We start from the raw sequence: 52,724 nt of genomic DNA on the forward strand, positions 1-52,724 counted from the left end.
CGCGGAGGTGCTGGAGGGGGCGAGCGAGGCCGAACAGTTCCTCGACCGGTTCGGCCTCTCCCGGGTCGAAAGTCAGACCGAGGAGTTCGGTGGCGAGCGGTTCGACATGGCGACCTTCGCTCCGGCAGGACCCACACAGGACCCCGCCGAGCCGAGCGTCAGCGTCGGGGACGAGGTAGTCGTCGACTGCGACCGGGTGCCGGTCAGGCACGAGGCCGAACGGGCCGGGACACAGGCACCGTTCTATCCGCTCGGCGCCGACGAGACGCCGGTCGGCTTCGTCTGTTCGCAGTGTGGCTCGACCGACGTCGCCGGCGATGGACTCGACCGACTGGAGTGCAACGACTGCGGGAACACCCACCGGCCGGACGGCTGGGACCCCGCGTATCTCTGAGGCGGGAGCGTCGCTCGCCACCCACCGAAGGACCGATGCCGGTATCGCCGGCAGACGCTCGCAAGCAGAACCACTCTCCACGCGCCCCGTGTTGGCACGGCCGTCAGGATGGCAGAGATACAGACGAACAAGCAGATGACCCGAACCGCCGTCGCGGAGTTGCTGCGCGATTTCGCGATGGAACTCGAGCGGACAGACGAGACAGGCGGCGTAGCGGGCGACGACGCGACAGCCCACGCCGATACCGACGAGCGCCGGACCGACGCTGGGCAGTCCGAGACGAAGCGGGCCGAGTCCGGTCGAACGCGGACCGACGAGCGGGTCACGCTGGTCGTCGGGAACCGGAGTGCGACCATCAACCCGCCCGAGACGGTCGACTTCGACGTCGAGATAGACTCCAACGACTCGCTCATCTCGGACGACGTCACCGAGCGCGTGAGGTTCGAACTCACCTGGCGAGTCACGGAGACGAGCGACGCCGAGTTCGAGATACAGTAGCCCAGATCACCCGGTCGACGAGTCGCCACCGGTCGTCGGCGACCCGGACGAGGCGTCCCGGCCGTCGTTCTCAGCCGTGGCCTCGGGGACGTCGTCGCGCTCGTTCTGGGGGTCCGTTCCGGAGTCGGTGTCGAGGGACACAGACGGCTTCGGAGGCTCCCCGTCGAGCAGTTCGGGCAGGACCAGCCGCACCGCCTCCAGCGCGAGGACGAACACGATGGGCAGGAGGAAGAACCCGTACCAGCCGAACACGACGGGCCCGACCAGATAGGCGAACAGGAGGGCGAGCATGTCCAGCCGCCGACTCGAGACGTATGGCTGGACGAGCGCCTGTGGCAGCAGGTCGAGGACGAGGACGTACACGAGTGCGACGGCGCCGACGAACGGCAGGTCGCCGGGACCGGTGAGGGCCTGCACCGCGAGGCTCGCGACGACCGGCACGTAGACGAGCTTGCCGACGACGACCGGGACGAGGCTCGCCGCCCCGGTCAGCAGCCCGAGCGTCAGGACCATCGGCACCGCCAGCCCGTCGGGCGCGAGGAGGTTCGTCGTCCGGTAGGTGCCCACCGCGACGACGGCCATGATGGCGGCGAAGAGGAAGTTGCCGAAGAACACCGATTCGAGGTCCTCGTCGACGGCCGCGGCGTACGCGTAGGCCGTCGTCTCGACCCCGCCGACGAGTTCGAGGAAGGCCTCCCGGAGCCTCGTGTCCCGCGAGAGCAGGGCATACGAGAGCGTCACCGCGAGCGCGAGCGTCATCGCGGTCCCGAACACGCCCCGTACCGCCGCCAGCAGGACGTCACTGTGCGACAGGAGTGGCCCGTGCTGTCCGCCCAGGGCCGACAGCGGGTCGGTCAACAGCGTCCGTAGTTGCGATCGCTGGGTCACGGAGAGCGCCTCGAAGGTGTCCAGCGCCCCGGCGAGGCGGCCGGCATCGGAACCGTTCAGCAGGCCCTGGAGCTGCCGCAGGGTCTGGGCGACAAGCGAGACCAGCACCAGCAACGTCGGGACGAGGACGACCAGCACCGTGACCGTCGCCGCAACCCGGTCGCTATCGACAACGGCCCCGATACGGTCGCATACCGGCCGCGTCGCGTAGTAGCCGAACACCCCGAGGACAAGCATCGCGGTGACGTGTGTGGCAGCGAACGCGAGGACGGCGGCGAGGGCGACGACGAGGAGCCACCAGCCGAGCCGGCGCTGGTTCGTCGGGCGACCGTTGGGTCCGTCGGTGTCGTGCATAGTGGAGCTCTGGGCGTCGCCGGAGTGGGCTGGCGTCGTCCGAGGGTCGCTGTCGGCCGCGCCCGGGCCACCCGGCAATCCGTGGTCGTCCGGTCGGCCTGCCGCGTCCACAGCGTTGTGCAGGCACACGAAAGCACCGTGCGGGCCAAGGGCATGTGGTGGCCCGCGAGCGGCCACCTGAAGGGGTGGGCTTAGGTTGGCGGCGTCCCTCAGGCGCAACCAACAGTGAGCCGAGTACAGCGCGCCGCGGCCACGGCGGCCTCAACAGACCAGCGACGATGCTCGTCGCCCGCGATGACGAACAGGTCGTCGGGCTCGCGCAGGGGGTCGCCTACGGGCTAGTCGGTACCGTCCTCCGGCTGTACGTCGACCCCACGCGCCACCGCAAGCGGGTCGGCACGCGCCTCTACGAGCGACTGCGAGAGATCGTCGCCGAGCAAGACGTCGAGCACGACCCGGCCAGCACGGCACCCGCAATGCCCACGTACACATTGGTAAGCCGGTCGGGCGGGTGGTATCTGTCGCTTGGGGCCGAGGCGGGTGAGTAGGGCCGTCGACGACCGCTGTCCCAGTCACCTCGCTGTCGGCGTCATCACCGCGACCGGTCGGTCACGAGGTGGCGGCACCCCACGTCGAGAGCCACCCGTCGAGGTTCCCGCTGACGAACAGGACGACGAGAAAAGACGGTACGAGACCGACGAGGCTGGCCGCCGCGAGCATGTTCGGGTACGCCAGCGTGTACAGCGGATGCGCCGAGTTGTAGAGTTCGAGCTGGACGGTGGTCTCGACGGCGCCGTTTCCGATGCTCATGAACAGGGTGAAGAACTGCTCCGTGTACGTTGCGACGAACACCAGCGTAGCGACGCTAACGATAGCCGGCCGTGCCAGGGGGATGACCACGCGCCAGAGCGCCTGTATCCGGGTCGCACCCGCGATTCGAGCCGCGTCCTCCAGCTCGTCCGGTACTCCCGAGAAGTACACCGTGAGTAGCCCGACAGCCAGCGGCATCGAGAACGTGCTGATAGGCAGGACGACGGCCGCGGGCGTCTGGTACACCGTCGGTACGGTCCCCGACAGGCCCGGTACCGGCGTCGAGAAGAGGCGGTACAGCGGTACCGCGACCGCCTGTGGTGGAAACACAGCCAGGAGGAGCGTCGCGGCGAACAGCGGCCGCCGACCCGGAAACTCGATGCGGCCGAAGGCATAGCCAGCCGGAATCGACACGCAGAGGACCAGCACCGTCGTCGAGACGGCGACCAGCAGGCTGTTGGCGAACGCCGGGACCCAGTCGACGAGACGGAACGCTAGGGTGACGCCCTCCGCGCTCACCGCCGGCGGCAGGGCGCCCATCTGGTTCCAGACCAGCCTGTGTGGGGTCACCGCCGCGATGACGAGCCAGTAGATGGGGAACAGCGAGACGAGGAGGGACGCGGCGAGTGCAGTGCGGAAACAGAGCCTGTAGAACGGCCCCCGGTAGCGACCGCCAAGTCGGGCCAGGCGTCCACCTGGCACCTCGTCGTCACCCGCGCTGGTCGCCTCGGCGCGCACCGCGTCGGAGGAGGGCATAACAACCACGTGACGCTCCTGTCAGTTAGTAACGTGGTTTCCCGGACCGTACCTGGTTGAGGAGGGTGCCCAGCCCCAGTCCCGGTCCTGCGTCCGGATGCGGCCGCCGGTGCGGTCGACCGTCTCGGAGGGCATCTCCCCGGGCCGGCCACCACCACTCTCACCGAGGGACTGCTTGAGGAGTGGCAGCTTGCGGCGCCGATGACGGCGGACACCGGGGCCCGAGAGGGGGTGGGCTTAGGTGCCAGGGCCCCCACAGCTACGGACAGGCGTGGCACGACCGCGTCACGACCCACCGATGATCCAGATCCGACACGCGCTGGACTCCGACGCCGAGGGCATCCGCAGAGTCGCCCGTCGCGCGTGGCACGACGCCTACGACGCTCTCGATTCCGAGGTCATCGACGCGACCATCGAGGAGTGGTACGCCGGGCCGGTCGGGAGCGCACTCCACGGTTGGGCCGAGGACATCCCGGTCAGCGACCTCGACGTCGAAGCGACGATGCTCGTCGCCCGCGACGACGAACAGGTCGTCGGGTTCGCACAGGGGGTCGCCTACGGGCCAGTCGGTACCGTCCTCCGGCTGTACGTCGACCCGACGCGCCACCGCAAGCGGGTCGGCACGCGCCTCTACGAGCGACTGCGAGAGATCTTCGCCGAGCAAGACGTCGAGCGCGTCCGCGCACTGGACCTGGCCGACAACGACGCCAGTCGGGAGTTCTTCCGGAAGCTCGGCTTCGAACAGACGGCGACCCGAACCGTCACCATCGGTGGCGACCCGTACGACGAGGCCGTCTACACACGCGAGCTGGACGAACCGGCGGAATGACTGGTCGGTGGGCGACCGCAAAAACCGACGGGAGGGCCCGACTGCGGCTACCCCGGTGTAGGGGCGCCGGGCCCCGTCGGTGACTCGTCCTCGTCCGGGTCGCCGCGATTGAGAATCGCGTCCCGGACGCGCTCGAACGCCGACCTGTCCGTCCGGGTACTGCGGGGTGACATACCGCACATGAATGTTAGACATTGACACACTTCGGTCTGACGGCTCGATCGCCGGCCCGGCGTCGCGGTGGACGACCGAGGAGACGACCCACACCCACATCACCCGGCCCCACGTACGGCCACCATGCCCACCTGGGACGAACGGTTCCGCCGCGGCGAGTATCCGACCGACCCCGACCCGCATCCGGTGCTCGAACGCTACCTGCCTACGTTCCCCGACGGCCGGGCGCTGGACGTAGCCACCGGCACCGGCCGGAACGCGATTCGGCTGGCCGAAGCGGGCTACCACGTCGACGCCGTCGACCAGTCACGCGAGGGGTTGGAGATAACGAGACGGAACGCACGCGCGGCTGATGTCACCGACCGCGTCTCGCCTATCCAGGCGGACATCCCGACGTACACGTTTCCCGAGGCGACCTACGCCGTCGTCACCGTCAGTTTCTATCGCGTCGTCGACCGCCTCCCCGACGTCGTCGATTCGCTGGTCGAGGGCGGCTGTCTGTTCGTCCAGCATCATCTGCGGACGACCGACGACGTCGAGGGGGGTCCGAGCACCGACCGCTACCGGTTCGCGGCCAACGAACTGCTCCGGGCGGGACTCGGACTGACCGTGTTGCACTACGACGAGCGGACGAGTAGCGACGGCACCACTCGGTCTGCGACGGCCCAGTTGGTCGCGCGGAACTCCACCGGGCAGCGCCAGTCCTATCCCGACATCGGCCCGTCGTGACTCCCAGGGGCTGACTGCACCCATCCGACATCGAGGTGTCCGGGGCCGCCTTCGGGTGGTTACCCGTCCCCGGCACCGGCGGCCTCGTCGAGACGGGCGGCGACAAAGGACGTCGCCTCCGGGACCCCTCGTGCGTACATCGCGGTACGCGTGAACGCCGCGTACGCCTCGGGCCCGTCCAGATACCCCTCCTGCATCTCACTAATCGTGCCGCGCTGTCTGTACAGCGCCGGTTGCAGGAGGAGCCCGGTCAGCGGCGACGACTGTTCGAGGGCGTGCCGGAGCGCCCGCTCGGCATCCGCTGCGGCCTCCCGGACGAGTGACGCGGGCACCTCCTCGGGGTACTCGCGGTTCCGGACGCCCGTGACGATGGCTCGGAGAACTTCGGCCGCCACCAGCGTGCGGCCTGTCTGGACGACGGCCAGCGCGTACTGGTCGTCGTCGTGCAGCTCGCGGACCTCGTCTCTGAAGTAGTCCAACAGCCGGGTCGACTCGACGAAGAGTTCGCGGTCGGCGCCGCTCAGTTCGCGGCCGAACGCGTCCTGCCCGTCGTCGACGTACGGGTCGAGTCCGTCGGTCGTCCTGGAGAGCGACCACCGAAGGCGTTGTGCGCCGTCCCCGAGCGTCCCGCCGTGGGACGGCGAGTCGGCATCGATAACTGCGTCACGTAGCCGCGTCACGTCGGCGACGGTCGCGTCGGCCCGCTCGACGGCTTCGACGGCCGCGCCGGCTCTGAACGGGTCCGCAACTGGGTCCGACGGGTACGCCTCCCGTGGCCGGACGTATCCTCTCGCGGTCGCGAGGCTGTCTTCGAGCGGCGCGTGAACGACGGCCGCCGTGACCGGGTCGCCGGCGCGGTAGGCCTGGGCCGCCCACAGGTCGCCGATGGTCCCCCGTACCTCGCGTCGGCGGGTCGCGAGCGCTGCCGCGTCGTCGGCCCCCGTCGCCGCCCGGTAGGCGGCTTCGGCCATCGCCGCGTCAGCCCGGTAGCCCCGCCACTCTTCGAGCCAGTCCAGCGCCCACTCGCCCTCTGGCAGGGACTCGGAGGGCCGCTCCCCGGGGTCCGGTCGGACGTGGGTGAGTTCCTCACGGACTGCTTCGTTCGGTATCTCGGAGTCGGCCGGAATCCGGTCGAGCAGCGTCTCGGCGCGCTCGCGGTGGCGCTGCGCGCAGGCGTCGAGAGCGTCTCGGGGGAACGGCGTCGCCGGGAACGCCACCGGGTCGAGGTCCGCGGCCAGCGCCGCTGTATCCACGTCCGGGTCGTCCTCGCTGGTCCACGGCATCGACGAACAGCCGGCCAGGCCGCTCAGTCCGACGCCACAGGCCGCCAGCAGAGCGCGCCGTCTCACGAGCGGTCACTCCCGTTGCGGGCGACGACGTCGGCCGTGAACGGCGCCGGTTCGTCGGGTCCCCGGCAGTTACTGGACATCCCCGTGCCGTGGCCCGACGTCTGGTCACCACTGAACGGGTACCTGATGGCGATACCGGCCGAGTCCGTATCGTCGGTCGAACAGGCGACGTCGGCCGGCCGGCGGGCCTGACAGAAGTGGCCGTGCGGGTCACCGTCCGAGTCCTGTTGCATGGACGTGATGCGGATCTCGTGACAGGCGTCGACCGTCGTCGTGAACAGGTAGACGGCGTGGGTCTCGAAGTCCGTCTCGGCCACGAACGAGCGTAACTCGCGGGCCTCGGGGACGGCCCCGAACGTCACCTCCTCGAAGGACGCCCGGGTGGCGATGTGGTCGGTACCGCGAAGCAAGCGCTCGGCCTCCTCGGTGCCGGTCGGAATCGTGTCCTGACGGGTGTACAGGACGGCGCCGTCGGTGTTCCGGACGTGCTTGGCCTCGTAGTCGTCGACGATGCGGCTGGCGTCACGGTCGATGGTGGGTGGCGGGGCAGTGTCAGTGTCGAACTGACACCCAGCGAGGGCCGCGGCGGCGCCGCTGGCGAGGGCAGTGAGGATGCGTCTCCGGGAGGGCATGGCCGAGTGCAGTTAGCCCAGCGACAAACGTCTTGTGGGGACGGTCGGACGACCCGACACCGTCCAGGCGCTGTACGGCACCGCCGAGTGCGACTGGTACGGAGAGACGCCGGTGAAATCACGACGAAACCGTCGGCGCCGGCAGCCGTGAGTCGGCGCAGACCGCCGCCGAACAGACCGACGCTGCCGCCGACATCGCCGACCGCATCGCGGCCGCCCACACGCCGCTGGGCATCTCGCGTATCCGAGGCGCCAGTGACGCAGTGACTGCCCAGTGGTCGGCCACGTCGAGTTGGCTGTCGGCAACATGAATCCACATCCTCTGGATTGAAATTCATCTTTAGATGCCATAATTTAAGTACGAAAAGAACCCCACACGGAGGTAATGAGCGGAGTGGGGAGCCAGGGTAGAACGACAGCAGTGCCCGCACCGGTACCGCCGGACGACGCCGACGCGTGGTACGCGCCGGACGTCCGCGAACAGGACGAGGTGTCCCCCGGCGTCGTCGTCACCGTCCGTCGGGACGACGGCTTCAGGTACGAGGTCCGCGAGCCGGTCCTCGGGCCGGCCGCGGTCGAGACGCTGGCGACCGTCGAGTCGTACTTCGACGGCGCGAACATCGAGCGCCCACGCACACGCGAGGGTGCTGTCGAACGGATGGAGAGCGGGTTCGACCCGAAACACCGCCGCGTCATCGACCGGCTGGTCGACTGCTCGCCGGCGATCCGGCGTCGGGTTGAGTACCACGCGCTGTGTTCGCTGGCGTGTCTCGGCGAACTGACGCCGTACGCACTCGACGACCGCATCGACGTCGCGGACGTCACCGACGACGGCGTCGTGGTCCACACCGAGGACTACGCACCGGTCGCGACCGACCTCGGGGCCGACCCGGACTACATCGGCCGCTTCGCCAGCGAACGGGTCGGTCGCCACACGGTCCGGTTCCACGAGTTCGAGGTCCCGGTCGTCGTCTACCGCGAACACCTCCTCGGGAGCGACCCGTTCACCACGAAGTACGCCGTCCGTGAACCGGACCTCCTTCCCGGCGACGAGGAGCTCATCGAGGCGTGCAAGGAGCGCGTCTGGGAGACGAGCGTCGACGGGCTCGTCGAGGACAGCCTCGAGTTCGTCCGCGACCGGGCCCGGTCGCTGCTGGCCCGCCAGTTGACGGTGCGCAACACGACCGAGTGGCTGGACGCCGTCCGGTACCGTCTCCGTGCGGCACTCGCCGAACTTGACCTCGCGGTCCCGCCGGTCGACCGCCGATTCGCGGACGACCGGCTGGACGACCTGCTGTACTACGTCCTGCGCGACCTGGTGGGCCACGGGAAACTCACGGTTCCCATCCGGGACCACACGCTCGAAGACATCGAGGCCAACCGCGTCGGCGAACGGGTGAAGGTGCTCCCGCGCACCGACCTCGGCCACGACGGCCGCGTCCCGACGAACCTCTCGTTCGACTCGGAGAGCGCGTTCGTCAACGTCGTCACGCAACTCGCGGCCGACGACGGCACGGAACTGAACGCCTCGAACCCGAGCGCGAAGGTGAACATCGACCCCGAGGGCGGGGGCGTCCACGACACCGAGGAGACGATTCGCTGTGCCGTGGCGCTCCCCACCATCAGCGAGGACGGCCCCCACATCTCGATACGGAAGCAGTCCGCCGACGCGATGACGCCGGTCGACCTCGTCGAACGGGACTCGCTGCCGACGGAACTGGTGGCGCTCCTGTGGCTGTTCTACGAGTCCCACGGCGTCGTCCTCTTCTCTGGACCCACCGGCGCAGGCAAGACGACGCTGCTGAACGCGCACATGCCGTTCATCCCGTACCGAGACCGTCCCATCAGCATCGACGAGGGGTCTCGCGAGGTCCGGATTCCACACGAGACGGGGGTCTCGCTGACGACTCGCGACCACGAGCGGGACCACCGGCGCGTGACGATGGCCGACCTCATGACGCAGTGCAACTACCTCAACCCCGACGTCGAGGTCATCGCCGAGATAAACACGCCGGCGTCGTTCGAGACGTTCGCCGAGACGCTCAACACCGGCCACGGCGTCCTCGGAACGACCCACGCCGCGGACATCGAGACGCTCGTCAACCGCGTCATCGAGAAGGGCGTCCCGACGTATCTGCTGGCCGAGATAGACCTCGTCGTCTTCCCGCGCCACGTCGGCGGCGAGCGGTACGTCGGCGAGGTCGTCGAGTTCGTCGACGACCCGGTCCACGACGGCTGTGGGACCATCGAGAAGGACGGCGAGACGATACACTACAACACGGTCTGTCGTCGGCGCCGCGACGGCACGTTCGAACTGGCCTACGACCACCCGCAGTTGGGCGACGACGGCCGACAGGTCGAGACCGGGGTCTTCGACCGCCTCGCGGCGCTTCGGGACGAACCCGTCGAGGCCGTCGAGGAGACGTTCCACCGCCGCCACCGTTACGTCCAGTATCTCGTTCGCGAGGGGGTCTCGGACTTCACGCAGTTGTTCGGCGTCCTCGCGGACCTGGAGACGAACGAGGCGGCGACGGTCGAACGCCTCCGCCGCACCGAGGGGACGGCAGAGCCACTCCATCTGGAGGTCGGTGGGGATGGCGACTGACGGCCCGACGCTCGGCCTGATCGACAGGGGGCTGTACGCCCTGTTCGGCCACCACGCCGACGACGGGGCACACGCGACCACCAGAGAGCGATATCGGGCCGCGAACCCCGACACAGGGTTCGACCTCTACGTCGCGCGGGTGTACGGGGTCGCGTGGGTCGCGCTCGTCGCTGGGGCGGTCGTGACCGGGACGCTGGCGCTGGCGCTGCCACCCGGGACCTTCGACAGCGTGGTGGCGCTGGTCGGACGGAGCCTCCCCGTGCTCGACAGACTCACGCTCCCGAGAGTCCCGCGCGCCGCCGTCGCGCTGTCGGTCGCTCTCCTCACCGGCGCCGGTCTCCGGTCGCTCGTCTTCGTGGCCGGGAACCGCTATCTCACGTGGGTCGCGACGGCGCGCCGGGCCGATATCGCGGCGACGCTGCCCGGTGCCGTGCGGTACCTCCGGGTGCTCGCGTCCGGCACCCACGACCGGCGGGCGATGCTCCGGGCGGTCGCCCGACAGGAGGCCTACGGCGAGACGGCCGTCGCCTTCCGCCGAGCGCTCAACCACGGGACGCTGACCGGGAGTCTCGACGCCGGCCTCGAACGGGTCGCTAGCGAGACGCCCTCCCGTGACCTGCTCGCGCCGTTCCTCCTGAAGTTCCGGGAACACGCGAACCAGAGCGCCGACGCGCTGGAGGGGTACCTGGAGATGGAGGGGCGCCTGCTCTCACACGAACAGAGCCGCCGGCACGAGCGAGCGACCGGCTACCTCGAACTGCTCGCCGAGCTGTTCGTCGTCCTGCTGGTCGTCCCGGCGCTGGTCGTCCTCATCGTCACGGTGATGGGCGTGCTCGCACCGGGGCTGTCACGGCCGGTCGCGACGCCGGTCGGTCCGGTGTCGGTCCGCGCCGGCATCGTCTACGGGAGTGCGGCGTTCGTCCTCGCGACCGGGTTGCTCGCCGCGTTCGTCGTCACGACCCTTCGACCGCGGAACACCGCCGCACCGAGTTACGAGCGGCCGAACGGGGTCCTGGCGACGCTCCGGACGGTCCCGTCGAACCCCGCCAGCGCCCTCACGGCCTGTCTCCCGTTCGGGGTCGTCCTCGCCGTCGGGTGCTGGCTGCTCGGCTACCGGCCGGTGAACGTCCTGCTGTTATCGTACGTCGGCGTTGGCCTCCCGGTCGGCGTCGTCGCCGTCCGCCGTGCGCGGCGCGACGACGCGAAGGACCGCGAGATGCAGGACTTCGTCCACGCGGTCGCCGGCCACGTCGCGCTGGGGCGGCCGTTTCCCGAATCGGTCCGGCGCGTGGCCGACGACGTGCAACTCGGTGCGCTCGCCGATGACGTGGCGTCGCTGGCCTTCACGCTCTCGCTGGGCGACAGTCCGACGGCGGCGGCCGACGACCGACGGGCGGCGGCGCTCGACCAGTTCGTCGACCAGGTGGGGACGCCGATGGCCGAGCAGACGATCGGGCTGGTGGTCGGGGCGTTGGACGCCGGCAGCGATGCCGAGGACGTCTTCGAGACCCTCCAGACCGAAATCGGGAAGCTCTACCACCAGCGCAAGTCGCTCCGCTCGGCGCTGATGGTGTACGTCGCCGTCGGCTGGACGACGGCACTGCTGGTCGTCGGTATCACCGTCGCCGTCAACGTCTACGTCCTCTCGGAGTTCGCGCAACTGTCGTCCGTTTCCGGCGGGCAGACCGTCGCCTTCGACCCCTCTGTCATCGACCCCGCCCGGGAGCGGTACCGCTTCTACGTCGTCACGCAGGCGACGATGCTAGCCTGTGGCTGGTTCGCCGGCACCGCGAGCCGGGGTGTCTACGAGGCGCTGTTGCACTCCGCCGCACTCGTGCTCGCCGCCTACGTCGTGTTCGCGGGGGTGGGCCTGCTGTGAGCGCCGACCCGAGAGACCGAGCCAGCCGTCGCCGGGCACAGTCACACGTCGTCGGCGTGGTCCTCCTGCTGGGCATCACCGCCGTGGCGCTCGGAAGTCTGACTGCCGTCGTGGGCAGCGTCGTCGACGGACAGACGGCGGCGGCCGACGAGGCCCGCGTGGCGAGCGCGTTGGCGGAGGAACTGCGGCCGGTCGAGCAGACCGGCTGGAACAGCGTTCGCATTCGGTTCAGCGAGGGACGGGTGACGACGGTCGAGCGCGACCTCCGAATCCTCGGTCCGGGCGGCGTCCAGCGCCGCATCGACGTGGGCGGACTCGTGTACACGTCCGGTACGAGCCGCGTCGCCTTCGTGGCCGGGAGCATCCTCCGGGGGACCTCGGGCAACGCTTGGCGGGTCAGGGCGCCACCGGTAACGGTGACCCGTGACGAGGGGACCCTCGTGGTCGGCGCCCCCACGCTGAACGAGAGCGGGGCGACGGTGAGCGGGACCGGCGGCGTGACCGCACGGGTCCGAACCAACGTCACCCACGAGCACCACCGACTCGCCAGCGCCGACTACGCGGTCGCGATCGAGAGCGCGACGCCGGGGCCGTTGGCGCGGTACTTCCGACGAGTCGGTGCAAGGACCAGCGTCAGGGACCTCGATGGCGACGGCATCCCGAGCGTCGTCGCGAACGTCGACGGCCGACAGACGCTCCATCTCGTCGTCCACGAGATGCACGCGGAGGTGGCCAGTGGATAACCGCGGCCTGAGCACCGTCGTCGAGAAGGTGCTCTCGACGGGCGTCGTGTTGCTGTACGTCGCGCTCCTGACGACGGCCCTGTACGGCGGGGCGGTCCCGGCGTACCGAGGCGCCGTCGGTGCGGAACTGGGCGACCGGACGCTCGCGGAGGCGACCGCACGGGTAGAGCAGGCCGTCCCGCCATCGGCGCTGGCCGTAGACGCGACCTACCGCGTCGACCTCCCGGCGACCATCGAGGGTGCGGCCTACGAGATACAGACCGACGGCAGGGCGCTGGTGCTCGTCCATCCGGACGCGGACGTCGGTGGTCGGAGCCAGCCAGTCCTCCCCGACCGAGTGAAGACGCTCGGCGGAACGTGGCACAGCGGCGAGAAGACAGTGGTGACCGTCGACGGTGGCGGTGGGTCCGTCACGGTCAGACTGGAGGCGCCATGAGTGAGCCGCCGAGGCGGGCCGCCAGCGGCGGGACGCTCCCGCGACAGGCGTCGGCGCCCTCGGCGCGACGGGCACAGACGACGCTGCCGGCGGTCGGCATCGCACTCGTCCTGCTGACCGTCGTCACCGCGCTGGGACTGGCGATGGCCGACTCCGCCATCGCCGGCGCGGACCGGACACCGGACGAGCGCCGGGCCGCGGCCGCGACGGCGGACCGGCTCGTCGACGCCGACGGGCCCCTGACCGACCGGGCGAACGTGTTGAATCAGTCACGGGTCGCGGCGTTCGACGCGGCGGCGCTCCGCAGTGTCTCGCCACTTGCCCGGGAGTACGCCGTCACCCTCGCACTCGGTGACCGTCGGCTCGCGACCACCGGCGACGCGACGGGCGGGACGACGATCCGTCGACTCGTCCTCGTCGAACGCCGGACGCGAGCGACGGTCGACCCGGACGGCCGGCGAGTCACGCTCCCACGACGGGCCGAGAACGCCACGGTGACCATCACCCCGCCACCGAACACGAGCGTCTGGACGGTCAGGGCCAACGACAGGGTCCTCCTGCACGACGACGGCGGTCTCCGAGGGACGTTCACCGTCGACCTGCCGGTCTACGAGACGACGCGGCTCACCTTCCAGACGGCCGGCCGGTTGCCCGACGGGAGCGTCGGGGTCGCCTACGACGCGCCGCGAACGACCAAAGCCACGCTGGCGGTGACCGTCGATGTCTAGGGGCCAGCTGCCCCTGTCGCTCGTCGAAGTGGCGCTCGGTGCCGTCCTGATTCTCGGGGTCGCGCTCGGGTTCGCACTCGGGACGCCCGCCCCGGAGACGCGGGCCCCGCAACTGGAGGCCTACGCGGCCGACACCGCAACGATACTCGCGAACGAACCGCCGCGCCACGACGGGGCGACGCGGCTACGCGAGGTCGTCGCCGGCGAGCGCGCCTTCGAGCGCGAACGGGACGCGCTCGAACGACGCGTGGCGCGCATCCTGCCCGAGAACGTCATGTTCCTCGTCGAGACGCCGCACGGGTCCGTCGGGACGCCGGTCCCGAGACGGGTCACGACCGGGACGGCGACGGTCCCGACCGGGGTGGGGACCGTCCGAATCGAGGTGTGGTACGCGTGAGCAGGCGCGGCCAACTGGTGCTCGTCGCCGCGGCGCTGGTCGCCGTGGCGCTCGCCCCCGTCGTCCTCGCGTACCTGCAACTCGGGTACCACGACGACGTCCGCGCGACGGCCGAGTACGACGACCCGACGGCCGGGACGCTCCGGGTGCTCGACAGGGCCGTCGCGACGGCGAGCAGTGACGTCCCCGACGAGTACGCGTGGTCGCGTCGTGCCGCCGCCGTCACGTCTCTCCGGGACGAGTTGCGACCGACGGTGAGACGTCTCGAGACCGCTCGCATCGAGCGGGGGACGGTCACCGCGATAACCTACAACGCGAGCGTCGCGACCACGTGGGCCGACGACTCCTGTCCGAGCGGGCCGGCCCGACAGTTCGGGGACTGCGTCGCCGACCGCGGCGTCGTCGTTCAGGACCGCACCGACCGCACGCACGTCCTGGCCGTCGCCGTCGACGTGACCACGACCACCGAGCGCGGAGAGACGACGGTGGCCGTGGTCGTCGCCACGGGAGCGCGTTAGCCGCCTGAACGGACCGAGTCACTAACAATGGGGGCGCCTAATGTACAAGCAACAGACATGGACCCGGACACCGACGACTTCGAGGACGTCCAGTTCCTCACCGGCTCCCCACAGCGCTACGCGGTCCTGTCGGCGCTGTGTGCGTCGGCGGCGCGTCCCTGCGAGCTCTGTGACGAGATCGACGCCACGCGGACGACGATCCAGCGCATCCTGGCGGGGTTCCGCGACCGGCAGTGGGTGGTGAAACGCGACGGCGAGTACCAGCCGACCGTGACCGGGCGGCGCGTCTGTCAGCAGTACCAGGCGCTCCTCGCGGAGGTCGAGCGGGCACGGGATTTCGGGCCACTGGCCACGCACCTCGACGCCATCGCGGACGACCTCCCGACCGAGGCCCTTGAGAACGGGCGCCTCACCGTCGGGTCCGACGGCAACCCGCTGGCTGCGGTCAACCGGTTCACCGAGTGGTTCCGGAAGGTGGGCAGCGACGTCCGCGCACTCTCGCCCATCGTCGCCCAGCCGTTCAACGAGGTGGGTGCGGAGTTGCTGGCCGGCGGGACGACCATCGAGTTCATCATCGACCAGACGGTGCTCGACCGGTCCAGACAGGAGTACGGCGACGCGCTCGAGCACGGACAGGACCACGACCAGATGTCGATATACGTCCACGAGGAGCCGTTGACGTTCGGCCTCGTCGTCGACGAGGACGACCGGTGCTGTCTGGCGGCGTACGACGACCACAACAACATCAGAGCGGTGCTGGAGGCCAGCGGTGCGGACGTCGCCGACTGGGCGGGGCGCGTGTTCGAACGGCATCGCGAACGCTCGGAGCCACTCTCGGTACTGTACTCCTGAAAAACGTCAGTCGATGGAGTGCAACCCTGACTGACGTCGGCGGGGGGAAGGCCGAAGCGGATCGCAATCGTGAGCGCCCCCGGACACCAGCGCGAGCGCTCACCTGAGGTGGAGGGGGTCTCCCCATGGACGTATCGGGGGCGGTACATCCTATACTTACCTTCCGATAGATGTTACAGCCCCTGTAACACCCTGCGGCTGGACTGGGGCACCCGTGACGTCCGGACGGTCGTGTCCGAACTGGCGTGGCCGTCGCTCACGCACCGTCCCCCGTACGGCTGCCACGGGGAGGTAGGCCGACGACGCCGCCCGGAGGAAGACGCGGCGGTCGCGGGCGACAGTTAAGTGCCCGGCAGCCGTGGTGTCGTACATGTCACCCCCCGGACGTGAGGTCCAGTACACTGAATCGGACGTCATCGAGGTGTTCAAAGACCGGGACGACTACGCCGAACCCCTGACCGCGTCGGAGGTCGCCGACCGACTCGGCTGTTCCCGCCGCACCGCGCTGAACAAGCTCCACAGTCTCGAGTCGGAGACGGACATCACGAGCAAGAAGGTGGGGGGTCGCTCGCGGGTCTGGTGGATTCCGGTCCGGACCGACTGAAACTCAGAACTCCCACTCGGCCGCTCGTTCCCGGGCCTCCTCGCGGGCCTGCTCTCGAATCGCCGCTATCTTCTCCTCGTCCTCCAGGAACGCTTCGACGGCGCTGTGTTCGTCGCTCGGCTCGCTCGCGGTCCGTCCCCGGTCCTCCGGGGCCGCACGCCGCGTACTGTCCGCCAGCGCCGGGTCGCCACCGAGTCGCTCGGCCGGCATCCCCGGCGGCACCCGCAGGTCGTCGGCCTCGTGGGCGGCGGCGAGGTCGACGGGGTCGAGTTCGAACACCGAGACGTGGTACGGGCCGGGGACGGCCAGGTCGGCCAGCGCCGGTGGCCCGCCGCGGTCGGTTCCGGTATGGTAGGCCAACACCGGGACCCCGTCCTCGAAGGTGACGACGCCGCGCCCCTCGGCGTCGAGCAGCAGTGTCTCCTGGGACTCGAAGACGGCGTAGCCGGTCACCGTCCGGTCGAGGACGTCCGCGAGCGTCTCGCGCGGGTCGCCGACGACGCGGGACTTGCGGAGCGTTCCGCGGGGGAGTCTCATGGGGTCTCCGGGATGACCGCGCTGCGGAAGCGGTCGGCGACGTCGCCGGACTCGCCGTGGTCGACCGAGAGCGCGTCGGCCGCGCGGTGGTACGCCGCGGCGGCCGCACAGTCGGGGGCGTGAGCCAGCAGCGGCCGCCCCGCGCGACGGGCCTCACGGGCCCGCTCCGTCTCCGGGACGGCGGCCAGCGTCGGGCCGTCGAAGTAGCGTTCGGTCTTCTCCGCGACGTCGTCGATGCGTTCGTCCTCGCGGACCTTGTTGAACAGGAGGCCGGCGACGCCGGTCCCGTAGGACGTCGCGTACTCCTGGACCTTCAGCCCGTCCGAGATGGCGGGGATCGTCGGCTGGAGGACGACCACGGTACGGTCGGCGAGTACTATCGGGAGGACCGCGGTCCGACTGTCCAGCGCCGGCGGCGAGTCCAGGAGGAGCACGTCCGTCTCGGCGGCGAGCGTCGCCACCACCTCACGCAGCCGGGCCGGGTCCGCGTCCCGGAAGCCGTCGAGGCTCGTCCCGCAGGGGACGACGGTCATGCCGAACCGGTCGTACGTCGCGTCGGCGACGGCAGCCTCCTCGGCGAGGACGTCGTGGAGCGTCGTCTCGGCCTCGGAGAGCCCGGCGTGAAAGAGGAGGTTGGCCATGCCGGTGTCGGCGTCGACGACGGTCACGTCGTAGCGCTCGGCGAGGGCCATCCCCAGGGCGACCGTACTCGTGGTCTTGCCAGTGCCGCCCTTCCCACTGGCCACCGCGAACACTTCGACCATGCACCGTACTGCCCGCTCGCTCGCATATAAAGTTCGCGGGATAGAGCAGTGAAAAAACTACCACGCGACCGGAAGCGGGCCGGGGTCGACGTGGTCGGCGACGAGCGCGGCCGCCCGATCGTAGGGGTCGGTCTGTGCGGCCGTCGCACCCGCTGGCCGTTCGATACCGGCCGCCTCGAACGTGTTTCGCACGAAGGCATCTCTGGCGGCATCGTTCACGAAGAGGTCGTGGAGGTACGTCCCCAGAGCGGTGGCCGTGGCCGCGCCGCCGCCGTCGAACGGCCGCGAGACGTCGGCGGTGGCTTCGGAGTCGCCCATGTGAATCTCGTACCCCTCGACCGGTCCGGTGGCACCGGCAAGCGGGCCGACGCCGTCCAGGTGCCGCGTGACGTGTTCGACCGTCTTCTCGGCGGAGAAGGTGGTCCGGACCGGGAGGCGGCCGAACCCCTCGACGCGGTCGGCGTCGCCGGTCCCCTCGATGTCGGCGTGCAGAATCGCCTCGCCGAGCATCTGGTAGCCGCCACAGAGGCCGACGACCGGCCCCTCGAACGCGGTGAGAGCGTCGCCGAACCCGGCCTCGCGGAGCGCCAGCAGGTCGTCGACGGTGTTCTTGCTCCCGGGGAGCACCACCGCGTCGGCGTCGGCGAGCGAGGCCGACAGTGGAACGTAGGCGACCCGGACGCCGGGGACAGCCGCCAGCGGCTCGAGGTCCGTGAAGTTCGATATGTGTGGGAGGCGCGGCACCGCAACGGTGACGCTCCGGTCGTCGGGGACGCCGTCGTCGGTACCCCTGACCGACCGCTCGCCGACCGGCGGCAGGGCGACGCTGTCCTCCTCGGGCAGGCCGGGGTCGTCGTACGGGAGGACGCCCAGCACCGGCACGCCGGTGCGTTCCTCGAACGCATCGAGTCCGGGGTCGAGCAGCGAGCGGTCGCCCCGGAACTTCGTGACGACGGCGCCGACGATGCGCTCCCGGACGTCGTCGGGGACGAGTTCGAGGGTGCCCACGAGCGAGGCGAACACGCCGCCGCGTTCGATGTCCGCGACCAGCAGGACGTCGGCGTCGGCGAACCGGGCCGTCTCGACGTTCGCGAGGTCGCGGTCGTGGAGGTTGATCTCGGCGATGGAGCCGGCGCCCTCTGCGACGACGACGTCGTGGGCCGCGGCCAGTCGGCCGTGGGCCTCACGGGCGGCCTCGCGGGCCGCCTCCCAATGACCGCCGTAGTACTCGCCGGCAGCGACGTTCGCGACGGCCTCGCCGTCGAGAATCAACTGTGACTCGCCGTCCCCGCGGGGTTTGAGTAGCACGGGGTTGTGGTCCGTCGTCGCCGGGACGCGGGCGGCGCGGGCCTGCACGTACTGCGAGACGCCGACCTCCCCGCCGGGCGTCGCGCGGGCGTTCGTGCTCATGTTCTGGGCCTTGAACGGCGCGACGGAGACGCCGCGGTCGGCCAGCAGGCGGCAGAGGCCGGCCGCGACCGTACTCTTGCCCACGTGTGAAGCGGTTCCGGCGACGAGGACGGTGTCGGCCATCGACCGGGTCTCGGGCCCCCACGACAATGAGTGGTTCGTCGGCGGGCTTTTCACGGCGCCGGGCGAAGCCGACGGCGTGCCCGAGGACCGAGTGCGTGCGGTGTACGACCACCTGGCCGCGACCGGCGAGCGCCCCGTCGAGCGGACCGCGAGTCGCTGGCTGGGCGAGGCGGAGGCCGTCGCGCGGGACATCGTCGAGGGGGACCTGGACCCGGCGGTGCGGCAGCGACGGCTGGCGACCATCGCCGAGTTGCTGGACAACGTCGCGGAGACCGGCGACGAGACGGCCGACGACCACGTCGCGGCGGCGCGGGCCCGGCTCGACGACCTGCTGGCCGACGGCTGAGGGGCGTCAGTACTCGGTGCCCTTCCGCGCCGAGTGTCCGGCCTCAAGCGGGTGCTTGCCCTTCCCGACCTCCGAGACGAGGTCGGCGTACTCGAAGACGTACTCGGGTGGGTCGTGGCCGCCGGTGAGGACGAGTTCCACGTCGTCGGGTTTCTCCTCGACGAGCGAGACAACCTCGGCGGGGTCGAGCAGGCCGCGGTTGGCGGCGTACAGTATCTCGTCCAGAACGAGCATGTTGACGCCGGCCTCGGGCGGCCCCTCGGGGTCCAGTGGCTCCGAGAGGTCCGCGTCGCCGCTGGCGGCGAGAATCTCGCGAGCGCGAGCCAACGCACCTTGCGCGCGGGCCGCGTGTTCGTCGTCGTCGCTGCCGTCCATGAACCCGTGCCAGCCGTAGTGGCCGGCGTTCTCGTAGGAGAAGCCCGGCAGCGCGGCGATGGCGTTGTACTCCCCGCGGACGTCCTCGACAGTGCCGGTGCCACCTTTCATGAACTGCAGGAGGTGGACGCGGTAGCCGTGCCCGACGGCGCGGGTCGCCATCCCCAGCGCCGCGGTCGTTTTGCCCTTGCCGTCGCCCCACCACACCTGGACGAGCCCGAACGCCTCGGGCGCACTCGGCGTGATGGGTTCGGCGGTCGGCCCGGCGGTGTTGTCGCTCATACCCGCCCTTCAGGGGGCGCGAACATCGGTCTGACGGTCGGTGACCACGCCGTACTCGGCCTCGTCGACGTCGGGTGGGCCGTCGTCGTAGCGGGCGGCCAGACTCGCCAGCACGGCGTCGCGCACGCAGGCTCGTGCTGCCGCCCCCACCTCGGTCGCGCTCCCCGTGAACGCCGCTCGGTCGGCGGCGGGCACCGACCCGACGAGGACGGCGTCGGAGGTGGTGCCCGGGACATCCGCAGCGTGCAGGAGCGTCGCCGTCTTCGCCTCGACGGCCGTCGCCAGCAGGGTCGCGAGCGCGCCGTCGTCGAGTGCCCGGTCGGCGCCGACGACGAGGTTGACCGTCCCGGGGCGCCAGTCGGCACCGTCATCGGCGTGGCCGCCGTCGGTCCCACCCTCGGCGGCCATCGGCAACACGGCCGGGTTCGAGAGGCCCGCCGTCGCCAGAACCCGGACCGGCCCACTCGCCGCACAGCGGGCGTGGGCCACGTCGACGCCGGTCAGCAGCGTCGGCCCCGATGGGAAGCCCGCCGCGGCGAGGCGTTCCGCGCGGTAGGCGTCGAGGTCGGTGCGCTCGAACCCCGTCGGCACCGTGACGTTGTAGACGGCGTCGGCGTCGCGGTAGCCGCCGTCCCACGTCGTCGAGAGCCAGCGGGCCCCCTCGCGCCGGGCCTGCACGACGCCGTCGCGACGGGTCGTCTCAAACATCCAGCGCCTCCAGCAACTGGTCGTTCTGGTCGGGCGTCCGGACCGCGACCCGGACGTGGCTGTCGAGGCCCCGGAAGGTACGGGCGTCCCGGAGCGCAATGCCGCGTTCACGAGCGGTCAGGAGCACCTCGTCGACGCTCGTGTCGGTCACCTCGAACAGGAGGAAGGGGGCCTCGGAGGGGAACACGTCGAAGCGCGTGGCGAGGCGCTCGCACATCCGTGCACGCTCGGTGGCGACCCGCTCTCTGGTCCGCTCGACGAAGTCGTCGTCCCGGTAGCAGTGGGCGCCCAGCGCCGCCGCGGGTTCGCTCATCGACCACGCGCGGCGGGCGGTCGCCAGTCGGTCCCGGGCCGCCCCGCTGGCGACGGCATACCCCGTCCGGACGCCCGGGAGGCCGAACAGTTTCGTCAGCGAGCGCGCGACGACGACCCCCTCGCGGCCGGCCAGCGACGGCTCGTCGGTGAACCCGAGGAACGCCTCGTCGACGAGCAGCGTCGTATCGGCCGCCCGACAGCGGTCGGCGAACGCGCGCAGGGCCGCGGCGTCGGAGCACTCCCCGGTCGGGTTGTTCGGGTTGCAGACGACGGCCATCGAGTGGGGTTCGGGGTCGCTGTCGAGGATTTCGTCGTGGCGGACGAACGACGGCTCGGCGCCCTGCAGGCGCACCTCGCGGGCGTACTCGCCGAAGCTCGGTGTCGGGACGAGGACGCTCTCGCCGGCCCGGACCGTGGTCTGGATGGCGAGCCGGATGGCCTCGAGGCCGCCCGCCGTGGGGATGACCTGCTGGGGGTCGCAGCCGACGAACTCGGCGGCGGCCGTCCGGAACCGTGCGTAGTCGTCGGCCGGGTACGACCGCGAGGCCGCGAAGGCCGCGCTGAACACCCGGGCGGCCCCGGTCGGCACCGCCGGGTTCGTGTTCGCACTGAAGTCGAGCAGGTTCGGGTCGTCGCTGCTGCCGTGGGGGACGCGCCCGTCCGCGTCGACGTGCGGGTCCGACTCGCCGGCGGCGCGCAACGCTGCGACGGTGTCCGGGTCCATGGCGTCCCCAAAGGAGAGGACCGACGAGAAAGTTTCGCGGCTCAGCGGAACTGTTCGGCGACGCGGGCGTCCGCGAGGGTGTTGACGTTGACCGCCACGCGCACGTCGTCGGTCAGCCACGCGTCCTCGCCGGCGTCGCCGACGACGTTGACGCCGGTCGGTGCGACCGCCCGGCCGTCTCGCTCGAAGGTGGTGTCGTCGCTCACGCCGAGTTCGCGCTTGCGAGCGGCGGGGACCAGCACCGACAGCGACCCACCCTCGTGGGCAGCGAGTACCCGGTCGAGTATCGCCCCGTCCAGCAGCGGGAGGTCCGCCGCGACGGTCAGGACGGGCGTCGCGAGGCGGGGGTCGGAGAGCGCCGCGTCGAGGTCCGCGACGTAGCCGTCGCCGGGCGTCGCGACCGTCGGGACGGTGAGGTGTCTGCGCGTCTCGGGCGCGTTCGGCGACGTGACGGCGTAGACGTCGTCGACGCCGCTGTCGGCGAGGGCGTCGAGGACCCGGTCGACCATCGGGACGCCGCCGACCCGGAACAGGGGTTTCTCGACGGCGGCGTCGAGGCGCGTGCCGCGCCCGCCACACATCACGAGAGCGTCCACGCGACCACCCCCCAGTCGACCAGCGTCCACGTCGCGACGGCGGCGTGGAGGGCGACCACCCGGGCGAGCTCGTTGGCCGCGCCGAACACGTCGCCGCCGACGCCACCGAGCCGACGGGTCGCCCACCGCCGCAGCGAGAGGGCCACAGCGACGCTCGCGACGCCTGCGACGGCCGTCGCGGGGAACGCGAGGAGGGCCGCCGGCACCGCCACGATGAGCGGCCCGACGAGGTCCGACGGCTCCTGCCCGTCGAGCATGGTCGCGCCGAATCCCGCGTGGCTCGGCGTGCCGAGACAGGCCAGCGTCGCCATCGCGAGTTTCGCGCCGACTTCGCTGGCGAGGACGACGGCGACGGCGACCAGGAGGGGGAGTCGCGCGGCTGCGAGCGCGCCCAGCGCCAGTCCGAGCAGGCCCGTCCCGAGGGCGAGCACCGCGCCGACGCCGACGGTGGTGTCCCGCATCACCTCGCGACGCTCGGCCGGGTCGCCGTGGACGACGGCGGCGTCCCCGAGGTCGGCGAGCCCGTCGGCGTGGTTGACACCCGTGACCAGTACGACCACGGCGAGGTACGCCGCAGCGACGACCGGGGCCGGGAGCAGGCCGCCGGCGAGGAACGGCACGGCGACGAGAGTGCCGACGACGTACCCCGCGAGCGGGAAGGCGGCGGGCGTCGCGGCGAAGGCGTCCCACGCCGCCTCGCTGTGGCCCACGGGCAGGCGCGAGAGGAAGCCCAGTGCGCCGCGGAGCGCGCTCAGAACCACGCCGCCACCCCCGCCAGCGCGTACGAGAGGACGCCCGCGACCGCGACCCCGCGAACGCCGCGTCGGGCGCTCGCGACGGTCGGGAGCGGCGCGTCGGCGTTCAGGACGTAGGCGTCGGGCTTCTCCAGTCGGACCCCGAGCGCGGCCGCGGCGACGCCCATCGGCCACCCGGAGTTCGGCGACGGGACGCGGGCCAGCCACGAGCGACCGCGCGCGAGCGACCCGAGGTCGCGGAACGCGACGGCGAGCAGGAGCGCGCTCGCGCGGGCCGGGAGCCACATCACGGCGTCGTCGAGGCGAGCGGCCGCGGTCCCGACGCGCTTCGAGCGGTAGCCCAGCATCGAGTCCATCGTGTTGACCGCCTTGACCCACGCCGCGGCGGCGGCGGCCAGCGCGAGCGCCGGGAGGCCGACGAACGGCGCGAGGACGGCGCCGAGGACGAACGCCCCGAGCGAGGCGACCAGCCCGTCGGCGAGGTTCTCGGCGGCGCTTTCGACGGCCGCGCTCCGCAAGAGCCCCGGCGAGAGCGCGCTCGCGTCCCGCCCGGCCAGCGCGAGCAGTCCCTCGCGGGCGGCCGGGAGGTCCGTCTCGGTGTCGGCGACGACCGACCGGGCGGCGGCCAGCAGGCGACGGAGGCTGGTCGTCAGGAAGAGGACGCCACCGGCGAGGACGGCACCGAGGACCGGATGGGCCGTACTGCCCGTCGCGACCGTCGCGAACGCCGTGAGCGCCGCGAACAGGGGCAGCGCCAGCGCCGCGAGCGAACCCACCGCGAGCGGCCGGGACCACTCGCGGTCCAGCGGCGCGACCAGCGACCCGAACCACGCGACGGGGTGCAGCCGCGTCGGTGGCTCGCCGACGACCGCCTCCAGTGCGGCGGCGACGAGGACGGCGAGGGCGGTCAGCACAGCGACCCCTCCCGGAGGCGCTGGGCGACCTGCCCGAGCGGGACGTCCGCCAGCAGAACCGACGTCGCGCCGACGCGACCGGCCCCGCCGTCCGTGCGGGCGTCGTCGCCGACGTGGACCAGGTCAGAGAGCGGCACGGCCAGCGCGTCGGCCGTCGCCCGGAAGATCGCCTCGTGGGGCTTGCGCCAGCCACAGTCGACGCTCGTCACGACGGCGTCGGGGCCGAGGGCCGTCTCCGGACCGAGGTCCGCCCGCTCGAGCGTGCGTTCGACCAGTCCGGGGACGCTGCAGTTCGAACAGACGGCGACGGTGCCGCGGTCGTGGGCCGCCCGGAGGACGTCGCGAGCGCCGTCCCTGACCGTGACCGGCGCGTCGAACGCCGCCAGCACGGCCTCGCGTGCGGCGTCGGGCGAGACCTCGACGTCGCGGCTCGCCAGCGCGAGCCGGACGTGTTCGTCCAGCGGCGCCTCGCGGCCGCGTTCGTACTCGCGGTGGGACGTTCGGTAGGCGGCCTCCCAGTCCTCGGGGACGCGCACGTCCCGGGCGGCGAGGCTGTCGGCCACGGCGTCCCACGGTGCGTCGGGGCGGTCGGCGTCGACGAGCGTCCCGAACAGGTCGAGGGAGAGTGCCACGTCCGTGTGGTTACTGCAATCACACTTGAACTGTGCGGTGGGCCGGCCGGGCGAACCGGCCGGTGGCCCTCGACTCGAATACGTCGAAAACAGGGTCGTCCAGAACGCGGCCTAGAGGTCCGCGCGGAGCTGCACCTCGTCGTCGGTCACCGACTCGATCGACGCCTCCTGGAGCGGGTAGCCCTCGTCCGCGTCGGTGTCCTCCCAGCCGAGCGCCGTCTTGAGTTTCGTGGTGAGTCCCGGGTCGGGGTCGACGTACGCCGTCCCGTAGCGGTAGCCACTGACGATACCGACCGCGGTGCCGTCGGCGGCGACGACGTCCTTGCCGACGTCGTCGTTCGTGAGTTGGACTGTCGACATTGCACTCGCACGGAGGGGCGTCCCGTCCACCACGGTGGTGCTTGCACACGCAGTCGGAGCCGGGGACGGCGCGGGCGACAGAAAGTTGTAAACGGCGGCCAGTCGCATATCGAACACCGATGCCCACCATCGTATCCGGGACGGTGCCAGCCAGCGACCTCGCGCTCAGCCACTCGCTGGACGCGCTACCGGAGTTGCTGTTCGAGGTCGAGCGTATCGTGACCAGCGGAGACGACGCACTCATGCCGATGCTGTGGGTGAGGGGGGGTTCGCGGGCGGAGATAGAGTCGACGCTGGCCGAGGACCCGACCGTCGACGAGGTCGAACTGCTCGGCGAGTTCGACGAGGAATGCCTGTTCAGGATGGAGTGGGTCAGCCGCATCGACCTCATCATGCAGATGCTCACCAACTCCGAGGCGACCGTCCTCGACGCCGTCGGGAAGAACGACCGCTGGAAGGTGCGGGTCCTCTATCCCCGGCGGTCGCTGTTCTCGAAGACCCACGACTTCTGTGAGGAACACGGGGTAGAGTTCGACGTCTCCTCCATCCGGGAACTGGACGAGGAGCCGGCGGGTCGCTACGGGTTGACCAGCGCACAGTACGAGGTGCTCTCGGAGGCGTCGCGACGGGGGTACTTCAAGGTCCCGCGGGAGGTGAGCCTCTCGGAGCTCGCCGACGAACTCGACATCTCCCATCAGGCGGCGTCCGAGCGTCTCAGGCGGGCGACGGACGCGCTCGTCGAGGACACCCTGTTCGTCGGGATGACCGAACTGGAGTGAGCGCGCCGCGGCGACGGGCCGGCCGGCGAGTCACGCCCCAGTCGTGTCCCCGCGGCGCCGACGCCGGAGGTAGACGAGGAGTGCGAGGGCGCCGACAGCGAGCACCCGCCTCGACGGCAGGCGCCGGCCCGACCCCGTCGGTGTGCTGTCGCCCTCGTCGTCCGTCGACGCGGACCGGCCCGAATCGCTCGCGGACGCTGCGTCCGTCTCCAGGCCGGCGTCGACGGCCGCGTCCGACTGTGTGCCCTCCGCGAGCGCCTCGCGGACGGCCTCCTTGACCGGCTGTTTGAGCAACTGTTCGACGCTCGTCTGGACGCGGGCCCGCGGCCCGCGCTGCAGTGACGGTGACTCGCTCATCAGACAGTCGAAGGGAGGGGTGGCACGCCGAGGTGCGTGGTGCTTGCCAGCGCAAGTCAGCGGCCGGGCCCCGGAGCCCCGTCGCCGCTCGCGACCGTCGCGAGCGCTCCCCGGTCGCACGCCCGGGCGCCCGACGAGCGCTACCAGTCGACGGCCGCGTTGACCACGACGCCGAGGAGGAACACGACGGCGGCGAGGTAGAGCGCGGTGACGAACAGGAGGACCGCCCCGATGTAGCCGTAGGCCGCGTACTGGCCGACCGCCCCGGCGTAGTAGTGGACGGCCACCGGGATGGTGACCCAGCCGACGGCGGCGAGGACGGTCCCGGGAAGCACGTGCCGGACGGTCGTGTCGACCGGCGAGAGGACGTAGTAGATCGGGACGAAGGCGACGACGAGCACCGCCAGTGCGGCGGCCGCACCCACCACCAGCGGATGAGGTATCCGGAGGTCGGCGTACGCGAGGACGACGCTGGTCGCCGAGAGGAGCGCGACCGCAGCGAGCAGCAACCCCATGACCAGCAGACTCCGCCCGGCGCGGGCGGGGAGCGAGACGGTCGAGACGCTCCCGTACACCTCCGTGAACGCGATACAGAGGCCGCGGAACACCTTGCTCCCGCTCCAGACGGCGACCGCCAGCCCGACCAGCCCGGCGGTGCTGTGCCCACGGGTGTTCTCCAGCAACTGCTCGAACACCGCCTGCCAGTGCTCGGTCAGCGTCGACCGGAGCAGGTCCAGCAGGGTGGTCGTCCCGCCGACGGCCGAGAGGAGCGCCAGCGAGACGACGAGCAACGGCACGATGGACGCCAGGCCGTAGTAGGCGATGCTCGCGGCCATGAACGGGACGTTCTCCTCGCGGACGGTCCCGACGACGTCGCGACCGGTCTCGACGACGCTCATCGGTGCTCCTGTGGCGCCGCGTGACACCAGTCGTCGCCATGCGACAGCCAGACAGCGTGCATACGTCGACGTGGGCGGGGACAGGAAAGTGTCGACGGCAGGCGTCGGCAAGCGCGGGTCGCGGCGGCCGGGACAATCTTGTCGCGGGCCGCCATCACGAGCGGTATGGCAGACACCTTCCGGTACGAGGGCGAGGTTCCGCCGGGCGAGACGCGGCACGTCCGGTACGAGGTGGGCGAGACGTACCTCGGGGACCCGATAGAGATTCCGGTGACCATCGTCAACGGCGACCACGACGGGCCGACGGTCGGACTGACCGCCGCACTCCACGGCGACGAGCTCAACGGCGTGAAAGTGTTACAGGAGGTAGCCGACCGCTACACGCCGGCGGCGGTCCACGGGACGCTCGTCTGTCTGCACGTCCTGAACGTGCCGGGCTACCTGGCCCAGACGCGGGACATCCCCATCTACGACCAGGACCTCAACCGTGCGTTCCCGGGCAAGCCCCGGAGCAACACGGCCGAGCGGATGGCCAACCGCATCTACGACACGTTCGTCGACCAGTGTGACCTCCTGCTGGACTTCCACACGTCGACGCGGAACCGGACGACGATGTACCACGCGCGGGCCGATACGAGCAAGCCCGAGGTCGACCGGCTCGCCCGCGCGTTCGGCGCGAACGTCATCATCGCCGGGCCCGGCGAGACGGGGTCGCTCCGCCGGACCGCCACGGACGCCGGCATCCCGGCGGTGACCGTCGAGATGGGGAAGGCCCACCGGTTCCAGCCGACGCTCATCGACCGGGCGCTGGACGGCGTCGCCAGCGTCCTCGCGGAGTTCGGCGTCGACCCGGAAGCGACGGTCAGTTGGCCCGGCTGGTACCGGGCCGTCCCCGCCGACCAGGGCGACAAGACGTGGCTCCGGGCGGACACCGGCGGCCTCGTCGAGATGCAGTGGGGACCGTACCCGCTCGTCCAGGAGGGGGAGACCATCTGTACCATCAGCGACCACTTCAAGCACGAGGAGCGCGTCGTCACCGCGCCTTTCACCGGCATCCTCGTCGGCGTACTGGAGAACCCCGTCGCCCAACCGGGCCACCCGCTGTGTCACCTCGTACGCATCGACGAGACGACCCACGACGAGATCGTCGCCGAGATCGACCGTGGCGAGTTCGACGGCTACCGCCAGCGCGGCCTGCGCTGGCGCGGGGAGAGCCCGGCGCTGGACTGACCGTCAGACAGCTATTCGGATTCTGATACTACCGATTCCTCAAACTATCAGATTTTGTATCTAAGTGGCGATAGATATAGTCAGAATTAGTAAGTAAATCACCAGACTTGACCGGAACTTTCTATATATCTCGAAGTGAAACGGGGGTTCTTCAGCCGCAGTGTTTCCAGAGACAGAACGATACGTAAACTGACTCGTCTCGTTACCAGCGGTGGTGGACGGCGTCGAAGACGTACTCCTCGTAGATGTCCCGCACCGCCCCATGGGTCTGGTGTGAGAGCGGGGCCATCTCGCTGACGGCCGCGTTGGCCTCGATGTGCTCGGGGGTCGTCGACCCGGGGATGACCGTCGACACCGCGTCGTGGTCCAGGATCCAGCGGAGCGCCATCTGGGCCATCGTCATCCGCTCGGGGACGTGGCCGCGGAGTTCGTCGACGGCGTCGAACCCGTCGTCGACGGGCAGGCCGGCGAACGTCTCGCCGCGGTCGAACGCCTCGCCCTCGATGTTGAAGTTCCGGTGGTCGTTCTCGGGGAACTCGGTATCACGCGAGAGCTTGCCGGTCAGCAGTCCCGACGCCAGCGGCACACGGACGATGACGCCGACGTCACGGCGACTGGCCTCCTCGAAGAACAGTTCCGCGGGGCGCTGGCGGAACATGTTGAAGATAATCTGGACCGTCTCGACGCCGGGGTACTCGATGGCCTTCAGCGCCTGTTCGACCTTCTCGACGCTGACGCCGTAGTGGTCTATCTTCCCCTCGTCTTTCAGTCGGTCCAGCGCCGCGAACGTCTCGGGCTGGTAGTACGCCTCGGTGGGCGGACAGTGGAGCTGGACCAGTTCCAGCGTGTCGACGCCGAGGTACTCGCGCGAGCGGTCGACGAACTGCGAGAGGTTCTCGTAGTTGTAGCGGTCGGCGGTGTGGGGGTCCAGCCGCCGTCCGGCCTTCGTCGCGACTGTCACCTCGTCGCGGACGCCCCGTTCGTCGAGGACCTCCGCGATGCGCTGTTCGCTGAAGCCGTCGCCGTAGACGTCCGCGGTGTCGATGAAGTCGATGCCGGCGTCGAGGGCGGCCCGGACGGCCGCCCGACCCTCCTCCTCGTCGACGTCGCCCCAGTCGCCGCCGATGTTCCAGGTGCCGAAGCCGACGTCTGTCACGTCGTAGCCTGTCGTCCCGAGTTGGCGTCGGTGCATGGCCGACGGTACGTTTTCGGGACACTTGTGACTGTGGCAAGCGGCACACGAGCGCTCTACCGAGCGAAAAAGGGCGTAGAGCCCGATAGCGTTGGCAGGGACGTGCCAGCGTGGACGCCGAGGGCTATTCGACCCACTTGGCCCGGCGGATGTCGTATCCACCGCAGACGGGACAGGAGTGGTGCTGGACTTCCAGTGACGCCTCACATACGATACATATGTACGGACGTCTCGTTCGCTCCCCGAGTTGGGAAACGGTGCGTGCTTTGTCAAAGACTCCCATCGACGACCACACCCATCTTTAGACCCACACTGTCAAAAAGAGCGAGGATAGTTCACGCCGTTCGGCCGTTCGCTGTCTGGTGGTTCTCGAATTCGAGATGGGGCGGGCTCGGGCGCCTGCACTGCCTCGTTGCCCACCCGGATGGGTAGCTGTAGCGACACCACTCGCACACCGCCTGCCGGGTAGATACCCAACTATCCTGATACGACAGACCAGATAATACGCAATCTGATATGTCTGCCGACGGCCGGGTAGCCGCGAACCACATTCTTCATAGAAATTGGGCCGTATTCAGCGAGCATGGTAGAGAAACCAGACGTCGGAGAGTTGGCACCGCCGAACCGCACACTGATGGGTCCCGGTCCGAGCGACGTGCACCCGCGGGTGTTACGGGCGATGAGCACGCCGCTCGTCGGCCATCTGGACCCCTCGTTCATCGACATCATGGAGGAGGTCCAGGAGCTCCTGCGGTACACGTTCCGCACGGACAACAAGTGGACGATTCCCGTCTCGGGCACCGGGTCGGCGTCGATGGAGGCCGCCGTCGGCAACCTCGTCGAACCCGGCGACACGATGCTCGTCCCGACGAACGGCTACTTCGGCGACCGGATGGCCAGCATGGCCGAACGCGCCGGCGGCGACGTGGTCACCGTCGACGCCCCGTGGGGCGAACCGCTGGACCCCGTCGACGTCGAGGCGGCCTTCGACGAACACAGTCCCGACGTGTTCGGCTTCGTCCACGCGGAGACGAGCACCGGCGTCCTCCAGCCGTCGGTGCCCGAGCTGACCAGCATCGCCCACGAGAACGACGCGCTGGTCATCGCCGACACCGTCACCTCGCTGGGCGGCGTGGAGTTCCGCGCCGACGAGTGGGACGTCGACGCGGCCTACTCCGGCCCGCAGAAGTGTCTCTCCTGTCCGCCGGGCGCGAGTCCGCTGACGCTCAACGACGACGCGATGGACAAGGTGCTCTCGCGCGAGACCCAGCCACGCTCGTGGTACCTCGACCTCTCCTTGCTGGAGGGGTACTGGGGCGACGACCGAGCCTACCACCACACCGCCCCCATCACCAACGTCTACGCCCTGCGCGAGGCGCTCCGGTTGGTCGCCGAGGAGGGCATCGAACAGCGGTGGGCACGGCACCGCTCGGTCGCGGGCGCGTTGAAGGCCGGTGTCGAGGCGATGGGTCTGGAGATGAACGCCCCCGAGGAGTACTGGCTCCCGAGCCTCAACACCGTCCGGGTCCCCGACGGCGTCGACGACGGGGCGGTCATCGAGTCGCTGCTCGAGGAGTACGACCTCGAGATCGCGAGCGGGCTGGGCGCCCTGGAGGGTGACATCTGGCGCATCGGCTGTATGGGCCACTCCGCTCGCGCGAAGAACGTCAGCTACCTCATGACCGCGCTGGGCGACGCGCTCCGCGAGCAGGGCGCCGACGTCGACGTCGAGGCCGGCCTGGCCGCGACCAGCGACGCGCTGTAGGCCTACAGCCCACCTGCCGTTTCCGGTCACACGTCGAGCGAGAAGGGAGTCCGGCCTCCGCGTCGGACGAGCCGCGACGCTCTTTTTCGGTCGCTGGGCTCGTTCACAAGCGGTGTGAGAAGTAGTCCGCCCTCCCCGATTTGAACGGGGGACAAGTCGATCTACAGTCGACTGCTCTACCAGTCTGAGCTAAGGGCGGGCTGTACCCGAAATTACCCCGCCGTCTGGACTTAAGGATTGTTATTCGGTGGTCGTTCGCGGGGCAGTCACACGATTGGCCACGTAACACTTGACATCCTCCCATGGCTGAAGCCGTGGGATTCCCGCGTTGGGATATTATGGTTCGCGGGTCACCTGTTCTTGTGGGGCTACTCTCCCCGTCGATTTGTCGAACAGGCGCACCGATGGCTGTGCCAAGCAGCCGTTACTCCTATCCTTCTCAGGACTCGGAGTTACCGTCGCTCGCATGTTCTCTGCCGCGTTCAGGTCACTATTGGCGACCAGTTCACAGTCCTCACAGACGTACAATCCACGCTCGACACGATTCGAGTCGGTTTCCAGTCCACACACACAGCATGTTTTCGATGTCTTCAATGCGGCCTCATCGACACGCTCCACATTAATCCCGCGTTCTTCGGCTTTGTACTCGATGTGACTGAGAAGCGTCTCGAACGCCCAGTCGTGCAACCGCTTGTTGCCATGTCTGCCCCAGTCCTCATCCTCGCGGATGTTCTTTGGGTGTCCGACTGCTATCGCACCGACACCTCTCTCAACACACTGTTCAACAATATCTTTTGAGAGAGCATGTAGGAAGTGAGTCTGTCGCCGGGACTTCTTCCGTCGTGCCCACTCTGCATGGTTACTTGGACCGATTTCGCCTTCTGTGTCGTATTCTTGTTGGCGGAAGTAGTGGGCGTCCTCCTTTAGCGCATTGCCCGGATATAACAATGTTTCATCACCAACTGAGACAGCTGCCGTGTTGCAGATACCCAGGTCAAGTCCTGCGGTTTTCTCGCCGGGTGATTCAGCTGTCTCAACCCGCAACTTACAGACGAAGTGTAGTTCCCACTTGTCACCAGTCCAGACAGCCCGGACCGTCTGGACGTTTTCGACAGCTTCGAGGGTTTTCTCATCCGTTTGCAAGGAGTATTCACAGAGGATGTAGTCGGCAGCGTAGCGCGACGGCTTCATATTCGCGCCTTTTGAGAGGCGGACACGGTTGTACTGGGTGTCGAGTTTGAAGCCATAGTTTTTCCACGTTACCGTCGAGCGTGGGTGTTCGTCGCCATCTTTGCGGTAGCCGGGTGGATTCGCATCCGGGTTATCCTGTTTGTACCACGATGTGAACGCTTCACCGAGTTCCTGAAGAACTCGTTGACTGGACTGAGAGTGCAAGTCCGCGTAGCGGTCGTGATTTTTCAGATACGAACAGAGTTCGTCGGCATCAGGAATATGTCCGATAGCGTCCCAGACACGAGATATTGTCCACCGGCCGACATTCCACAATTTCGACGCGGCAAAGCCATGCGAATCAAGTTCATCACGGACCCGCGAGTGATTCGGAATACTCGCTTTGAGTGTCCGTGTGATGACTTGATTCGGCACACGTAAGGATAGTATTTCATCTTACATAAACGCTCGTTCTACCCGTAGAATATCCAGCCGTCCACTGTGTGCGGAAAGATTCAGGGCCGTCGGATTCATCCCATGACTGAAGTCGTGGGCTTTCTCCACGATATTCTGTAACATATAAACCACCGCTCGTTGTAGCTGCACGCACACGTGCTCACCGACTGTCCCTACTGTGGCGAGCCGCTGACCAACGAGCTACAGTCGGTGACGTGTGACCACTGCCGCGAGGGGTTCCACGTCTCGTGTGCTCGCGACGCAGGCGAGTTCGCCGTCGAGGAGGAGTCACACTTCCTGCGGTCGAACACCTATCGCATCGACTGTCCGAACTGTGGTGACTCGTGGAGCACCGGGTTCGACCCCCGCGAGTGAGTCTGCCCACACACCGGCAGACGTCCGTCAGACACAGCGGGAAGATTGAAATACCCGGGTGACAACGTGTATGACGAGTCGGATGAGCAAGATAACGTTCCGCGCTGACGACGACCTCATCGAGCGACTCGAGGCCTACGACGCCTCGAAGAGCGAGGTCATGCGGGAGGCGCTCCGAGCGTACCTCGACGGCGACACGGAGTCGTCTGACAGCCGCTCGACCGATGCATCTCCGGTGACAGACACCGAGAGCATCGACGAACTCATCGCGGAGCGTGTCGACACCATCATCGCCGACCGGCTGGAGACGGCGACCCCGCGCCGCCAGCCACAGGACGTCAACGTAAACATCAACCTCGACGGCGACACAGACGCTGTATCCGCCGAACAGGCCGATTCGGCGACCTCGTCAGACGGCGTGTCTAACGACGTGTCGGAGGGCGTGTCACACGGGCGCGACGGTCGTAAGACAGGTGGCGACGAGCCCGAAAACACGACGAAAACGGAGGCCCGGCCGTGCGCCCAATGTGGCGAAAACCTGTCCCCCGACCACGTTTACTGCCCGAACTGCGGTGAGAAGGCGTCCCGCCGCGTGTTCTGTGACTGCGGGGACGAACTCCGGTCGGACTGGGGCTTCTGCCCGAGCTGTGGGCGACGGACGCCGGCGGCCGACGTCCTCGATCAGACGAGAAGCGGTGCAAACGAGCGGTAGAAGGCTCCTACACCCGTAAACGGAGTTTTGTCATACACTCGGCGGTAGTTTTAATATCCCCCAGTCTGTGGTACCTTGTGCGTAAGACGGTCGTCTTACACAGCGGGCGTCGGGGTGGCATCCCCGCCACCGTCTGGCGGTTTCGCTGTGTAAACGGTCGTGCGGGTCGTAAACACGCCCCGCTCGGACCGTCTTACCCAAAGGGGACTACCAACCATGGAGCGTGTGACACTACGGATTCCGAAGCAGCAGATCGAAGAGGTCGAACAGATGGTCGAGACGGGGGAGTACCCCAATCGGAGCGAGGCGATCCGGTCGGCCGTCCGTGAGATGCTCGCAGAACAGGACGGTTCCGAGCGTGCCTCCGAGAAGGGCAAGCGCAAGCGAACCTGGGCGAGGGCATAACGATGCAGGATATCGTCAACGAGGCCCTCGAACGCGACGAGCAGGAACAGAAGCAACTGTCCGACGAGGACGTCGACGGGTTCGGTGACCCCCGTATCGTCATCGTCGGCTGTGGCGGTGCCGGGAACAACACAGTCAACCGGCTCTACAACATCGGCGTCGAAGGTGCCGACACCGTGGCCATCAACACGGACAAGCAGCACCTGAAGATGATCGAGGCCGACACGAAGATCCTTGTCGGCAAATCCCTCACCAACGGCCTCGGTGCCGGTGGTGACCCGTCGATGGGCGAACGCGCCACCGAGATGGCACAGGGGACCATCAAGGAGGTACTCGGCGACGCCGACCTCGTGTTCGTCACCGCCGGGATGGGTGGCGGGACCGGTACCGGTGCCGCCCCCGTCGTCTCGAAGATCGCGAAGGAACAGGGCGCCATCGTCGTCGGCATGGTGTCGACGCCGTTCAACGTCGAGCGGGCCCGCACGGTGAAGGCCGAAGAGGGGCTGGAGAAGCTCCGCAACGAGGCCGACTCCATCATCGTGCTGGACAACAACCGCCTGCTGGACTACGTCCCGAACCTGCCCATCGGCAAGGCGTTCTCGGTGATGGACCAGATCATCGCCGAGACGGTCAAGGGCATCTCCGAGACCATCACCCAACCGAGCCTCATCAACCTCGACTACGCCGACATGACCTCCATCATGAACCAGGGCGGGGTCGCGGTGATGCTCGTGGGTGAGACCCAGGACAAGAACAAGACCGAAGAGGTCGTCAAGGACGCGATGAACCACCCGCTGCTGGACGTGGACTACCGCGGTGCCAGCGGTGGCCTGGTCCACATCACCGGCGGCCCGGACCTCACCCTGAAGGAGGCGGAGGGCATCGCCCAGAACATCACCGAGCGCCTCGAGGCCTCGGCGAACGTCATCTGGGGCGCCCGGATTCAGGAGGAGTACAAGGGCAAGGTCCGCGTCATGGCCATCATGACCGGCGTCCAGTCCGCACAGGTGCTCGGGCCGACCACCCAGAAGCAGGCTAACAAGTCCCGCGAGGCCATCCAGGAGGTCGGCGACGACACCTCCTTCGACGCCTCCGACAACGTCGAGAGCTTCGACGGGGCCAGCGCCGGCGGCAACAGCTCCGGCGGCCACACCGGCTACGGCGAGACCGACGGCGGCCGCGACCAGCGCGAGAAGAACAACGGGCTCGACGTCATCCGGACGAACGAGTAACGTTCGACCTCGCCTTCTCCGTTTTCAGGTTCGACGAGCGGCGGCGTCGGTGGCCGACACGGCCGACCGAGCGCCGTCTCTCAGGTATCGAGCGACTCGTCGATTCGTTCGATCACCGACCAGTGTTCGCGGGCCGCCTCCGTCGTGAAGTAGACCGCGCCGTAGTCCGAGTCGGAGTGTTCGACCAGTCCGTGTCTCGAGAGTACGTCGAGGTGGTGTTCGACGGTCTTGTAGTTGAGCGAGAGCGTCTCGGCGAGGCGGTGTCGGTTCCGCGGTCGTTCCTCGAGGGCCCGGAGAATCCGGACCCTGTTTGGCCCACCCTCGGTACCAGCGAGGACCTGCCAGAGCACTGTCTCCATCGTCCGCATCGACGGTGGCATCCCTCGTTAGTATACGCTCCGTAGTGGTCGGTAAGCCGGCTCAGTGGTCGTCGTCGCTCCGGCGGACGTCGACGGCCGCCAGCAGGGTGAAGACCCTGTACTTCGCTGCCTTGTCTGGCATGAAGAACCCAGTTGCGACGACGGTGTACACGCGGCCCGGTCGGAGTCTGACGGTGAACTCCGCGTCGAAGGGGTTGTTGTTCTTCGAACTGGCCGGGCGGACTTCGAGTTCGTACCGCCCCGGCTTGACGGTCACGTAGTCGCTTTCCTCGCCGAACTCAAGGTCCTCTACGAGGACGGTGTCGCCGTCACCGACCGTCACGTCCACGTCGGGGGCGTCTGGCGAGGCGTGGATAACCCGAACGCGGGCCCGGTTCCGGCGGATGCTGCGGTCGTCTTCGAAGACGAGCACCTCGAACTCGTCGTCGCTCAGTTCGCCGGTTGCGACGACGGTGTACTCGTCGTCGTCCCCGAGCTCCAGGTCGTCCTCAAAGACGACGGCGTCCCGGTCGCCGGCAGCAGTTATTTTCACCTCGTATTCGCCGGGTGCGACTCGGAGATACTCCGTGATGGTGCCGTACTCGACAGCCTTCAACACTCGATTGCCCTCGACGTAGACATCCACCTTGGGCGCGTCGGGAGACGCGTGAACGACCCGGAGGAGAGCGTCCTCAGAGTCGTCGTCATCGTCGTGAGCGCTGGCGACGCCGGTCCCGACGGCGGATGCGGTTCCGGCGGCAGCGATACCTCGCAACACGTCGCGGCGGTCAGGTGTCATGTGGATACACCATCAGAAACCGAGGATTACCGATACAAGAGCGATTGCCGGATTCCGACCGAGAACTGCCACGAGTCGTCCACGACTCGTACAGCAATCGGACACGAATCGGACACAAATCAGGCACCAGTCCGACCGGCGTTAGACACAACTTAGCCACGAATCAGTTCGCGCCGGTTCGATCAGACCGCTTCCAGCGCGTCCAGCAGGTTGCACTTCCGACACAGATCCCGGGCCGTGGGTGCCCCACACTGCTCGCACTCGCCGAACTCTCTCTCGCTGTCCGCGCCGCCGTAGGCGTCGGCCGCCAGCGCCGCGAGTTTCTCGTAGCCGGCCATGATTGAGTGGCGCGTGCCGGGGTGGTTCTCCTCCAGCCCGAGCATCAGCTCCTGGATCTCGCCGCGATAGGCCTCCTCGGCGTGGGGGCACTCGGTGATGTGGGCCGGCAGGTCACGGAAGCGGGCGTACAGCGCGACCTCCTTCTCGGGGACATCCCGGAGCGGCTTCGCCCGCGGGACGTGGTGGTCCTGTGCTTCGCGCGTCTGCTCGGTCGGCGCTCCGTCGTGGTCCGCGAACGGCCCCAGCGAGGCGTCGAAGTGTTTGGCCATCTGGTCGACGTCGCCCTCGAGGAAGTTCATCAGCGCCGTCTCGGCCTCGTCGTCGAGGTTGTGCCCGGTCAGCAGTTTGTCGGCGTCCAGTTCCTCGGCGTACCGCGAGAGGACGTCCCGGCGGAACACGCCACAGTACGCACAGGCGGCCATGCCCTCGGGATCCTTCTCGACGACATCGTCCATCCGCACGTCGAACTCGTCAGCGTAGGAGACCACCTCGTGACGGATGCCCAGCTCGGCGGTCAGCTCCTCGCAGGCCTCCAGGCTCTTGTCGCGGTACCCCTCGATGCCCTCGTGGATAGAGAGCGCGACGAGTTCGATCCGGGGGTCCTGCTCGAACACGTCGTGGAGAATCTCCGTGAGGACGACGCTGTCTTTCCCGCCCGAGAGGCCGATGACCCACGTCTCTGGGGCCTCGGGTGTGGCGTCGTCCGGGACCAGTCCGTCCTCGCGGATGCGCCGTCGGACGCGCTTCTCGACGGCGCGACAGAGGTGGTCCTCACAGAGGTAGAGTCCAGAGTAGGCCGCGTGCAGCACCGCGTCGTCACCGCACTTGTCACACTCCATTGGTTCGGCTATTCGTGCGAGCGGTGGTGAGGGTTTCGTCTCGGCTTGAAACCTCATTGGAGTTGTTTCCCGATGGAAATGGTCATACGCGTCCGACCACGTGTGACGTGTAATGAGCGAATCGTGGCGGACACGGCTGGAGCGGGTCGTGTTCAACCTCTATCCCGCGTATCTGGGTACTGGCGGCCGGGTGACACACATCGAGGCGGACTGGTCGGAGGTACGCGTGCGACTCCCGCTGTCGTGGCGGACCAGAAACGTCGTCGGGACCATCTTCGGTGGGAGCCTGTACAGCGCCGTCGACCCGTTCTACATGATAATGCTCATGCGCCGACTGGACGATTCGTACGTCGTCTGGGACAAGGCGGCGTCCATCCAGTTCCGCAAGCCGGCCAAAGAGACGCTGTACGCCACCTTCGAGGTGTCCGATGAGGAAGTCAGCGCCGTCGAGGAGGCCCTTGAAGATCAAGATTCGGTCGACAGGGAGTACGAGGTCGAACTGGTCGACGACGAGGGCGTCGTCCACGCCGTCATCGAGAAAACGGTCCACGTCAGCACCGACGAGGGTAAGCGGGCCTGAGTTAGAGCGCCGACGGCCCCGCGGCGAGGGCATCGAGAACGGTGTCGAGGTGTCGCGCTCTCGCGCTCGAACTGAACAGTTCGTGGCCGCCGTCGTACAGACGGATGCGGTCGGCTGGCAGTCGCGCGCCGATGGCCCGCGGGTCGACCACCTCGTCGGTGAGCGTACAGAACGCAACGGCGTTCTCGCGGGCGGGCGGCAGGGTGGCGTGGGCCCGCCGCGTCGTCCGCAGGAACGCGGGCGAGGCGGCGTCGGGGCCGTCGGCCAGCTGGGCGTCGGTCGCGAGGTCACCGATGGTCTCGGCCTCGATGTTGCCGGTCGGGATGCACGGCGTGCGCACGGGAAGGCTCGCGATGGCGTCGACCACCGGGTCGGGCAGGGGCAAGTCGCTGGCCCACCACGGACTCAGGTACACGCGGTTCGTGACGCCCTCGAGGTCGGCGTGGGCCGTCGTCAACCCGCCGGCGCTGTGGGCCAGCACCGCGAACTCGTCCAACTCGGCGGCGTACTCGCGGACGGGGTCGACCCACTCGCGCTGGACGTCCGTGATGTGGGTCGGTAGTTCGACGGCGTGGACGCGATAGCGTTCGGCGACGCGGTCGACGAGCCACTGGACGTTCTCGTGGTGACAGCGGTTCCCCCACCCGAGGACGAACAGGCAGTCGTCCTCGGCCCCATCGTCGTAGACGCGGACCTGCATGCCACTCCGTTCAGCCGGGGACGGCAAAAACGCACATGCCCGTGGGACACGGGTGGCGGTGCCTACGCTCGCCAGTCGATCCACGCGCCGTGGGGGTCGTAGTCGGCCAGACGCGTCCGTGTGACGCCGTCCCCCTCGGCCCGGACCCAGTCGAGTCGCACCGAGTCACCGCCGGTGAGGTCCGTCTCGCCGGTGAGCCAGTGGAGCGGCCGGCGAGCCATCTGCTCGGTGAGATACTCCGCCAGGTCCGCACAGACCGCCTCGGGGACCTGATACAGGACGAGCGTGTTGACGACACAGACCGGCACGTCCTCGGGTATCCCGTCGAGGACGGTGGGCAGGTCCTCCAGCAAGTCGCCCGTGACCAGCCGTGGCGGGTCCGTGCGGGCGACGGTGAGCGCGGCGTCGAGGACGGCCCGCCGGTCCTCGTGGGCGGGCCAGACCAGCGCCCGGAGCCAGTCCGCGTCGGCGTCGTCGGTCACGTCCAGCGGGTTCAGGTCGACCCCGACCCGCGAGTGGACGGCGGGCGGGGCCGCCGGGAGCGGCGGGTCGCCGCCGCGTACCTCGCTCGCTATCGTGACCGGCGAGTCGGCCGCGCCGACGACGCGGTCACCGTAGTCGTACCGGTAGCGGTCGAACAGGAGGTTCAGCCCGGCGCTCGGCCCGAGTTCGACCACGGCGAGCGGGCCGTCGACCCGCGCCGCGACGTGGGCGAGAGCCGGGTAGAGGACGGCCGACCGTCGGACGGAGTTGGTCTGTGTCCGACGGGTCCGGAGGAGTGGTCGGATGGCGTCGGCGTGGTCGAGACAGAACGCCCGGAACGCGGGGTAGCAGTCGTCGTCGGGTGCGCGTGGGTCGTCGGTGAGACTCGGGTAGTAGGCGGCCAGCGGGTGGTCGGGTCGCCGCGCGAGGCGGTAGTGGACCGCAGCCAACAGGAGGTTCGCGGGCGCGCGGTCCTCGGGGGCCGACTCGACCAGCGCGAGCAGGTCCGGGTCGGCGTCGGCGGCGACCCAGCGGGCGAGGTGGGCGTACAGCGGGTCCGAGCCGTCCGCCCAGTCGGCGAACGACCGGAAGGCGTCGGTGAGAGCGGGCATACGGACCAGTCTGTCGCCTGACAATTCAACCTTTTGTTCGTGCGGGTCTCTTCCGGAACGAGCGGTCGGGTCCGGAGCGTCAGCGATTTGCCCGCCCACCCGCTACCTACTGGCGATGAGTATGGACCGCGCGGCGGCCGTCGAACGGGTCGAAGACGTCGTCGCCACCGTCGAGGACGAGACGATGCCGGTCCCGGTCCGCGAGGTGTGGGTGTACGGCGACGTGGCGCTGGGACTGGACCCCATCGAGCGACTGGACGTCTACGTCACGAAGGACATCCTGTTCAAGGACGCCCCCGAACGGGCCGAGGAGTTCCAGCGGAGCCACGGCGTCGACGGCGTCGGCAAGACGGTGCGAGCGGCGTGGGCCGACGAGTACCCGGAGTACCTCCGGGCCAACACGAACGGCCACGCCGCCCCGGAGAAGTGCCTCGCCGCCCACCTCCTGCCGGACGACGAGGACGAACCCATCCACCTCGAGGTGTGTAACGCCTCCTTCGACGACAACGTCACCCAGCGCCTGAAGGGGGCGATGGCCAGAGACGACTACGAGCAGATTCTGGACCCGCGCGGGGCGTGTCTCTGGGTCGACGGCCAGCGCTCCGAGGACGCCTTCCAGAAGTTGCGCGACGGCGAGTTCGTCCTGCCGACGCTGTCGGGCGCGCTGGAGATGCTGGGGCTGGACGCCGACGAGGCCGACACGGCCGCGGACGCGGTGCGGGCGTACCGCGAGCGCCAGGAGGGGGCGACGGTCCGGGGCGACGTGGTGTAGCCCGACCCAGCTATTTTGTATCGGCCGTCGTATCTCGACCGATGGCCCAACTGGTCTCCCTCCTGATTCGGACCCTCCACGTCCTCGCGATAACGGTCGTCGTCGGTAGCACCGCCGCTCTCTGGTACGGCTACCGCAGTGGCGTCACAGACGGCATCGCCGCCGCCCGCCGCTACGAGTGGCTGTTCTGGAGCGCCGTCGGCGTCGTCGTCCTCACCGGCGTCGGCAACCTCGGGAGCCTCGGTCCCCCGGGCCCCGCGACCGACTGGGGCCGGACCCTGTTCGTGAAACTCGCACTCGTCCTCGCGCTCGTCGTCGGGTCGGCAGTGCGGACCCTCGTCGTCGTCCGGGCCGACGACCGCCGCCTTACCGACGAGCGGACCGCCGCACTGGGGCGGACGCTCGGCCGTGCCTACGGCGCGACGGCCGGGGTACTGCTCGTCCTCGTCGTCCTCGCGGAGGTGCTGGCCCATGGATGAGGGCGACCCCGGGAACGACGCCGGCGCGGCGCTCTCGCTCACCACGTGGGCGCTTGCGACGTTCGACGTCGCGCTGTTCGTCCTGGCGGCGCTCCTCCCGGTCCACGCCGCCGGCGCGCTGGCGGACCTGCTCTCGGGCCTCGACACCCTCCTCGGGGTCGCCCTGTTCTGCTACCTCTGGGCGCTGTTCGTCCTCGCGGTCCGCTGGGTGCTGTCGGACGCCGGACTGGACGCCCCGCTCGGAACGCTAATCCCGCGGGGTGTGGCCGCCGGGAGCGTCGCCGGCATCGTCTTCCTCCTCGGTGTCCTCGTCGTCGCCGTCGGCCCGAGCCTCCTCACTGGCGGCATCGAACCGCTGTCGGCGGTCCTCGTCGGCCTCATCGGCGGTGCCGTCGCCGCGGTGGTCGGGAGTCTGGTCGGTCTCCTGTTCGGTGCCGTCGACCTGGCGCTGTACCGCATCGCGGGCGGTATCCTGCCGGACACGCCGGCGCCACGTGAGGACGCGGGCGCGCCTACACCCGACCGACCGTGACGAAGAACGGGACGGTCTCGCTGCGCTCGTAGCGCTCGTCCTGCATCTGCGCGACGACCGAGCGGCCCATCTCCCGCCAGCGCTGGCGCAGCGCGTCGTACTCCTCGGGGGTCGTCTCGCCGTCGAGGATGGTCTCGCGGTCGGTCGCCAGCCCCTCGCCCGTGGCCTTGCGCTGGGCGGCCCGGACCGCGGCCTCGTCGTACGGTGGCTCGACGGTTCGCCGCTGGTCGTACCGGCGCGTCGAGACCACGTCCAGCCCCGCCGACTCGAAGACGTCGGCGGCTCCAGCCCCGAGCGTGACGTCGGTCTCGACGCCGTCCAGGAAGTACCGTCTGGCCCGCCGCGCGAGCCGGGGTTCGCTGTCGACCGTCGAGTCGACGGTGACGGCGCCGTTGTCGGGTTCGACGGCCGCGACCCGGTCGCTGGCGACGCGGTCAAACTCCCGGACCGCCGTCTCGGGGTCGGGGAGGTTGATGAGCAGCGCCTGACAGACAACGAGGTCGAACGCGTCGTCGGCGAAGGGGAGTCGGGTGGCGTCGCCCTGCACGGTCGGCCCTGGCACGGACGCGAGGAGGGCCGCGTCGGCGTCGAGGCCGACGACGGTCCCGCCCGTCTCCTCGCGGAGGACGCGCGTGAGTTCCCCGGTGCCACAGCCGACGTCCAACACCCGGTCACAGTCCGGCAGGTCGAGGTCCGCGAGCGCCTCGCGAGAGTCGGCCCACATCCCCGTTCGGGTGGCGTCGAGGTAGTCGGCTGAGAACCTGCGCACTATCGGAGACAGTCGACTCGGCGGCAAAAAGTTCGCGGTTGGTGGGTCGGCGCGCTACGTTCCCACGTAGGCAACTAATCCGCGCGTAGCTCTCGGACCCGCTGGATGTTCCACTCGAAGCTCTTGCCGTTCTCCGTGGGCGTCTCCAGGACGAGGGGGACGTCCTCGACAGCGTCGTGGTTGACGAACGCGCGCATCCCGGCCTCGCCGATCTCGCCCTCGCCGATGTGAGCGTGTTCGTCCTTGTTCGTCCCGCAGGCGTGTTTGGAGTCGTTGAGGTGGACACACGCGAGGTCCTCCAGCCCGACCACGTCGTCGAACTCGGCGAAGGTCTCGTCGACGCCCTCGGGCGTCGAGAGGTCGTAGCCCGCGGCGAACATGTGGGCGGTGTCCAGACAGAACTCGATGTCCTGGTCGGTCCGCTCCCGGACCGTCGCCAGGTGCTCGAACTGGCCGCCCAGCTTCGTCCCGCTCCCGGCGTCGGACTCGACGAGGACCGTCACGCCGTCCGGGACGTCGAGGTCGTCCAGCACGCTCGCGGCGTTGTCGAGGCCGCCGTCGACGCCGGCGCCGGTGTGGGCGCCCAGGTGGACGTTGACGTACTCGATGTCCAGCTTCGCGGCGGCGTCGACCTCCTTCTGCATGGAGTCGCGGGACTTCTCGCGGAGGTCCTCTTTGGGCGTACAGAGGTTGACCAGATACGACGAGTGGATGACCCACGGACCGACGCCGTGGTCGTCGCTCAGTTCGCGGAACTTCGCGGCCTCGTCGTCCTCGATGTTGGGGTCCTGCCAGACCTGTGGGGAGTGCGAGAATATCTGGCCGCAGTTGCCGCCGTACTCGACTTGCTCGTCGACGGCGTTGTACGCGCCACCAGCGATGGAGGTGTGTGCACCGACTCGTACCATGGACAGCGGTGAGGGTTGCCCGACAAAAGCGGTTTCGGAGTGGGCAGCGCCGTCAGAACCAGTCGCGAGCCGGCGGAATCACGCCCAGCGTGGCGGCCGTGAGGTAGAGCCCGCCGAGGGCGACCGCCGCCGCCAGGACCATCGCACCGAACCCGTCGGCGCCGAGGAAGGCACTCCCGCCGACCAGAAACAGGACGACGCCCACGCCCGACAGCAGTAGCGTGCCGATGGCGCCCAGGATCGCGTCCTCGGTCGCGAGCCGGACGATGCGGTACAGTTCGGCGTCGGAACGCTGCGTGGGTACGCTCTCGGCGGCGGTGTCGTCGCCGTCCGATGGGGAGGGGACCATAGCGGCCGTTCACCCCCGACCGGAATAAACAGTCGTGGTGGGCGCGGTCACGGCGACCGGCGGACCCACTCGTCGCTCGCGTACTTCGAGTCCGCGCGCTCGCGTGCGCGAGCGCGTTCGTCGTCGGTCCACCCGCCCTCGTCGGCGTCGACCCACTCCGCCAGCGTCGTACGAAGCGTCTCGACGACGGTCTCGCGGTCGAGCTCGACGTACTCGTCGATGGCGCCCACGCGCTCGCGGAAGGCGTCGGGGTCGGGCTCGCCGGCGAAACAGCCACAGTGGCGTTCGGGCCGGGTCGACACCGACAGCGAGCCGTGCTGGATGACCGCGTCCCTCTGGCGGTACTGGGCGTTGCCGGCGAGTTTGCGGCCGTCGGGGCCGACGACGTCGTGGGCGGGGTGGAGCGCCCGGAGGTAACAGGCCGGTTGGTGAACCGCCTCGCGTTCGCTGTCGACGAACTCGGCGTCGACGCCCAGCCGCTCGAAGGCCTCCAGAATCGGTTCGCAGAACAGTTCGTAGCAGTCCATCAGGTCTCCGGGCACGGCGTCGGCCGGCGCGACGATGCCGTAGGAGAGGTCGGCGTGGTGGTCGTGGTAGATCGCGCCGCCGCCGGTGGGCCGGCGGGTGACGCTGATCCCCTCGCGTTCACAGAACGCCCAGTCGATGCTGGCCGGGTCCTGGTTGTAGCCCAGCGAGAGCGTGTCCGGCCACGTGTACACCCGGACCGTCGCTGGCCCGCCGTCGGCCGCCGTCTCGGCGGCTATCTCTTCGAGCGCCATCGTCGTCGGCCCGTCGTGTGACTCCTCGCCGACGACGCGCCACTCAAGGTCGGAGAGTGCCATCGTCCACAGTAGGTCGGGGGTGGCGTTATGGGTTGCGGGCCGCCGGCCCGTCGCGCTCGTCGACGAGTCGGGTCATCACGCGAGCCTCGGCCTTGCGGAGGTGTTCGGCGGCGGTCCCGGGTGCACAGTCCAGTCTGTCGGCCACGTCCGCGGTGGTCCCCGCCCGCGGGTCGTCGTAGTAGCCGCAGTCGACGGCGGCGGCGACGGCCGCGAACTGCCGGTCGGTCAGGGCCGCGGCGGACTCGAACCGACGGCTGTCGTACTCGCCCACCTCGCGGACATCGACGCCGACGCCGTCGGGGACGGCCTCGACCGCCCGCTGGACCGTCCCGCCGGGGCCGACGAGCGTGAGGGCCATGGTGCCGTCCGACCGGTAGGCGATGGGGGAGACGACGACCAGCCCCGCCGTCGTGAGCGCCTCGACGAGTTCGCCGCCGGTGTCGGAGGGACGGTCCCTGACGTAGAGGTAGAAAGTGTCGTCCGGGCACGTCGAGATGGCGTACTCGAGGACGTTGTCTGTGGCGTCAAGCGCCGCCCGGTACGGGTCCGGCGGGTGGCCGTCGACGTGGAAGAGGAGCGTCTGGACGTCTGCGCCGACCTCGTTGGCGCGCAGCAGGTAGCTGGCGTCGTACCCCTCGTGGTCGACGACGAACTGGTGCATCGGGTGGCGTACCTCGGGCGCCATCGAGAGCGAGAGCCTGACGTACTTCACACCGGTCGTTCCCGGGCCGAATATAAAGGTGCCTCGCCGTCGAGGCAGTACGACGAGGGGGCCGGGCACCGACAGAGACAGTATGTCCCAGACAGTCGCGGGTGCCACCCAGGAGACCCACGACGACCGCCTCGCGCCGATACGCGAGTACGTCGTCGACGAGGAACGGCACCTGAACGCGCCGGCAGTGGTCGTCCGCGCCGACGAGGTACAGGCCGTCCTCTCGACGCTGAAGACCGAGGCCGGTCTGGACCACTGCGCCTGCGTCAGCGCCCAGGAGTACGCCGACCGCTACGAGACCATCTACCACCTGCGGAGCTACGACGACCCGACGCGGGAACTCTCCGTCGTGGTGCCGACGACGAGCGACGACCCGACCAGCGAGTCCGCGGCGCCGGTGTACCCGACGGCGGCGTGGCACGAACGCGAGGCCTACGACCTCGTCGGCATCCACTACGAGGACCACCCGGACCTGCGACGCATCCTCCTCCCCGAGACGTGGCAGGGCCACCCGCTCTCGCGGGACTACGACCAGAGCCAGCCCCAGATCGTCACCTTCCGCGAGCACCAGCGCCTCCTCGAGGACGAGCGTACCGGCCCCGACCGGATGCACCTCAACATGGGGCCACACCACCCCTCGACCCACGGCGTCCTCCACCTCAACGTCGAACTCGACGGCGAGGAGGTCGCCGCCATCGACCCGGACATCGGCTTCATCCACCGCTGCGAGGAGCAGATGTGTCAGTCCAAGACCTACCGCCACCAGATAATGCCCTACCCAGACCGCTGGGACTGGAGCGGCGCCGGCCTCCTGAACGAGTGGGCCTACGCCCGCGCGGCCGAGGACTTCGTCGACATCGAGGTCCCCGAGTACGCACAGGTCGTCCGGACGATGTGCGGAGAGTTCTCCCGCATCCTCGGCCATATGCTGGCCGTCGCCACCTACGCGCTGGACGTGGTCAGCGAGTTCACCGCCGTCTTCCAGTGGGGCATCCGGGACCGCGAGATCGTCCAGGACATCCTCGAGGACCTGACTGGTCAGCGGTTGATGTTCAACTACTTCCGACTGGGGGGCGTCGCGTGGGACCTCCCCGAGCCCCGCGAGGCCTTCTTCGAGAACATCCGCGAGTTCCTCGACGGCCTCCCCGAGAAGCTCGGCGAGTACCACGACATGCTGACGAGCAACGAAATCATCCAGATGCGGACGGTCGACACGGGCTACCTCTCGCCGGAGACGGCCAAGGCGTACGGCTGTACCGGGCCGGTCGCCCGTGGCTCCGGCGTCGACTACGACCTCCGGCGAGACGACCCGTACGGCTACTACGACGAACTCGACTGGTCGGTCGTCACCGAAGACGGCGGCGACAACTTCTCGCGCCTGCTCGTCCGGCTGCGCGAGGTCGAGGAGTCCGCGAAGATAATCGAGCAGTGCGTCGACCTGCTGGAGGAGTGGCCCGCGGACGACCGGGAGATACAGGCCAACGTCCCCCGCACGATTCGGCCCGACCCGGACACCGAGATCTACCGGGCCGTCGAGTCCGCGAAGGGCGAACTCGGCATCTACATGCGCTCGGATGGCACCGACACACCGGCCCGTTTCAAGATCCGCGGCCCCTCGTTCTCGCACGTCCAGACGCTCCCCGAGATGGCCAGGGGCGAGTACATCCCGGACCTGGTGGCGACCATCGGGAGCTTAGACCCCATCATGGGCGACGTCGACCGGTAGGCCGGCGTCGACGCCGACGCGGCGTCACGAGGAGACCGGGACGTCCCCGATGGCGACGGTGTACTGCCGGGCCGAGGGGGTGCCGTCGGGCGGCGTGGTCACGACGGTGACGACGACGCTGGCCGGGCGCTGACCCTTCGGGAGCATCCACGACCCGGTGACCGACCCCGACTCGCTGGGCGCGAGTCGGCCCGTCGTGGCGTCGTTCCCCTCGACGGTCCGGCCCGCCCGCGTCGTCGCCGTCCCGAGCCGGAGTTCGTAGGTGCTGTTCCCGGCGTTGTCGACGGCCACCGAGAGCGTGAACTGCCAGCCGTCGTTGCCGGTGACGACCGAGGCGCTGTCGACGCGTTCGACGGCGGCGGTCTCCGCGAGTATCTCGTCGCCGGCCGTCGCACCCTCGACGTCGGGCGTCGGCGTCGCCGCCGCGCCGCCGTCGCCACCGCCGCCGGCGACGTAGTGACCCAGCAGCCCGCCGAAGGTCACCACCTCGATGAGTATCGGGATACCGATGGCGAGGATGATGAGTATCCGTACCCAACTCGTCTGCTCCGGCCCGTCGACGTCGTCTAACATGGTGAAGTGGTGGAGTGGAACCTCAGACCGGTATCGGGGGACTGCCGGGCATGGTGATGCCGTCGGCGAGCATCGCCGCCAGCGGCGGGCCGTACGCGATGACGATGAGCACCAGCGCGATGGCCGTCCAGAGCTTGTAGTTGTCGAGGATGCGCGGGCTGTGTTCGGCCCCGGAGAGCGGCGCCGGGAACTCGCTGTTGACCGACAGCCGACCGCCGCGGTGGGCCAGCCACGTCTCGGCCATTACGGCGAGGAACATCACGGCCCCGAGGAACAGCAGGAGGCCGCCGATGGCTATCTGGAGGCGCATCTCGGCGACGGTGCCGACGAGTCCGTCGAAGGCAAATTCGTCGTAGGTCGGCTCCGCGGTCCGTCGCGGGATGCCGGCGAGGCCGGCCCGGTGCATCGCGTTGGACATCAGCGCCATGCCCACGAACCAGACGTAGGGCTGTGCGATGGCGACCGAGCGGCGCTGGAGCTGCTTGCCCGTGATCTGTGGCACCAGCCAGTAGCTGATCGCCATCGCCGTCAGGGCGAAGGCGGTGCCGACGGTGAGGTGGAAGTGGCCGGGCACCCACAGCGTGTTGTGGATGAGGTAGTTGATGTTCATCCCGGCGTTGATCATTCCCGAGAAGCCGCCGGCGGCGAACATCAGGCCGGCGAGCATACAGCCCGCGAAGGCCGGGTTCCCCCACGGGAGGCTCCGGAGCCAGCCGAAGTAGCCTTCACCGCCGCGCTGGCGGGCGCCGTGTTCGACGCTCGCGACGACGGTGAACGCGGTCAGCAGCGACGGCAGCAGGAGGAACATCGTGTTCGTCATCGCGATGAACTTGAACCCCTCCGGGATGCCCGGGTCGACGTACTGGTGGTGGAAGCCGACGGGCGTCGACAGCAGGAGGAAGAGGACGAACACGACGCGGGCCAGCGGGTCGCTGAACAGCCGCCCGCCGGCCAGTTTCGGCAGGATGGTGTACCAGACGAGGTACGCGGGCATCAGCCAGAAGTAGACGACGGGGTGGCCGAAGTACCAGAACAGCGTCCGGGTCAGCAGCGGGTCGACCTGGCTGATGAGCCCCAGCGACCACGGGATGAGGAAGACGACGACCTCGACGGCGACGCCGATGGTGGAGATGTACCACATCAGCATCGTCGTCACGATCATGAACGTCTTCAGCGGGATGCGCTCGTCGGGGTGCTCCGAGCGCCACGCCCACAGCGACTGGAAGTACGCCAGCCCCGCGATCCAGGAGCCGACGATGATGAGCGCCGCGCCCACGTAGAACGCCGGGTGGGCCTTCATCGGCGCGTAGAACGTGAACAGCACGTCCGCCTCGAGGTCGTGGCCGAAGACCGAGGGCGCGCCGAGGACGCCGCCGAGGATAGCGACGGCCGCCAGCACCGTCCCGGTCAGCATCAGCCAGAACGCCGACCACGCGGTGCGCTGTGGCAGTTCGCGTTCGAGGCTGTTGGCGACGCCCCACGCGAACAGGCCGGCGATGAAGAACGTCGTGAACACCAGCGCCAGCAGGACGCCGTGGCCCGTCAGGAGCGTGTAGTAGTCCGCCGAACTGACGACCCCGCGGAACATGCCGGTGCGGTGGAGCGCCTGCACGATGCCGAAGAGGGCACCGATGCCCAGTGCGACGAACGCGACGATGAACTCGCTGCGGACGAGTTTCGACGTCTTCGGGTACTCGTCGACGAACACCATCAGTTGGTCACCTCCGTTGCGTTGTACTGCGATTTGGGCACCACTTCGACGGAGCCACCCATCGTGTGGTGGCCCGCGCCACAGTACTCGTGACAGACCAGACCGTAGGTCCCGGTCTCGTCGAAGCGGGCCGTGACCTCGGCGACCTGTCCCGGGATGACCATCGTGTTGATGTTCGTCCCGGTGATGGCGAACCCGTGCATCACGTCGGCGCTGGTCACCTTGAACGTGACCCGCGTGTCGGCCGGAATCCGGATGGGGTTGTCACCGCTCCCCGGGACGAACTGGAACTGCTGGGCCACCACGTAGACGACGTAGTGGCTCTCGTTGGCCTTGACGACGCCGGGGTCGTCGAAGGCGGTCCCCGTCTCGCCGCTCTGGACCGCCTGCGGGTCTATCTGTCCCCCCGAGTCGTCGACCATCGCGATGCCGGCCCCGACCGTGCCGTACGAGATGGTCGCGATGAACCCGACGATGAGGAGCAACGCTGCACCGAGCCAGACTTTCTCGAAGTTGTGGACCTGCATGGTGGATCACCCGATGACCGAGACGCGGCCGAGGAACTCGACGAAGTACATGAACACCCACAGCAGGGCGATGAGCACGAAGTAGAACGCGACGAGCGCCGCCGTCCCCTTCGGGTCGTACTCGTCGTGGCCGAGTTCGGTTTCCGGTTCCGCTTCCGTTGCCTCCTCGACGGGTACCGTCCCGTCCGGGCCGACGCGGTCCTGCGGTGGCCGCGTCGACTCGCGGTGACGCATCGCCGCCGCGTACAGCAGCGGCGTGAAGAACGCGAAGAGGACCGAGCCGCTGAGGAGCCACCGCGGGCCCGAGACGGGCAGGCGCTGACTCCCACCGCCACCACCGCCACCGCTCCCGCCGGGCGGCCCGCCGACGACGACGGCCCCTTTCATCCCGAGCGAGAGGTGCGGTTCGCAGACGTACTTGTAGATGCCCGTCTCCTCGAAGGTGTAGCTGTACGTGGTTCCGGCCTCGGAAACCGGGTCACCCGAGTCGAGGGGGCCGTCGCCGTCCGAGACGACGTTGTGGCCGCCGCCGTCACCCGTCCAGGTGAACACGACCTCCGTGCCCGGCGAGACCCGGACCGCCGGTGGGTCGAAGGCGAACGCGCCGTTGTTCCCCTGTGCGCCGACGGCGACCTCGACGCTGTCCTGGCCGGTGCGGTCGACCGTCTCGCCCTCGAAGTTCGAGACGTCGTCGAACCAGCCACCGTAGTCGGGGTTCGCCGGCGGCCCCTGAGCGGTGCCGCCGCCGCTGCCGCCACTGCCGCCGCCGGGTCTGACGACGACGGCGCCTTTCATCCCGAGCCCGGCGTGTGGCTCGCAGACGTACTTGTAGATGCCCTCGCTCTCGAAGGTGTAGCTGTAGGTCGCACCCTGCTCGGAGACGAGTTCGCCCGAGTCCAGCGGCCCGTCGCCGTCCGAGACGACGTTGTGGCCGCCGCCCTCGCCCGTCCACGTCCAGACGACCTCCGTGCCAGGGCTGACCATCACCGCCGCCGGCGAGAAGGCGAACGCGCCGTTGTTCCCCTGGGCGCCGACGGCTATCTCGACGCTGTCCTGTCCCCGTTTGTCGACGGTCCCGTCGTAGTTCGAGACGTCGTCGAACCAGCCGCCGTAGTCGGGCTCTTCCTGTGCTGTCGCCGTGCCGACCGCGCCCAGTGCGGCCCCGGCGGCCGCGGTCCGGACGAACTCGCGGCGTCCGAGCGTCATCGGTGCCCCTCCAGAACCGTGCGAGGCAGTATCTGCGTTGTATCGGTTCCACTACCCATGTTCGTGGCCACAGCGGAACGTCCCAAAAAGGCGACACCGGCTTTTCAGTGGGCAGGAACTGCCGACGGTTTTTATGCTCCCTCAATCGTACGGCCGACCATGTCCACGTCCAGCCCGCGACTCGTCACAGTGCTCGCGCTCCTCGGGCTCGCGCCCGTGGCGTACTACCTGCTGGGGACCGGTCGGACGATAGTGGCGCTCTCGCTGGTCAGCGTCGTCCTCATCGCCGGGAGCCTCCTCCTGATGACCGGCCCGCACGAGGGACAGGCCGCCTGAGATGGCCCCCGTCACGGCCGGTCTGAGCGCCGGCGAGACGGCCGGACTGGCGGCCTTCGCCGGTCTCGGTCTCCTCGGGAGCGTCCACTGTCTGGGGATGTGTGGCCCGCTGGTGACGACCTACGCCGACCGCCTCGACACCGGGGGCCCGGTCTCCGCGCACGAGATCCGCCAGCAGGCGCTGTTCAACGTCGGCCGCGCCGTGAGCTACACGCTGTTGGGGGCGGCGTTCGGTGCCGCCGGGGGCCTGCTGTACGACGCCGCCGGCCTCGCGCGAGTGGCGACCACCGTCCGCGGCGTCGTCGGCGTCCTCGTGGGCCTGTTCGTCCTCGCCGTCGGCGTGGGCTACCTGACGCGGGGCCAGGCCACCGACGTGGCCGCCTCGCTGCCGGTCGTCGGGGACGTGTTCCAGCTCGTCTCGGCGGCGCTGGTCGCGCGACTCGACGCCCTCGTGGACGGCCCCGGGATGGTCGCGCTGGGCGCGATGCACGGCCTGTTGCCCTGTCCGCTGCTCTATCCGGCGTTCCTCTACGCCTTCGCGACGGGGTCGGCCGCGACCGGCGCGCTCTCGCTGGCGGCGCTGGGGGTCGGCACCGTCCCGCTGGTGTTCGCCTACGGCACCGCCTTCGGGTCGCTGTCGCCGGGCCGCCGGTCGTCGCTCCACCGCGCCCTCGGCGCCGTCTTCCTCATCCTCGCACTCGTCCCGCTCGCCAACGGACTGGCGGCGTTCGGCGTCGCCGTCCCGAGACCACCGCTGCCGATGCCGTGGACCTGACATGACCGACTGCACCCTCTGTGGCCTCGCGACGACGTCGCCCGTCACCGACAGCGGTGTCGACGGTGCCTTCTGCTGTCGCGGGTGTCTGGAGGTCGCCCGGACGCTCGACGACCCCGACGGGGAGACGGTCGAGGACGTCGACAGCGGCCCGGACCCAGCGACGGTCGACGGCGAGACGGCCTTCCTCGCCGTCGACGGGATGCACT

General features: G+C 69.2%; 64 protein-coding genes and 1 tRNA gene (2 of these 65 cut by a window edge). 30 read left to right on the forward strand and 35 right to left on the reverse strand.

Translation table 11 applies throughout. The annotated features are described in order from the left end of the window. Positions 1–394, forward strand: partial view of a GNAT family N-acetyltransferase gene (locus tag ACV7GQ_RS12450; protein WP_470310560.1) — the 3' portion only. Its footprint begins 353 nt before the window's first position; only the last 394 of its 747 coding nucleotides appear in the window; the start codon falls outside the window, past its left edge; its stop codon occupies positions 392–394. 108 nt (positions 395–502) lie between these two features. Continuing rightward, the gene (locus tag ACV7GQ_RS12455; RefSeq protein ID WP_470310561.1) at positions 503–892 is read left to right on the forward strand and encodes an amphi-Trp domain-containing protein; all 390 of its coding nucleotides are present in this window, start codon (positions 503–505) and stop codon (positions 890–892) included. 6 nt (positions 893–898) lie between these two features. On the opposite strand, the gene ACV7GQ_RS12460 is transcribed toward ACV7GQ_RS12455, so the two are convergent. Further along, on the reverse strand, positions 899–2,134 hold the full coding sequence (locus ACV7GQ_RS12460; protein WP_470310562.1) for an AI-2E family transporter: 1,236 nt from the start codon (positions 2,132–2,134) through the stop codon (positions 899–901). 185 nt (positions 2,135–2,319) lie between these two features. Between ACV7GQ_RS12460 and ACV7GQ_RS12465 the strand changes: the two genes are divergently transcribed. Beyond that, positions 2,320–2,682 (forward strand): GNAT family N-acetyltransferase, encoded by a 363-nt coding sequence (locus ACV7GQ_RS12465; RefSeq protein WP_470310563.1) that lies wholly within the window; start codon positions 2,320–2,322, stop codon positions 2,680–2,682. Positions 2,683–2,743: 61 nt separating this feature from the next. Here the strand turns inward: ACV7GQ_RS12465 and ACV7GQ_RS12470 are convergent, their stop codons facing one another. Continuing rightward, the gene (locus ACV7GQ_RS12470) at positions 2,744–3,700 is read right to left on the reverse strand and encodes a carbohydrate ABC transporter permease (RefSeq protein ID WP_470310564.1); all 957 of its coding nucleotides are present in this window, start codon (positions 3,698–3,700) and stop codon (positions 2,744–2,746) included. A gap of 271 nt (positions 3,701–3,971) precedes the next feature. Here ACV7GQ_RS12470 and ACV7GQ_RS12475 point away from each other — a divergent pair, with 271 nt between their 5' ends. Beyond that, positions 3,972–4,529 (forward strand): GNAT family N-acetyltransferase, encoded by a 558-nt coding sequence (locus ACV7GQ_RS12475; protein WP_470310565.1) that lies wholly within the window; start codon positions 3,972–3,974, stop codon positions 4,527–4,529. 47 nt (positions 4,530–4,576) lie between these two features. On the opposite strand, the gene ACV7GQ_RS12480 is transcribed toward ACV7GQ_RS12475, so the two are convergent. After that, positions 4,577–4,702: a hypothetical protein gene (locus ACV7GQ_RS12480; protein ID WP_470310566.1), complete on the reverse strand. Its 126-nt coding sequence runs from the start codon at positions 4,700–4,702 to the stop codon at positions 4,577–4,579. Positions 4,703–4,826: 124 nt separating this feature from the next. Here ACV7GQ_RS12480 and ACV7GQ_RS12485 point away from each other — a divergent pair, with 124 nt between their 5' ends. Continuing rightward, positions 4,827–5,432 carry a class I SAM-dependent methyltransferase gene (locus ACV7GQ_RS12485; protein WP_470310567.1) on the forward strand — a complete coding sequence of 202 codons (606 nt, stop codon included), beginning with the start codon at positions 4,827–4,829 and terminating at the stop codon, positions 5,430–5,432. Positions 5,433–5,491: 59 nt separating this feature from the next. Here ACV7GQ_RS12485 and ACV7GQ_RS12490 read toward each other — a convergent pair whose 3' ends face one another. Together ACV7GQ_RS12490 and ACV7GQ_RS12495 are read right to left on the reverse strand one after the other, a co-directional pair. Next, positions 5,492–6,781, reverse strand: coding sequence for a hypothetical protein (locus ACV7GQ_RS12490; protein WP_470310568.1), 1,290 nt, complete (start codon positions 6,779–6,781; stop codon positions 5,492–5,494). Next, positions 6,778–7,413, reverse strand: coding sequence for a hypothetical protein (locus tag ACV7GQ_RS12495; RefSeq protein WP_470310569.1), 636 nt, complete (start codon positions 7,411–7,413; stop codon positions 6,778–6,780). Before ACV7GQ_RS12495 ends, ACV7GQ_RS12490 begins: the two co-directional genes overlap by 4 nt. 385 nt (positions 7,414–7,798) lie before the next feature. Between ACV7GQ_RS12495 and ACV7GQ_RS12500 the strand changes: the two genes are divergently transcribed. The 9 genes from ACV7GQ_RS12500 to ACV7GQ_RS12540 all read left to right on the forward strand — a co-directional run bounded on the left by ACV7GQ_RS12500 (position 7,799) and on the right by ACV7GQ_RS12540 (position 16,175). Further along, entirely contained in the window at positions 7,799–10,018 is a 2,220-nt protein-coding gene (locus ACV7GQ_RS12500; RefSeq protein WP_470310570.1) for a type II/IV secretion system ATPase subunit, read from the forward strand. Next, entirely contained in the window at positions 10,008–11,897 is a 1,890-nt protein-coding gene (locus ACV7GQ_RS12505) for a type II secretion system F family protein (protein WP_470310571.1), read from the forward strand. Before ACV7GQ_RS12500 ends, ACV7GQ_RS12505 begins: the two co-directional genes overlap by 11 nt. Beyond that, positions 11,894–12,640, forward strand: coding sequence for a DUF7289 family protein (locus ACV7GQ_RS12510; protein WP_470310572.1), 747 nt, complete (start codon positions 11,894–11,896; stop codon positions 12,638–12,640). Before ACV7GQ_RS12505 ends, ACV7GQ_RS12510 begins: the two co-directional genes overlap by 4 nt. Further along, entirely contained in the window at positions 12,633–13,076 is a 444-nt protein-coding gene (locus ACV7GQ_RS12515; RefSeq protein ID WP_470310573.1) for a DUF7266 family protein, read from the forward strand. The genes ACV7GQ_RS12510 and ACV7GQ_RS12515 overlap by 8 nt, the downstream gene beginning before the upstream one ends. Further along, entirely contained in the window at positions 13,073–13,804 is a 732-nt protein-coding gene (locus tag ACV7GQ_RS12520; RefSeq protein ID WP_470310574.1) for a DUF7263 family protein, read from the forward strand. Before ACV7GQ_RS12515 ends, ACV7GQ_RS12520 begins: the two co-directional genes overlap by 4 nt. Then, positions 13,797–14,201, forward strand: a complete 405-nt coding sequence (locus ACV7GQ_RS12525) for a DUF7262 family protein (RefSeq protein ID WP_470310575.1) — start codon at positions 13,797–13,799, stop codon at positions 14,199–14,201. Before ACV7GQ_RS12520 ends, ACV7GQ_RS12525 begins: the two co-directional genes overlap by 8 nt. Next, complete coding sequence (locus ACV7GQ_RS12530) at positions 14,198–14,719, forward strand: DUF7261 family protein (RefSeq protein ID WP_470310576.1); 522 nt, start codon at positions 14,198–14,200, stop codon at positions 14,717–14,719. Before ACV7GQ_RS12525 ends, ACV7GQ_RS12530 begins: the two co-directional genes overlap by 4 nt. 57 nt (positions 14,720–14,776) lie before the next feature. After that, a complete protein-coding gene (locus ACV7GQ_RS12535) occupies positions 14,777–15,571 on the forward strand; it encodes a helix-turn-helix transcriptional regulator (protein WP_470310577.1) in 795 nt (264 codons plus the stop codon). 370 nt (positions 15,572–15,941) lie between these two features. Beyond that, positions 15,942–16,175 carry an HTH domain-containing protein gene (locus ACV7GQ_RS12540; protein ID WP_220617033.1) on the forward strand — a complete coding sequence of 78 codons (234 nt, stop codon included), beginning with the start codon at positions 15,942–15,944 and terminating at the stop codon, positions 16,173–16,175. Positions 16,176–16,178: 3 nt separating this feature from the next. Here the strand turns inward: ACV7GQ_RS12540 and ACV7GQ_RS12545 are convergent, their stop codons facing one another. From ACV7GQ_RS12545 to ACV7GQ_RS12555, 3 genes are read right to left on the reverse strand one after another with little or no spacing between them, the layout of a single operon-like run. Then, a complete protein-coding gene (locus ACV7GQ_RS12545; protein ID WP_470310578.1) occupies positions 16,179–16,712 on the reverse strand; it encodes a DUF8054 family protein in 534 nt (177 codons plus the stop codon). Next, entirely contained in the window at positions 16,709–17,476 is a 768-nt protein-coding gene (locus ACV7GQ_RS12550) for a nucleotide-binding protein (RefSeq protein ID WP_470310579.1), read from the reverse strand. Before ACV7GQ_RS12550 ends, ACV7GQ_RS12545 begins: the two co-directional genes overlap by 4 nt. A gap of 57 nt (positions 17,477–17,533) precedes the next feature. After that, on the reverse strand, positions 17,534–19,009 hold the full coding sequence (locus tag ACV7GQ_RS12555) for a cobyric acid synthase (RefSeq protein WP_470310580.1): 1,476 nt from the start codon (positions 19,007–19,009) through the stop codon (positions 17,534–17,536). Between ACV7GQ_RS12555 and ACV7GQ_RS12560 the strand changes: the two genes are divergently transcribed. Then, positions 18,999–19,355 (forward strand): DUF8152 family protein, encoded by a 357-nt coding sequence (locus ACV7GQ_RS12560; RefSeq protein WP_470310581.1) that lies wholly within the window; start codon positions 18,999–19,001, stop codon positions 19,353–19,355. The genes ACV7GQ_RS12555 and ACV7GQ_RS12560 overlap by 11 nt on opposite strands. Before the next feature lie 6 nt (positions 19,356–19,361). On the opposite strand, the gene ACV7GQ_RS12565 is transcribed toward ACV7GQ_RS12560, so the two are convergent. The 8 genes from ACV7GQ_RS12565 to ACV7GQ_RS12600 form a co-directional block, all read right to left on the reverse strand. Then, positions 19,362–20,012 carry a cob(I)yrinic acid a,c-diamide adenosyltransferase gene (locus ACV7GQ_RS12565; protein ID WP_470310582.1) on the reverse strand — a complete coding sequence of 217 codons (651 nt, stop codon included), beginning with the start codon at positions 20,010–20,012 and terminating at the stop codon, positions 19,362–19,364. A gap of 9 nt (positions 20,013–20,021) precedes the next feature. Then, on the reverse strand, positions 20,022–20,720 hold the full coding sequence (locus ACV7GQ_RS12570) for an adenosylcobinamide amidohydrolase (RefSeq protein ID WP_470310583.1): 699 nt from the start codon (positions 20,718–20,720) through the stop codon (positions 20,022–20,024). Continuing rightward, a complete protein-coding gene (cobD, locus tag ACV7GQ_RS12575) occupies positions 20,713–21,759 on the reverse strand; it encodes a threonine-phosphate decarboxylase CobD (RefSeq protein WP_470310584.1) in 1,047 nt (348 codons plus the stop codon). The genes ACV7GQ_RS12570 and cobD overlap by 8 nt, the downstream gene beginning before the upstream one ends. Before the next feature lie 41 nt (positions 21,760–21,800). Next, a complete protein-coding gene (locus ACV7GQ_RS12580; protein WP_470313162.1) occupies positions 21,801–22,340 on the reverse strand; it encodes an NTP transferase domain-containing protein in 540 nt (179 codons plus the stop codon). Then, complete coding sequence (cobS, locus tag ACV7GQ_RS12585) at positions 22,340–23,116, reverse strand: adenosylcobinamide-GDP ribazoletransferase (RefSeq protein ID WP_470310585.1); 777 nt, start codon at positions 23,114–23,116, stop codon at positions 22,340–22,342. Before cobS ends, ACV7GQ_RS12580 begins: the two co-directional genes overlap by 1 nt. Next, positions 23,107–24,024 carry a CobD/CbiB family cobalamin biosynthesis protein gene (locus tag ACV7GQ_RS12590; protein ID WP_470310586.1) on the reverse strand — a complete coding sequence of 306 codons (918 nt, stop codon included), beginning with the start codon at positions 24,022–24,024 and terminating at the stop codon, positions 23,107–23,109. Before ACV7GQ_RS12590 ends, cobS begins: the two co-directional genes overlap by 10 nt. Then, on the reverse strand, positions 24,018–24,656 hold the full coding sequence (locus ACV7GQ_RS12595; protein WP_470310587.1) for an HAD family hydrolase: 639 nt from the start codon (positions 24,654–24,656) through the stop codon (positions 24,018–24,020). The genes ACV7GQ_RS12590 and ACV7GQ_RS12595 overlap by 7 nt, the downstream gene beginning before the upstream one ends. 111 nt (positions 24,657–24,767) lie before the next feature. Continuing rightward, complete coding sequence (locus ACV7GQ_RS12600) at positions 24,768–25,016, reverse strand: PRC-barrel domain containing protein (RefSeq protein WP_470310588.1); 249 nt, start codon at positions 25,014–25,016, stop codon at positions 24,768–24,770. A 119-nt stretch (positions 25,017–25,135) separates the two neighbouring features. Between ACV7GQ_RS12600 and ACV7GQ_RS12605 the strand changes: the two genes are divergently transcribed. Continuing rightward, complete coding sequence (locus ACV7GQ_RS12605) at positions 25,136–25,795, forward strand: helix-turn-helix domain-containing protein (protein WP_470310589.1); 660 nt, start codon at positions 25,136–25,138, stop codon at positions 25,793–25,795. Positions 25,796–25,825: 30 nt separating this feature from the next. On the opposite strand, the gene ACV7GQ_RS12610 is transcribed toward ACV7GQ_RS12605, so the two are convergent. Both ACV7GQ_RS12610 and ACV7GQ_RS12615 read right to left on the reverse strand, forming a co-directional pair. Then, positions 25,826–26,152, reverse strand: a complete 327-nt coding sequence (locus ACV7GQ_RS12610) for a hypothetical protein (RefSeq protein ID WP_470310590.1) — start codon at positions 26,150–26,152, stop codon at positions 25,826–25,828. 140 nt (positions 26,153–26,292) lie between these two features. Beyond that, positions 26,293–27,051, reverse strand: a complete 759-nt coding sequence (locus ACV7GQ_RS12615) for a YihY/virulence factor BrkB family protein (protein WP_470310591.1) — start codon at positions 27,049–27,051, stop codon at positions 26,293–26,295. A gap of 165 nt (positions 27,052–27,216) precedes the next feature. Here ACV7GQ_RS12615 and ACV7GQ_RS12620 point away from each other — a divergent pair, with 165 nt between their 5' ends. Continuing rightward, positions 27,217–28,281, forward strand: a complete 1,065-nt coding sequence (locus ACV7GQ_RS12620; RefSeq protein WP_470310592.1) for a succinylglutamate desuccinylase/aspartoacylase family protein — start codon at positions 27,217–27,219, stop codon at positions 28,279–28,281. A gap of 202 nt (positions 28,282–28,483) precedes the next feature. On the opposite strand, the gene ACV7GQ_RS12625 is transcribed toward ACV7GQ_RS12620, so the two are convergent. Next, complete coding sequence (locus ACV7GQ_RS12625; RefSeq protein ID WP_470310593.1) at positions 28,484–29,473, reverse strand: aldo/keto reductase; 990 nt, start codon at positions 29,471–29,473, stop codon at positions 28,484–28,486. A gap of 583 nt (positions 29,474–30,056) precedes the next feature. Here ACV7GQ_RS12625 and ACV7GQ_RS12630 point away from each other — a divergent pair. Next, positions 30,057–31,238, forward strand: a complete 1,182-nt coding sequence (locus tag ACV7GQ_RS12630) for a pyridoxal-phosphate-dependent aminotransferase family protein (RefSeq protein ID WP_470310594.1) — start codon at positions 30,057–30,059, stop codon at positions 31,236–31,238. Positions 31,239–31,363: 125 nt separating this feature from the next. Here the strand turns inward: ACV7GQ_RS12630 and ACV7GQ_RS12635 are convergent. Beyond that, positions 31,364–31,437, reverse strand: a tRNA-Tyr gene (locus ACV7GQ_RS12635). 137 nt (positions 31,438–31,574) lie between these two features. Continuing rightward, the gene (locus tag ACV7GQ_RS12640) at positions 31,575–32,843 is read right to left on the reverse strand and encodes an RNA-guided endonuclease InsQ/TnpB family protein (protein WP_470310595.1); all 1,269 of its coding nucleotides are present in this window, start codon (positions 32,841–32,843) and stop codon (positions 31,575–31,577) included. 177 nt (positions 32,844–33,020) lie between these two features. Between ACV7GQ_RS12640 and ACV7GQ_RS12645 the strand changes: the two genes are divergently transcribed. The 4 genes from ACV7GQ_RS12645 to ftsZ all read left to right on the forward strand — a co-directional run bounded on the left by ACV7GQ_RS12645 (position 33,021) and on the right by ftsZ (position 35,588). Further along, entirely contained in the window at positions 33,021–33,239 is a 219-nt protein-coding gene (locus ACV7GQ_RS12645) for a hypothetical protein (protein WP_470310596.1), read from the forward strand. A gap of 82 nt (positions 33,240–33,321) precedes the next feature. Beyond that, positions 33,322–33,951 carry a double zinc ribbon domain-containing protein gene (locus ACV7GQ_RS12650; RefSeq protein ID WP_470313163.1) on the forward strand — a complete coding sequence of 210 codons (630 nt, stop codon included), beginning with the start codon at positions 33,322–33,324 and terminating at the stop codon, positions 33,949–33,951. Positions 33,952–34,167: 216 nt separating this feature from the next. Continuing rightward, complete coding sequence (locus ACV7GQ_RS12655) at positions 34,168–34,356, forward strand: ribbon-helix-helix domain-containing protein (RefSeq protein ID WP_166968393.1); 189 nt, start codon at positions 34,168–34,170, stop codon at positions 34,354–34,356. A gap of 2 nt (positions 34,357–34,358) precedes the next feature. Further along, positions 34,359–35,588: a cell division protein FtsZ gene (gene ftsZ / locus ACV7GQ_RS12660; protein WP_470310597.1), complete on the forward strand. Its 1,230-nt coding sequence runs from the start codon at positions 34,359–34,361 to the stop codon at positions 35,586–35,588. Positions 35,589–35,668: 80 nt separating this feature from the next. Here the strand turns inward: ftsZ and ACV7GQ_RS12665 are convergent, their stop codons facing one another. From ACV7GQ_RS12665 to ncsA, 3 genes are all read right to left on the reverse strand, one after another. Beyond that, positions 35,669–35,947 (reverse strand): ArsR/SmtB family transcription factor, encoded by a 279-nt coding sequence (locus ACV7GQ_RS12665; RefSeq protein ID WP_470310598.1) that lies wholly within the window; start codon positions 35,945–35,947, stop codon positions 35,669–35,671. A 61-nt stretch (positions 35,948–36,008) separates the two neighbouring features. Next, complete coding sequence (locus tag ACV7GQ_RS12670; protein ID WP_470310599.1) at positions 36,009–36,746, reverse strand: DUF4397 domain-containing protein; 738 nt, start codon at positions 36,744–36,746, stop codon at positions 36,009–36,011. 182 nt (positions 36,747–36,928) lie between these two features. Then, on the reverse strand, positions 36,929–37,924 hold the full coding sequence (gene ncsA, locus ACV7GQ_RS12675) for a tRNA 2-thiolation protein NcsA (RefSeq protein ID WP_470310600.1): 996 nt from the start codon (positions 37,922–37,924) through the stop codon (positions 36,929–36,931). A gap of 112 nt (positions 37,925–38,036) precedes the next feature. Between ncsA and ACV7GQ_RS12680 the strand changes: the two genes are divergently transcribed. Continuing rightward, the gene (locus ACV7GQ_RS12680) at positions 38,037–38,504 is read left to right on the forward strand and encodes a DUF4442 domain-containing protein (RefSeq protein WP_470310601.1); all 468 of its coding nucleotides are present in this window, start codon (positions 38,037–38,039) and stop codon (positions 38,502–38,504) included. Between the two features lies 1 nt (position 38,505). Here the strand turns inward: ACV7GQ_RS12680 and ACV7GQ_RS12685 are convergent, their stop codons facing one another. Both ACV7GQ_RS12685 and ACV7GQ_RS12690 read right to left on the reverse strand, forming a co-directional pair. After that, on the reverse strand, positions 38,506–39,204 hold the full coding sequence (locus ACV7GQ_RS12685; protein ID WP_470310602.1) for an alpha/beta hydrolase: 699 nt from the start codon (positions 39,202–39,204) through the stop codon (positions 38,506–38,508). A gap of 62 nt (positions 39,205–39,266) precedes the next feature. Beyond that, positions 39,267–40,298 (reverse strand): DUF2332 domain-containing protein, encoded by a 1,032-nt coding sequence (locus tag ACV7GQ_RS12690; RefSeq protein WP_470310603.1) that lies wholly within the window; start codon positions 40,296–40,298, stop codon positions 39,267–39,269. A gap of 121 nt (positions 40,299–40,419) precedes the next feature. On the opposite strand from ACV7GQ_RS12690, the gene ACV7GQ_RS12695 reads away from it, so the two are divergent. From ACV7GQ_RS12695 to ACV7GQ_RS12705, 3 genes are read left to right on the forward strand one after another with little or no spacing between them, the layout of a single operon-like run. Continuing rightward, a complete protein-coding gene (locus ACV7GQ_RS12695) occupies positions 40,420–41,070 on the forward strand; it encodes a DUF7095 family protein (protein WP_470313164.1) in 651 nt (216 codons plus the stop codon). 41 nt (positions 41,071–41,111) lie between these two features. Then, the gene (locus ACV7GQ_RS12700; RefSeq protein ID WP_470310604.1) at positions 41,112–41,549 is read left to right on the forward strand and encodes a CopD family protein; all 438 of its coding nucleotides are present in this window, start codon (positions 41,112–41,114) and stop codon (positions 41,547–41,549) included. Further along, complete coding sequence (locus ACV7GQ_RS12705) at positions 41,542–42,081, forward strand: DUF7965 family protein (RefSeq protein WP_470310605.1); 540 nt, start codon at positions 41,542–41,544, stop codon at positions 42,079–42,081. The genes ACV7GQ_RS12700 and ACV7GQ_RS12705 overlap by 8 nt, the downstream gene beginning before the upstream one ends. Here ACV7GQ_RS12705 and ACV7GQ_RS12710 read toward each other — a convergent pair. The 5 genes from ACV7GQ_RS12710 to ACV7GQ_RS12730 form a co-directional block, all read right to left on the reverse strand. Next, positions 42,062–42,805, reverse strand: coding sequence for a class I SAM-dependent methyltransferase (locus ACV7GQ_RS12710; protein ID WP_470313165.1), 744 nt, complete (start codon positions 42,803–42,805; stop codon positions 42,062–42,064). The two genes, ACV7GQ_RS12705 and ACV7GQ_RS12710, sit on opposite strands and share 20 nt — an antisense overlap. Before the next feature lie 119 nt (positions 42,806–42,924). Further along, positions 42,925–43,758 (reverse strand): deoxyribonuclease IV, encoded by an 834-nt coding sequence (locus tag ACV7GQ_RS12715; RefSeq protein WP_470310606.1) that lies wholly within the window; start codon positions 43,756–43,758, stop codon positions 42,925–42,927. Between the two features lie 52 nt (positions 43,759–43,810). Continuing rightward, positions 43,811–44,107 (reverse strand): hypothetical protein, encoded by a 297-nt coding sequence (locus ACV7GQ_RS12720; protein ID WP_470310607.1) that lies wholly within the window; start codon positions 44,105–44,107, stop codon positions 43,811–43,813. Positions 44,108–44,154: 47 nt separating this feature from the next. Then, the gene (locus tag ACV7GQ_RS12725) at positions 44,155–44,949 is read right to left on the reverse strand and encodes a lipoate--protein ligase family protein (RefSeq protein WP_470310608.1); all 795 of its coding nucleotides are present in this window, start codon (positions 44,947–44,949) and stop codon (positions 44,155–44,157) included. Positions 44,950–44,974: 25 nt separating this feature from the next. After that, a complete protein-coding gene (locus tag ACV7GQ_RS12730; protein WP_470310609.1) occupies positions 44,975–45,661 on the reverse strand; it encodes a helix-turn-helix domain-containing protein in 687 nt (228 codons plus the stop codon). Between the two features lie 82 nt (positions 45,662–45,743). Between ACV7GQ_RS12730 and ACV7GQ_RS12735 the strand changes: the two genes are divergently transcribed. Beyond that, the gene (locus tag ACV7GQ_RS12735; protein WP_470310610.1) at positions 45,744–47,387 is read left to right on the forward strand and encodes an NADH-quinone oxidoreductase subunit D; all 1,644 of its coding nucleotides are present in this window, start codon (positions 45,744–45,746) and stop codon (positions 47,385–47,387) included. 24 nt (positions 47,388–47,411) lie between these two features. On the opposite strand, the gene ACV7GQ_RS12740 is transcribed toward ACV7GQ_RS12735, so the two are convergent. From ACV7GQ_RS12740 to ACV7GQ_RS12755, 4 genes are read right to left on the reverse strand one after another with little or no spacing between them, the layout of a single operon-like run. Next, positions 47,412–47,960: a hypothetical protein gene (locus tag ACV7GQ_RS12740; RefSeq protein ID WP_470310611.1), complete on the reverse strand. Its 549-nt coding sequence runs from the start codon at positions 47,958–47,960 to the stop codon at positions 47,412–47,414. A 22-nt stretch (positions 47,961–47,982) separates the two neighbouring features. Further along, a complete protein-coding gene (locus tag ACV7GQ_RS12745) occupies positions 47,983–49,671 on the reverse strand; it encodes a b(o/a)3-type cytochrome-c oxidase subunit 1 (RefSeq protein ID WP_470310612.1) in 1,689 nt (562 codons plus the stop codon). Beyond that, positions 49,671–50,198, reverse strand: a complete 528-nt coding sequence (locus tag ACV7GQ_RS12750; protein ID WP_470310613.1) for a cytochrome c oxidase subunit II — start codon at positions 50,196–50,198, stop codon at positions 49,671–49,673. The genes ACV7GQ_RS12745 and ACV7GQ_RS12750 overlap by 1 nt, the downstream gene beginning before the upstream one ends. 6 nt (positions 50,199–50,204) lie before the next feature. Further along, positions 50,205–51,404: a halocyanin domain-containing protein gene (locus ACV7GQ_RS12755; RefSeq protein ID WP_470310614.1), complete on the reverse strand. Its 1,200-nt coding sequence runs from the start codon at positions 51,402–51,404 to the stop codon at positions 50,205–50,207. A 159-nt stretch (positions 51,405–51,563) separates the two neighbouring features. Here ACV7GQ_RS12755 and ACV7GQ_RS12760 point away from each other — a divergent pair, with 159 nt between their 5' ends. The 3 genes in view from ACV7GQ_RS12760 to ACV7GQ_RS12770 are tightly spaced (at most 1 nt apart) and all read left to right on the forward strand, a layout consistent with a single transcriptional unit that may run on beyond the window. After that, the gene (locus ACV7GQ_RS12760) at positions 51,564–51,740 is read left to right on the forward strand and encodes a DUF8131 family protein (RefSeq protein WP_470310615.1); all 177 of its coding nucleotides are present in this window, start codon (positions 51,564–51,566) and stop codon (positions 51,738–51,740) included. A gap of 1 nt (position 51,741) precedes the next feature. Next, a complete protein-coding gene (locus tag ACV7GQ_RS12765; RefSeq protein ID WP_470310616.1) occupies positions 51,742–52,515 on the forward strand; it encodes a sulfite exporter TauE/SafE family protein in 774 nt (257 codons plus the stop codon). Position 52,516: 1 nt separating this feature from the next. Next, on the forward strand, positions 52,517–52,724 hold the start of the coding sequence (locus ACV7GQ_RS12770; protein WP_470310617.1) for a heavy metal translocating P-type ATPase. Its footprint extends 2,165 nt past the window's final position; 208 of the gene's 2,373 nt are visible here — the first part of the coding sequence; its start codon is at positions 52,517–52,519; the stop codon falls past the right edge of the window.

It is taken from the genome of Haloarcula sp. MBLA0163 (assembly GCF_055632435.1).

Excerpts from the sequence above, each read along its gene's own strand:
- ACV7GQ_RS12690 (WP_470310603.1), bottom strand. The coding sequence starts at position 40,298 with ATGCCCGCTCTCACCGACGCCTTCCGGTCGTTCGCCGACTGGGCGGAC.
- ACV7GQ_RS12600 (WP_470310588.1), bottom strand. The coding sequence starts at position 25,016 with ATGTCGACAGTCCAACTCACGAACGACGACGTCGGCAAGGACGTCGTC.
- ACV7GQ_RS12620 (WP_470310592.1), top strand. The coding sequence starts at position 27,217 with ATGGCAGACACCTTCCGGTACGAGGGCGAGGTTCCGCCGGGCGAGACG.
- ACV7GQ_RS12760 (WP_470310615.1), top strand. The coding sequence starts at position 51,564 with ATGTCCACGTCCAGCCCGCGACTCGTCACAGTGCTCGCGCTCCTCGGG.
- ACV7GQ_RS12580 (WP_470313162.1), bottom strand. The coding sequence starts at position 22,340 with ATGTGTGGCGGGCGCGGCACGCGCCTCGACGCCGCCGTCGAGAAACCC.
- ACV7GQ_RS12495 (WP_470310569.1), bottom strand. The coding sequence starts at position 7,413 with ATGCCCTCCCGGAGACGCATCCTCACTGCCCTCGCCAGCGGCGCCGCC.
- ACV7GQ_RS12565 (WP_470310582.1), bottom strand. The coding sequence starts at position 20,012 with ATGAGCGACAACACCGCCGGGCCGACCGCCGAACCCATCACGCCGAGT.
- ACV7GQ_RS12610 (WP_470310590.1), bottom strand. The coding sequence starts at position 26,152 with ATGAGCGAGTCACCGTCACTGCAGCGCGGGCCGCGGGCCCGCGTCCAG.
- ACV7GQ_RS12525 (WP_470310575.1), top strand. The coding sequence starts at position 13,797 with ATGTCTAGGGGCCAGCTGCCCCTGTCGCTCGTCGAAGTGGCGCTCGGT.
- ACV7GQ_RS12695 (WP_470313164.1), top strand. The coding sequence starts at position 40,420 with ATGGACCGCGCGGCGGCCGTCGAACGGGTCGAAGACGTCGTCGCCACC.
- ACV7GQ_RS12715 (WP_470310606.1), bottom strand. The coding sequence starts at position 43,758 with ATGGTACGAGTCGGTGCACACACCTCCATCGCTGGTGGCGCGTACAAC.
- ACV7GQ_RS12745 (WP_470310612.1), bottom strand. The coding sequence starts at position 49,671 with ATGGTGTTCGTCGACGAGTACCCGAAGACGTCGAAACTCGTCCGCAGC.
- ACV7GQ_RS12650 (WP_470313163.1), top strand. The coding sequence starts at position 33,322 with ATGAGCAAGATAACGTTCCGCGCTGACGACGACCTCATCGAGCGACTC.
- ACV7GQ_RS12710 (WP_470313165.1), bottom strand. The coding sequence starts at position 42,805 with ATGTGGGCCGACTCTCGCGAGGCGCTCGCGGACCTCGACCTGCCGGAC.
- ACV7GQ_RS12500 (WP_470310570.1), top strand. The coding sequence starts at position 7,799 with ATGAGCGGAGTGGGGAGCCAGGGTAGAACGACAGCAGTGCCCGCACCG.
- ACV7GQ_RS12740 (WP_470310611.1), bottom strand. The coding sequence starts at position 47,960 with ATGTTAGACGACGTCGACGGGCCGGAGCAGACGAGTTGGGTACGGATA.
- ncsA (WP_470310600.1), bottom strand. The coding sequence starts at position 37,924 with ATGGAGTGTGACAAGTGCGGTGACGACGCGGTGCTGCACGCGGCCTAC.
- cobD (WP_470310584.1), bottom strand. The coding sequence starts at position 21,759 with ATGGACCCGGACACCGTCGCAGCGTTGCGCGCCGCCGGCGAGTCGGAC.
- ACV7GQ_RS12460 (WP_470310562.1), bottom strand. The coding sequence starts at position 2,134 with ATGCACGACACCGACGGACCCAACGGTCGCCCGACGAACCAGCGCCGG.
- ACV7GQ_RS12550 (WP_470310579.1), bottom strand. The coding sequence starts at position 17,476 with ATGGTCGAAGTGTTCGCGGTGGCCAGTGGGAAGGGCGGCACTGGCAAG.
- ACV7GQ_RS12605 (WP_470310589.1), top strand. The coding sequence starts at position 25,136 with ATGCCCACCATCGTATCCGGGACGGTGCCAGCCAGCGACCTCGCGCTC.
- ACV7GQ_RS12505 (WP_470310571.1), top strand. The coding sequence starts at position 10,008 with ATGGCGACTGACGGCCCGACGCTCGGCCTGATCGACAGGGGGCTGTAC.
- ACV7GQ_RS12455 (WP_470310561.1), top strand. The coding sequence starts at position 503 with ATGGCAGAGATACAGACGAACAAGCAGATGACCCGAACCGCCGTCGCG.
- ACV7GQ_RS12545 (WP_470310578.1), bottom strand. The coding sequence starts at position 16,712 with ATGAGACTCCCCCGCGGAACGCTCCGCAAGTCCCGCGTCGTCGGCGAC.
- ACV7GQ_RS12485 (WP_470310567.1), top strand. The coding sequence starts at position 4,827 with ATGCCCACCTGGGACGAACGGTTCCGCCGCGGCGAGTATCCGACCGAC.
- ACV7GQ_RS12615 (WP_470310591.1), bottom strand. The coding sequence starts at position 27,051 with ATGAGCGTCGTCGAGACCGGTCGCGACGTCGTCGGGACCGTCCGCGAG.
- ACV7GQ_RS12540 (WP_220617033.1), top strand. The coding sequence starts at position 15,942 with ATGTCACCCCCCGGACGTGAGGTCCAGTACACTGAATCGGACGTCATC.
- ACV7GQ_RS12555 (WP_470310580.1), bottom strand. The coding sequence starts at position 19,009 with ATGGCCGACACCGTCCTCGTCGCCGGAACCGCTTCACACGTGGGCAAG.
- ACV7GQ_RS12755 (WP_470310614.1), bottom strand. The coding sequence starts at position 51,404 with ATGACGCTCGGACGCCGCGAGTTCGTCCGGACCGCGGCCGCCGGGGCC.
- ACV7GQ_RS12700 (WP_470310604.1), top strand. The coding sequence starts at position 41,112 with ATGGCCCAACTGGTCTCCCTCCTGATTCGGACCCTCCACGTCCTCGCG.
- ftsZ (WP_470310597.1), top strand. The coding sequence starts at position 34,359 with ATGCAGGATATCGTCAACGAGGCCCTCGAACGCGACGAGCAGGAACAG.
- ACV7GQ_RS12680 (WP_470310601.1), top strand. The coding sequence starts at position 38,037 with ATGAGCGAATCGTGGCGGACACGGCTGGAGCGGGTCGTGTTCAACCTC.
- ACV7GQ_RS12720 (WP_470310607.1), bottom strand. The coding sequence starts at position 44,107 with ATGGTCCCCTCCCCATCGGACGGCGACGACACCGCCGCCGAGAGCGTA.
- ACV7GQ_RS12655 (WP_166968393.1), top strand. The coding sequence starts at position 34,168 with ATGGAGCGTGTGACACTACGGATTCCGAAGCAGCAGATCGAAGAGGTC.
- ACV7GQ_RS12480 (WP_470310566.1), bottom strand. The coding sequence starts at position 4,702 with ATGTCACCCCGCAGTACCCGGACGGACAGGTCGGCGTTCGAGCGCGTC.
- ACV7GQ_RS12670 (WP_470310599.1), bottom strand. The coding sequence starts at position 36,746 with ATGACACCTGACCGCCGCGACGTGTTGCGAGGTATCGCTGCCGCCGGA.
- ACV7GQ_RS12535 (WP_470310577.1), top strand. The coding sequence starts at position 14,777 with ATGGACCCGGACACCGACGACTTCGAGGACGTCCAGTTCCTCACCGGC.
- ACV7GQ_RS12725 (WP_470310608.1), bottom strand. The coding sequence starts at position 44,949 with ATGGCACTCTCCGACCTTGAGTGGCGCGTCGTCGGCGAGGAGTCACAC.
- ACV7GQ_RS12765 (WP_470310616.1), top strand. The coding sequence starts at position 51,742 with ATGGCCCCCGTCACGGCCGGTCTGAGCGCCGGCGAGACGGCCGGACTG.
- ACV7GQ_RS12665 (WP_470310598.1), bottom strand. The coding sequence starts at position 35,947 with ATGGAGACAGTGCTCTGGCAGGTCCTCGCTGGTACCGAGGGTGGGCCA.
- ACV7GQ_RS12520 (WP_470310574.1), top strand. The coding sequence starts at position 13,073 with ATGAGTGAGCCGCCGAGGCGGGCCGCCAGCGGCGGGACGCTCCCGCGA.
- ACV7GQ_RS12630 (WP_470310594.1), top strand. The coding sequence starts at position 30,057 with ATGGTAGAGAAACCAGACGTCGGAGAGTTGGCACCGCCGAACCGCACA.
- ACV7GQ_RS12470 (WP_470310564.1), bottom strand. The coding sequence starts at position 3,700 with ATGCCCTCCTCCGACGCGGTGCGCGCCGAGGCGACCAGCGCGGGTGAC.
- ACV7GQ_RS12570 (WP_470310583.1), bottom strand. The coding sequence starts at position 20,720 with ATGTTTGAGACGACCCGTCGCGACGGCGTCGTGCAGGCCCGGCGCGAG.
- ACV7GQ_RS12705 (WP_470310605.1), top strand. The coding sequence starts at position 41,542 with ATGGATGAGGGCGACCCCGGGAACGACGCCGGCGCGGCGCTCTCGCTC.
- ACV7GQ_RS12685 (WP_470310602.1), bottom strand. The coding sequence starts at position 39,204 with ATGCAGGTCCGCGTCTACGACGATGGGGCCGAGGACGACTGCCTGTTC.
- ACV7GQ_RS12625 (WP_470310593.1), bottom strand. The coding sequence starts at position 29,473 with ATGCACCGACGCCAACTCGGGACGACAGGCTACGACGTGACAGACGTC.
- ACV7GQ_RS12735 (WP_470310610.1), top strand. The coding sequence starts at position 45,744 with ATGTCCCAGACAGTCGCGGGTGCCACCCAGGAGACCCACGACGACCGC.
- ACV7GQ_RS12750 (WP_470310613.1), bottom strand. The coding sequence starts at position 50,198 with ATGCAGGTCCACAACTTCGAGAAAGTCTGGCTCGGTGCAGCGTTGCTC.